This window comes from Acinetobacter sp. AS5, from assembly GCF_048957595.1.
Lineage (GTDB): Bacteria > Pseudomonadota > Gammaproteobacteria > Pseudomonadales > Moraxellaceae > Acinetobacter.
In genome coordinates this window covers 1-56,514 of record NZ_JARDAL010000025.1, presented here as the reverse complement: position 1 = coordinate 56,514, position 56,514 = coordinate 1, and the positions used below count along the sequence as shown (strand labels likewise).

48 protein-coding genes, 2 tRNA genes and 1 pseudogene are annotated in these 56,514 nt (G+C 41.0%); 34 read left to right on the top strand and 17 right to left on the bottom strand.

All coding sequences use genetic code 11. The annotated features are described in order from the left end of the window. Positions 1-206: 206 nt before the first annotated feature. Together PV763_RS09735 and PV763_RS09730 are read right to left on the bottom strand one after the other, a co-directional pair. Complete coding sequence (locus tag PV763_RS09735) at positions 207-1,718, bottom strand: aldehyde dehydrogenase family protein (RefSeq protein WP_348939799.1); 1,512 nt, start codon at positions 1,716-1,718, stop codon at positions 207-209. Between the two features lie 345 nt (positions 1,719-2,063). Beyond that, positions 2,064-3,026, bottom strand: coding sequence for an alpha/beta hydrolase (locus PV763_RS09730; RefSeq protein ID WP_420937778.1), 963 nt, complete (start codon positions 3,024-3,026; stop codon positions 2,064-2,066). Between the two features lie 295 nt (positions 3,027-3,321). On the opposite strand from PV763_RS09730, the gene PV763_RS09725 reads away from it, so the two are divergent. The 10 genes from PV763_RS09725 (at position 3,322) to PV763_RS09680 (ending at position 18,519) form a co-directional block, all read left to right on the top strand. Beyond that, positions 3,322-5,022 carry an NAD-dependent malic enzyme gene (locus PV763_RS09725; protein ID WP_420937777.1) on the top strand — a complete coding sequence of 567 codons (1,701 nt, stop codon included), beginning with the start codon at positions 3,322-3,324 and terminating at the stop codon, positions 5,020-5,022. Positions 5,023-5,436: 414 nt separating this feature from the next. Further along, positions 5,437-6,441: a phytanoyl-CoA dioxygenase family protein gene (locus PV763_RS09720; protein ID WP_420937776.1), complete on the top strand. Its 1,005-nt coding sequence runs from the start codon at positions 5,437-5,439 to the stop codon at positions 6,439-6,441. Positions 6,442-6,649: 208 nt separating this feature from the next. Beyond that, positions 6,650-7,477, top strand: a complete 828-nt coding sequence (locus PV763_RS09715) for an ABC transporter permease (RefSeq protein WP_420937775.1) — start codon at positions 6,650-6,652, stop codon at positions 7,475-7,477. Continuing rightward, on the top strand, positions 7,474-8,136 hold the full coding sequence (locus tag PV763_RS09710; protein WP_253113597.1) for an ABC transporter ATP-binding protein: 663 nt from the start codon (positions 7,474-7,476) through the stop codon (positions 8,134-8,136). The genes PV763_RS09715 and PV763_RS09710 overlap by 4 nt, the downstream gene beginning before the upstream one ends. Continuing rightward, the gene (locus PV763_RS09705; RefSeq protein ID WP_420937774.1) at positions 8,126-9,223 is read left to right on the top strand and encodes a capsule biosynthesis protein; all 1,098 of its coding nucleotides are present in this window, start codon (positions 8,126-8,128) and stop codon (positions 9,221-9,223) included. Before PV763_RS09710 ends, PV763_RS09705 begins: the two co-directional genes overlap by 11 nt. 3 nt (positions 9,224-9,226) lie before the next feature. Then, positions 9,227-10,903: a polysaccharide biosynthesis/export family protein gene (locus PV763_RS09700; RefSeq protein ID WP_420937773.1), complete on the top strand. Its 1,677-nt coding sequence runs from the start codon at positions 9,227-9,229 to the stop codon at positions 10,901-10,903. A 16-nt stretch (positions 10,904-10,919) separates the two neighbouring features. Beyond that, entirely contained in the window at positions 10,920-13,145 is a 2,226-nt protein-coding gene (locus tag PV763_RS09695) for a glycosyltransferase (RefSeq protein ID WP_420937772.1), read from the top strand. A 36-nt stretch (positions 13,146-13,181) separates the two neighbouring features. Beyond that, entirely contained in the window at positions 13,182-15,245 is a 2,064-nt protein-coding gene (locus PV763_RS09690; RefSeq protein WP_420937771.1) for a CatB-related O-acetyltransferase, read from the top strand. Positions 15,246-15,255: 10 nt separating this feature from the next. Then, a complete protein-coding gene (locus PV763_RS09685; RefSeq protein WP_420937770.1) occupies positions 15,256-17,247 on the top strand; it encodes a capsular polysaccharide biosynthesis protein in 1,992 nt (663 codons plus the stop codon). A gap of 12 nt (positions 17,248-17,259) precedes the next feature. Next, positions 17,260-18,519, top strand: a complete 1,260-nt coding sequence (locus tag PV763_RS09680; protein ID WP_420937769.1) for a capsule biosynthesis protein — start codon at positions 17,260-17,262, stop codon at positions 18,517-18,519. Between the two features lie 171 nt (positions 18,520-18,690). Here the strand turns inward: PV763_RS09680 and PV763_RS09675 are convergent. Then, positions 18,691-18,766: transfer RNA gene (locus PV763_RS09675), tRNA-Gly, on the bottom strand. Positions 18,767-18,814: 48 nt separating this feature from the next. After that, positions 18,815-18,887, bottom strand: a tRNA-Gly gene (locus PV763_RS09670). A gap of 233 nt (positions 18,888-19,120) precedes the next feature. Between PV763_RS09670 and PV763_RS09665 the strand changes: the two genes are divergently transcribed. From PV763_RS09665 to PV763_RS09645, 5 genes are all read left to right on the top strand, one after another. Further along, a complete protein-coding gene (locus tag PV763_RS09665; RefSeq protein ID WP_004280957.1) occupies positions 19,121-19,429 on the top strand; it encodes a BolA family protein in 309 nt (102 codons plus the stop codon). A gap of 9 nt (positions 19,430-19,438) precedes the next feature. Further along, positions 19,439-19,831, top strand: coding sequence for a SirB2 family protein (locus tag PV763_RS09660; RefSeq protein WP_420937768.1), 393 nt, complete (start codon positions 19,439-19,441; stop codon positions 19,829-19,831). 96 nt (positions 19,832-19,927) lie between these two features. Further along, complete coding sequence (locus PV763_RS09655) at positions 19,928-20,764, top strand: ParA family protein (RefSeq protein WP_004280959.1); 837 nt, start codon at positions 19,928-19,930, stop codon at positions 20,762-20,764. Positions 20,765-20,777: 13 nt separating this feature from the next. Then, positions 20,778-21,170, top strand: coding sequence for a hypothetical protein (locus PV763_RS09650; RefSeq protein WP_004644837.1), 393 nt, complete (start codon positions 20,778-20,780; stop codon positions 21,168-21,170). A gap of 198 nt (positions 21,171-21,368) precedes the next feature. Continuing rightward, complete coding sequence (locus tag PV763_RS09645) at positions 21,369-21,962, top strand: threonine transporter RhtB (protein ID WP_420937767.1); 594 nt, start codon at positions 21,369-21,371, stop codon at positions 21,960-21,962. A gap of 38 nt (positions 21,963-22,000) precedes the next feature. Here the strand turns inward: PV763_RS09645 and PV763_RS09640 are convergent, their stop codons facing one another. Continuing rightward, a complete protein-coding gene (locus PV763_RS09640) occupies positions 22,001-22,639 on the bottom strand; it encodes a DedA family protein (protein WP_004644839.1) in 639 nt (212 codons plus the stop codon). A gap of 344 nt (positions 22,640-22,983) precedes the next feature. Between PV763_RS09640 and guaA the strand changes: the two genes are divergently transcribed. Both guaA and PV763_RS09630 read left to right on the top strand, forming a co-directional pair. After that, positions 22,984-24,552 (top strand): glutamine-hydrolyzing GMP synthase, encoded by a 1,569-nt coding sequence (gene guaA, locus PV763_RS09635; protein ID WP_213686704.1) that lies wholly within the window; start codon positions 22,984-22,986, stop codon positions 24,550-24,552. A gap of 159 nt (positions 24,553-24,711) precedes the next feature. Further along, positions 24,712-25,644, top strand: coding sequence for a restriction endonuclease (locus PV763_RS09630; protein ID WP_004280964.1), 933 nt, complete (start codon positions 24,712-24,714; stop codon positions 25,642-25,644). A gap of 8 nt (positions 25,645-25,652) precedes the next feature. Here PV763_RS09630 and PV763_RS09625 read toward each other — a convergent pair. Further along, positions 25,653-26,876: pseudogene (locus PV763_RS09625) on the bottom strand (GGDEF domain-containing protein). A 190-nt stretch (positions 26,877-27,066) separates the two neighbouring features. Continuing rightward, entirely contained in the window at positions 27,067-28,389 is a 1,323-nt protein-coding gene (locus tag PV763_RS09620; RefSeq protein ID WP_420937766.1) for a GGDEF domain-containing protein, read from the bottom strand. A gap of 501 nt (positions 28,390-28,890) precedes the next feature. On the opposite strand from PV763_RS09620, the gene PV763_RS09615 reads away from it, so the two are divergent. Next, entirely contained in the window at positions 28,891-29,838 is a 948-nt protein-coding gene (locus PV763_RS09615) for a pirin family protein (RefSeq protein WP_420937765.1), read from the top strand. 160 nt (positions 29,839-29,998) lie between these two features. Continuing rightward, a complete protein-coding gene (locus tag PV763_RS09610) occupies positions 29,999-30,649 on the top strand; it encodes a glutathione S-transferase family protein (RefSeq protein ID WP_420937764.1) in 651 nt (216 codons plus the stop codon). A gap of 46 nt (positions 30,650-30,695) precedes the next feature. On the opposite strand, the gene phoR is transcribed toward PV763_RS09610, so the two are convergent. The 3 genes from phoR to PV763_RS09595 form a co-directional block, all read right to left on the bottom strand. Then, positions 30,696-32,054 (bottom strand): phosphate regulon sensor histidine kinase PhoR, encoded by a 1,359-nt coding sequence (gene phoR / locus PV763_RS09605; protein WP_148334838.1) that lies wholly within the window; start codon positions 32,052-32,054, stop codon positions 30,696-30,698. Positions 32,055-32,079: 25 nt separating this feature from the next. Continuing rightward, a complete protein-coding gene (gene phoB, locus PV763_RS09600) occupies positions 32,080-32,790 on the bottom strand; it encodes a phosphate regulon transcriptional regulator PhoB (protein WP_004280972.1) in 711 nt (236 codons plus the stop codon). A gap of 249 nt (positions 32,791-33,039) precedes the next feature. Next, positions 33,040-33,717 (bottom strand): TetR/AcrR family transcriptional regulator, encoded by a 678-nt coding sequence (locus tag PV763_RS09595; RefSeq protein WP_420937763.1) that lies wholly within the window; start codon positions 33,715-33,717, stop codon positions 33,040-33,042. Positions 33,718-33,940: 223 nt separating this feature from the next. On the opposite strand from PV763_RS09595, the gene PV763_RS09590 reads away from it, so the two are divergent. Then, entirely contained in the window at positions 33,941-34,798 is an 858-nt protein-coding gene (locus PV763_RS09590) for an SDR family NAD(P)-dependent oxidoreductase (RefSeq protein WP_420937762.1), read from the top strand. 107 nt (positions 34,799-34,905) lie between these two features. Here the strand turns inward: PV763_RS09590 and PV763_RS09585 are convergent, their stop codons facing one another. Both PV763_RS09585 and PV763_RS09580 read right to left on the bottom strand, forming a co-directional pair. Continuing rightward, complete coding sequence (locus PV763_RS09585) at positions 34,906-36,270, bottom strand: MATE family efflux transporter (RefSeq protein WP_005249600.1); 1,365 nt, start codon at positions 36,268-36,270, stop codon at positions 34,906-34,908. 128 nt (positions 36,271-36,398) lie between these two features. Further along, a complete protein-coding gene (locus PV763_RS09580; protein WP_420937761.1) occupies positions 36,399-37,553 on the bottom strand; it encodes a methionine aminotransferase in 1,155 nt (384 codons plus the stop codon). Between the two features lie 246 nt (positions 37,554-37,799). Between PV763_RS09580 and PV763_RS09575 the strand changes: the two genes are divergently transcribed. From PV763_RS09575 to PV763_RS09565, 3 genes are read left to right on the top strand one after another with little or no spacing between them, the layout of a single operon-like run. Further along, positions 37,800-40,601, top strand: coding sequence for a type VI secretion system Vgr family protein (locus PV763_RS09575; RefSeq protein WP_035341112.1), 2,802 nt, complete (start codon positions 37,800-37,802; stop codon positions 40,599-40,601). 15 nt (positions 40,602-40,616) lie between these two features. Continuing rightward, a complete protein-coding gene (locus PV763_RS09570; protein WP_420937760.1) occupies positions 40,617-42,803 on the top strand; it encodes a LysM peptidoglycan-binding domain-containing protein in 2,187 nt (728 codons plus the stop codon). Between the two features lie 9 nt (positions 42,804-42,812). Next, positions 42,813-43,685 (top strand): hypothetical protein, encoded by an 873-nt coding sequence (locus PV763_RS09565; RefSeq protein WP_420937759.1) that lies wholly within the window; start codon positions 42,813-42,815, stop codon positions 43,683-43,685. A 42-nt stretch (positions 43,686-43,727) separates the two neighbouring features. Here PV763_RS09565 and PV763_RS09560 read toward each other — a convergent pair whose 3' ends face one another. Next, complete coding sequence (locus PV763_RS09560; protein ID WP_420937758.1) at positions 43,728-44,648, bottom strand: Dyp-type peroxidase; 921 nt, start codon at positions 44,646-44,648, stop codon at positions 43,728-43,730. A 160-nt stretch (positions 44,649-44,808) separates the two neighbouring features. Here PV763_RS09560 and PV763_RS09555 point away from each other — a divergent pair, with 160 nt between their 5' ends. Continuing rightward, positions 44,809-45,429: a LysE family transporter gene (locus tag PV763_RS09555; protein WP_004732616.1), complete on the top strand. Its 621-nt coding sequence runs from the start codon at positions 44,809-44,811 to the stop codon at positions 45,427-45,429. A gap of 74 nt (positions 45,430-45,503) precedes the next feature. Here the strand turns inward: PV763_RS09555 and znuB are convergent, their stop codons facing one another. Genes znuB through PV763_RS09540 form a run of 3 tightly spaced genes read right to left on the bottom strand, consistent with a single transcriptional unit; the run spans position 45,504 to position 47,569 of the window. Continuing rightward, a complete protein-coding gene (gene znuB / locus PV763_RS09550; protein WP_004280978.1) occupies positions 45,504-46,304 on the bottom strand; it encodes a zinc ABC transporter permease subunit ZnuB in 801 nt (266 codons plus the stop codon). A 3-nt stretch (positions 46,305-46,307) separates the two neighbouring features. Further along, the gene (gene znuC, locus PV763_RS09545; protein WP_420937757.1) at positions 46,308-47,090 is read right to left on the bottom strand and encodes a zinc ABC transporter ATP-binding protein ZnuC; all 783 of its coding nucleotides are present in this window, start codon (positions 47,088-47,090) and stop codon (positions 46,308-46,310) included. Then, positions 47,072-47,569, bottom strand: coding sequence for a transcriptional repressor (locus tag PV763_RS09540; RefSeq protein WP_004280980.1), 498 nt, complete (start codon positions 47,567-47,569; stop codon positions 47,072-47,074). Before PV763_RS09540 ends, znuC begins: the two co-directional genes overlap by 19 nt. A 146-nt stretch (positions 47,570-47,715) precedes the next feature. Between PV763_RS09540 and PV763_RS09535 the strand changes: the two genes are divergently transcribed. The 10 genes from PV763_RS09535 to PV763_RS09490 all read left to right on the top strand — a co-directional run bounded on the left by PV763_RS09535 (position 47,716) and on the right by PV763_RS09490 (position 55,912). Then, positions 47,716-48,552 carry a metal ABC transporter solute-binding protein, Zn/Mn family gene (locus PV763_RS09535; protein ID WP_420937756.1) on the top strand — a complete coding sequence of 279 codons (837 nt, stop codon included), beginning with the start codon at positions 47,716-47,718 and terminating at the stop codon, positions 48,550-48,552. A gap of 174 nt (positions 48,553-48,726) precedes the next feature. Further along, positions 48,727-49,119, top strand: coding sequence for an ATP synthase subunit I (locus PV763_RS09530; RefSeq protein WP_004280982.1), 393 nt, complete (start codon positions 48,727-48,729; stop codon positions 49,117-49,119). A 110-nt stretch (positions 49,120-49,229) separates the two neighbouring features. Further along, a complete protein-coding gene (gene atpB / locus PV763_RS09525; protein ID WP_004644859.1) occupies positions 49,230-50,105 on the top strand; it encodes a F0F1 ATP synthase subunit A in 876 nt (291 codons plus the stop codon). 85 nt (positions 50,106-50,190) lie between these two features. After that, positions 50,191-50,436 (top strand): F0F1 ATP synthase subunit C, encoded by a 246-nt coding sequence (atpE, locus tag PV763_RS09520; RefSeq protein WP_000424060.1) that lies wholly within the window; start codon positions 50,191-50,193, stop codon positions 50,434-50,436. A 39-nt stretch (positions 50,437-50,475) separates the two neighbouring features. Then, positions 50,476-50,946 (top strand): F0F1 ATP synthase subunit B, encoded by a 471-nt coding sequence (locus tag PV763_RS09515; RefSeq protein WP_004280990.1) that lies wholly within the window; start codon positions 50,476-50,478, stop codon positions 50,944-50,946. 12 nt (positions 50,947-50,958) lie between these two features. Continuing rightward, positions 50,959-51,495 carry a F0F1 ATP synthase subunit delta gene (locus PV763_RS09510; protein WP_420937755.1) on the top strand — a complete coding sequence of 179 codons (537 nt, stop codon included), beginning with the start codon at positions 50,959-50,961 and terminating at the stop codon, positions 51,493-51,495. A 45-nt stretch (positions 51,496-51,540) separates the two neighbouring features. Next, positions 51,541-53,085 (top strand): F0F1 ATP synthase subunit alpha, encoded by a 1,545-nt coding sequence (gene atpA, locus PV763_RS09505; RefSeq protein ID WP_004644861.1) that lies wholly within the window; start codon positions 51,541-51,543, stop codon positions 53,083-53,085. Between the two features lie 89 nt (positions 53,086-53,174). Beyond that, entirely contained in the window at positions 53,175-54,044 is an 870-nt protein-coding gene (gene atpG / locus PV763_RS09500; protein ID WP_004644862.1) for a F0F1 ATP synthase subunit gamma, read from the top strand. 26 nt (positions 54,045-54,070) lie between these two features. Beyond that, positions 54,071-55,465 carry a F0F1 ATP synthase subunit beta gene (gene atpD, locus PV763_RS09495; protein ID WP_004644863.1) on the top strand — a complete coding sequence of 465 codons (1,395 nt, stop codon included), beginning with the start codon at positions 54,071-54,073 and terminating at the stop codon, positions 55,463-55,465. 27 nt (positions 55,466-55,492) lie between these two features. After that, positions 55,493-55,912, top strand: a complete 420-nt coding sequence (locus PV763_RS09490) for a F0F1 ATP synthase subunit epsilon (RefSeq protein WP_004732608.1) — start codon at positions 55,493-55,495, stop codon at positions 55,910-55,912. Positions 55,913-55,963: 51 nt separating this feature from the next. Here the strand turns inward: PV763_RS09490 and PV763_RS09485 are convergent, their stop codons facing one another. Continuing rightward, positions 55,964-56,455 carry a hypothetical protein gene (locus tag PV763_RS09485; protein ID WP_420937754.1) on the bottom strand — a complete coding sequence of 164 codons (492 nt, stop codon included), beginning with the start codon at positions 56,453-56,455 and terminating at the stop codon, positions 55,964-55,966. Positions 56,456-56,514: the final 59 nt, after the last annotated feature.

Sequence of the window (56,514 nt, the reverse complement as noted above, 5' to 3'; positions counted from 1 at the left end):
TTCTAGAGTTATTTGCATTTCTCTATTTTATCAAAATTCAACCTGCTTTTTTTTAGCATACTTTTTGATACACCACCTTTTAATTTATTGTCAGTCATTCAAGGGAATTCTAGACGAACAATGCTGGAAAATTTTACCTAGTATTAAAATTTTTAAAAATAGTGGATTAAAAGCGGACCGAAGCCCGCTTTTAATCATCAGATTGATTAGAAAAAACCTGCCGGTTTGGTTGAATAGCTCACCAACAGATTTTTGGTTTGTTGATAATGATCCAGCATCATTCTGTGATTCTCACGTCCAATGCCTGATTTTTTATAACCGCCGAAAGCTGCATGCGCAGGGTAGATGTGATAACAGTTGGTCCAGACCCGACCAGCCTGAATGGCACGGCCAGCTCGATAAGAGGTATGTGCGGAACGCGACCAGACCCCGGCGCCGAGTCCGTAAATCGTATCATTGGCAATCTTGATCGCATCATCGAAGTCTTTAAAGGTGGTCACAGCCAGTACAGGCCCGAAGATTTCTTCCTGGAAGGTCTTCATGTCATTGGTACCTTTAAAGATGGTCGGTTCAATATAGAAACCTTGACCCACTTCCTGACGTGCTTCACCACCGGTGAGAATCTGTGCGCCCTCTTCACGGCCAGTGGCAATACAACCCAGAATCTTGTCTTGCTGTTCCTGTGAGGCTTGCGCGCCAATCATGGTGTCGGTATCTAGGGGATGCCCGGTTTTAATGCGTTGTACGCGTTCTACCGCACGCGCCAAAAACTCATCGGCAATACTTTCCTGTACCAAGGCACGGGAAGGACAGGTACAGATTTCACCCTGGTTCAGGGCAAACATGGCAAAGCCTTCCAGTGCCTTGTCCAGATAATCGTCTTCCTGATCCATAATGTCAGCAAAGAACAAGTTTGGTGATTTGCCGCCAAGTTCCAGAGTCACTGGAATAATATTTTCCGTGGCATATTGCATGATCAGCTGACCTACTGCAGTTGAACCGGTAAAGGCAATCTTGGCAATACGTGGATTGGTCGCCAGTGGACGGCCGACTTCGACCCCATAGCCATTGACGATATTTAATACGCCCGGCGGCAAAATGTCCTGAATCAGTTCAGCCAGCACCAGAATACTGACCGGGGTCTGTTCCGCAGGTTTCAGCACAATACAGTTACCCGCAGCTAGGGCCGGTGCCAGTTTCCAGGCGGCCATCAGAATCGGGAAGTTCCACGGGATAATCTGACCCACGACGCCCAACGGTTCATGGAAATGATAAGCAATGGTATCTTCGTCGATTTCGGAAATGCCGCCTTCCTGGGCACGGATACAGCCGGCAAAATAACGGAAATGGTCAATGGCCAGCGGAATATCGGCAGCCAGCGTTTCACGAATGGGCTTACCATTGTCCCAAGTTTCTGCCACGGCCAGCATTTCCAGATTTTGTTCCAGACGATCTGCAATTTTCAACAGGATATTGGAGCGGGTGGTCGGCGATGACCGGTTCCATTGTTCTTTGGCTTTGTGCGCTGCATCAAGCGCCAACTCAATGTCTTCTACAGAAGAACGCGGCACTTTGGTAAAGACTTTGCCATCTACCGGAGAGATATTGTCAAAGTATTCACCTTTGACCGGAGCGACCCATTCGCCGCCAATGAAATTATTGTATTGTGCTTTAAATTGAATTTTTGAACCGTCAGTATTGGGGTCTGCATAACGCATAATCTATTCCTTTATATGATTGTTAGTGGTGCAGGTCGAGCGCATGTTGCCGATCAAAAAATATAGGCGCTTCTGCATTCAGCTCTACTATAAAGAGGGAAAAAGACGGACGGTTGTTTGTTTACAGGCTTGCTACAAAAGACAATATTTGGAGACAAGCAGTAGAAGAATAAAAGTTATAAATTCTAAAGCCTTAATTTTAAAAACAAGAGTTTATAACATTTATACACCATCGAAAGATTGGCATATTTTCAATGCACTTGATTACATTTCGACCTAGTCAGGATTCAAAAGAAGCCAAGCAGGAGAAATGAGGGTAAGTTTCATTTCTCCTTCCGCGTTTATCTAAATCCCTTTGTCATGCAGCCATTGAAACAGTTGCTGATAAACCTGCTCACGCACAGATTGCTCTGAAAGCACCAGATCATGTAAACCGTTCTGGATACTTTGAACCGTGACATCGCCTTTGATTTTTTTAGCATATTTTTGAATGTCTTTAATGCCTAGAATTACATCACTGCTCTGTGCGGCTTTGCCCCATTTTTTAGGATATAAAGTCTGATGCGAATGCATGATCAGTACCGGAACATCGAGCTGAACACCGCGATGAATTTCTTTTTGTGCCTCATGAATGGCACGAATAAAACTGATCCGAACCATCGGGTAGCGGGTCTTTTTCCAGTCCAGACTGAAGTCCCATTCGCCTTTTAAATCCTTATGCAGGCTGGTGGCATACCACTTATTCAGCTCGCTTGGGAATTTAAGGTTGGGAAAAATTTTGGCCAGTCTGCTCAATTGCGGGATGCCGAGCGCGCGTTTGATCGGATTCATGTTGAAGTCATAAAATGGACTATTGACCCAAAGTGCTTTAATTAAAGAATGCTGCGGATGATGTGCCGCATACAAGGTCGTGGTCAGGCCGCCGGTAGAATGACCACAGAGCAGGGCAGCATCGTGACCCTCGGCTGCTATAATGTCGAGTGCCTGGGTAATTTCTGCATCATATTCAGCAAGGTCATACACGTTATAATATTTTTGATGCGGCAGAATCGAACGGCCGTATTTTCTCAAATCCAGCGCATAAAAATCAAAACCATGCTGATTAAAGCGCTCTGCCATTTCGGTCTGAAAAAAATAATCGATAAAGCCGTGAATATATAGAACTGCTTTTTTTGTAGGTTGGGCTGCTTTTTTACGGATCAGGGTTGCTACGACTTTGCCCTCATAATCATCGGGAAAGTTTAAGGTCGCTTGCTCATAGCCTGTCCCCAGAATATCGGGCTGATAAAGCGGTTGCAGTTTACTCATTTTTATACTCGTTGGTCTTATTAAATTTATGTTTTATCCTTGATGAACTGAGGTTTTTTGTCAAACAGAATTTAACTGCTCATTTGGATTAGTAAAACCAAAACCAGTTCATTTTAAAAGTAACCCAAAATCTATACAGAAAAAATAGCGTTATCAGATTATAAAATCCTGCTCAAAGTATTATCAATTTACTAAATGACCCAACAGGCTGAAATCAGGCTAAGCTAGATAAAATAATGAAAGTAATGTGATGATTTTGGCAAAATTGCCGAAAATTGATTAGATGAGTTAAAGAATGCCCAGAGAAAATTTAAATAGTAAACGCCTTTTATATATTCCTTATGCTGGAAATACTCTGTTAGAACTCCCACTACTCAATAAAGGCTCTGCATTTTCTGAAGAAGAGCGTAGAAGCTTTAATTTACATGGCTTGATTCCTCATGTCACCGAGACCATTGAGGAACAAAGTCAGCGTTCTTATCAGCAGTATTGTGCTTTTAGCAGTGATATTAACAAGCATATTTATCTGCGAAATATTCAGGATACCAATGAGACCCTGTTTTATCATCTGATTGAAAATCACCTCAGTGAGATGATGCCGATTATTTATACGCCGACTGTGGGTGAGGCATGTCAGCGCTTTTCTGATATCTATCGCCGTCATCGTGGGATCTTTATTTCCTATCCTGACCGTGATCAGATCGACCAGATTATTCACAATATCAACAAAAAGAACGTGAAAGTGATTGTAATCACAGATGGTGAGCGCATTTTGGGTCTTGGAGATCAGGGCATTGGTGGTATGGGGATTCCCATTGGAAAACTGGCACTCTACACCGCATGTGGCGGGATCAGTCCGGCCTATACCTTACCGATTACTCTTGATGTCGGTACCAATAATCAGCAATTGTTGAATGACCCGATCTATATGGGCTGGCGTGAACCGCGAATCAGCGGCGATGAATACTATGCTTTTATTGAGACGGTGATTCAGGCGATTCAACAACGTTGGCCAGATGCCTTAATTCAGTTTGAAGACTTTGCACAGAGAAATGCCATGCCTTTGCTGGAAAAGTATCGTGATCGAATCTGCTGTTTCAATGATGATATTCAGGGCACCGCAGCAGTGTCTGTGGGCAGCCTGATTGCTGCTTCGCGCGCAGCAGGCAAACAGCTCAAAGATCAGGTGGTTACTTTCCTGGGCGCAGGTTCAGCCGGTTGCGGGATTGCAGAACAGATCATTAAGCAAATGGTTGCTGAGGGCTTAAGTGATGCCGAAGCACGCGCACGTGTATTTATGGTTGACCGCTTTGGTCTGATCACTGAGAATCAGCCGAATTTATTAGATTTCCAGCGCAAACTGGCACAATCTCTTGAAAATGTAGAAAGCTGGGCAGATGCAGAGAGCATGATTTCTCTGCTAGATGTGGTCAAACGTGCCAAACCGACGGTACTGATAGGCGTATCTGGACAGCCAGGTTTATTCACTCAGGAAGTGATTGAAGCGATGGCTGAAAACAGTGTGCAACCGATTATTTTCCCTTTATCTAACCCGACTTCCCGCGTAGAAGCTGTTCCGGCAGATATCTTGCAATGGACCAATGGCAGAGCATTGATTGCGACGGGTAGCCCATTTGCACCAGTGAATTATCAGGGGCAGATTCATCATATTTCCCAATGCAATAACTCTTATATTTTCCCGGGTATCGGTTTGGGTGTAGTTGCTTCAGGTGCAAAACGTGTCACGGATAATATGCTGATGGCCTCGAGTAATGCCTTGGCGGACTGTTCTCCGAAACTGAAAGATCCTCAGGCAGATTTATTGCCGAATCTGGATTGTTTACAGTCAATTTCGAAGCAGATTGCATTAAAAGTGGCGCTTGCTGCGATTGAAGATGGGGTAGCACCGAAAATCAGTGTAGAAGAATTACAGCTAGCAATAGAGCATAATTTCTGGACACCGCAATACCGTGACTATCAGCGAATTACCTTTTAATTATATTCAAGATGGACTCTGTATTATGGCTAGTGGTTTGCTAGCTTGAGTTCATCTGATGCGTTGGTGAAATATAAAAAGCCCTGATCTTTTGATGAGGGCTTTTTTTACATCTAGAGGTGAGAAAGGAGATTCGAACCTCAGACTTTGAACTTAAAAATACTATTTTTTATGATTACTGACTAAGGTGGAAAATGATTGAACAGAAGTATTACCGGGCTAGTTTGTTTTTAGTTATAATTTTTTCAAATATTGATCCAATACAGAACAGGGTTACTTCAATTGAACTTCTTTAAAAAAAATGTCTTTGAAAATATTAAAAAACTGGATCAGCAAAAACAAAAAAAAATAGCTGTGGCTAAGGAGTTGGGCAAGATATTGGTTCAATCTCCAGGAAAATTTATATGGGACAGTATGGCTTTGATCACACAGTCCAAATCCTTCGAATCTAATTCTATATTAGGGAATTCCAAATTAAATCAACTCGGTTTACACCGTTTTCGGGTTCAGTTTGCCGCAAAAATGGCAGCACAACGTAGATTGAAGTTATCAAAGTTCATTCATCCGGCAGATGTCGAAAGTTTTCAAAAAAATGGGTTTATATTTAAAGAAAATTTTTTAGCTACAGATGAGTTTGCACAATTAAAACAAGAATTACTGATGACTCCGCTAGAAACACGGGAAACCCTACAAGGGGATACGGTGACTCGCCGTATGGCATTAGATGGCAAAACCTTGAAGCACATGCCTGTCACCCAACACTTCCTATATTCAGATGAATGGAGAAACCTGCTGAATTATGTTGCCAGTTTTAATGTTCAGCCCATCTCTTATCTGCAAGTTATCTTTTCGCATGTCAGAAAGGCCAAAGCAGATCCTCAAACTAATTTACATAGTGATACTTTTCACTCCAGTGCAAAAGCCTGGCTATTTTTAGAAGATGTTGCTGAAGATGAAGGCCCTTTTGTCTATGTACCCGGCTCGCATCAGTTAAATCCTGAACGCTTGAATTGGGAACAGCAGAAATCTGAGTCAATCACAGTAAAAACGGATGCCATGACCCGCCGAGGCTCTTTTCGAGTCTCTGAAAAAGAAGTGCTTGAATTAGGCTATGCCAAACCGCAAGCTTTTGCGGTGAAGGCCAATACATTGGTGATTGCAGATACCTATGGTTTTCATGCTAGAGCAAAAAGTCTCAAACCTTCGGTGAGGATTGAACTATGGACTTATGCACGTCGAAATCCATTTGTGCCTTGGTTAGGTTATGATCCGCTTTCTTTTCCTGTATTGAAATCAAATTTAGTGCCATGGTATTGGGCCAGTCTGGATTTCTTGGAAAAGCGGTATCAGCGAAATAATCCTTGGAAAAAAGTAGGTAAAAAGTGTGCAGCAGATCCTGCTGTTCTGACCAGTAAATAAGAAACGTTTTGAACTTAGAATACTGGATCGGCCTTGAATATGGACAAAAAAGCTCGTATTAAATAAAGCATAGATTGGATCTTTTCTCATTCTGCTGTCTACCACTTAAGTATATGCAGGTTTATTTACTGGAGGTTTAACTTTCTTCTCTTTATTGATCGCTGTATGATAGTGAAAGTTTTACATAATAAATTTATAAGTCATCGCAATGGAACCACAACATCAGATGCCATTAAGAAAACTCCCACGCCTGAAAGCACGTGGTGGTTTACAGGTGATGTATGCATCGATACGTGCATTATTGCTTCGGGAATTACAAACCCGCTTTGGTCAATACCGTCTAGGCTATTTATGGGTTTTTTTAGAGCCTTTATTGACTATTGGGATCATGGTGGTACTTTTTGGGACCGTCATGCAAAGAACACTACCGGGGATGGATTATGCTGTTTTTTTAATTAATGGCATTATTCCTTTCTTTATGTTTAGAACGGGAGTGACTTTGGGGATCAGTGCCACTGAATCCAACCGGGGCTTGTTTAGCTATCGTCCAGTCAAACCGATCGATGCTTTACTGGCACGAAATATTCTTGAGTTTCTGCTTAAATTTACCGCCTATATTGCTTTCACTGCAGCATTTTTATGGTTTGGCTATAGCATCAGTTTTGAACAAATTCCACAACTTCTAGGCTATTGGGCGCTCTTATTTATATTTATGCTGGCGTGTAGTCTTATTTTTATTGTGATTGGCGATTTTTCAAAAGAAATAGGGAAATTTCTTTCAGTATTCTTTTTAATTCTTTATTTTTTATCGGGTATTTTATATTCCATTCATATTATTCCAGTGGAATATCGCGAATATTTATTATTCAACCCCTTGATTCATATCTTTGAGTTAATGCGCCATGCGGTTGCGCCTACTTATAGTTTAGTGCCAGGAATTAGTTTAAGTTACTTCATGATATGGATGATTATTTCTTTATTTATAGGTTTACTTCTGTATAAGCGCTTTGAACGCCGTATGGTGAAATCGAAATGATTGAACTCAAAAATTTAACCAAATCATACGCAACGCCTAAAGGTCGGCATTATGTATTTAAAGATTTAAATGCGATTTTACCTGAAAACAAAAGTGTGGCCCTTTTAGGAAAAAATGGTGCCGGCAAGAGTACCTTGCTCCGGGTTATTGGAGGAATTGACTATGCTGATTCTGGAAGGGTAGTTACTAATAAAACCATTTCCTGGCCAGTCGCGTTGTCAGGTGGCTTTCAAGGCAGCCTAACAGCCAGACAGAATGTTCGTTTTGTCGCCAGACTTTATGTAAATAGTCATGATGAAGTTGAACATGTGGTAAATTTTGTTGAAGAGTTTGCTGAAATTGGTAAATACTTTGATATGCCAATGAAAAGTTACTCGAGTGGTATGCGTAGCCGGATCGGGTTCGGATTGAGTATGGCCTTTAATTTTGATTATTATTTGCTCGATGAAGCCGGTGCGGTAGGGGATGCTTCTTTTCGAAAAAAGAGTCAGGCTTTACTTGACGAACTTAAAGAAAATTCAAATATTATTATGGTTTCTCATGACTTAAAAGACTTGACCCGCAATTGTGATGTCGCTTTCTTGGTGCGGGATGGTAAAGCAGAATATTTTGATAATGTGCAAGATGCAGTAGGGGTATATAAAGCGTATGCAAGCTAAAATAAATAAGCGGCTTTGGATTGCCTATACCTGCTGTGTTCTTATTCCGGTATTGATTATTGTATTTTATCTTTTTGCCTTTGCGAAAGACCGTTTTCAGTCTTCTTCGATACTGTTGGTGAAGCAGGTGGCAGATACGCCAGTGGCTGATACTGCAGGAATAGGCGCTTTGTTGGGCGTGCCAAATACCAGTCGTGAAGACTCGCAAATTCTGAAAGAATATATTGGTTCTCGCGATATGATCGAGAGGCTGGATCAAACGCTGAATCTGCGTAAAGAATTTTCATCAGTTAGTGATCCAATCTTTGCTCTGCCTCAAGATGCCTCAATCGAAGACTTGGTCGAATATTTTAATAAAATGATTAAAGTCGAACTTGATGAGCAAACCATGATGCTACATGTGCATGCTCAGGGATTTTCGCCAGAGTTCTCACTGAAACTCAATCAAGAAGTATTAAAGCAAAGTGATGAGTTTATCAATGAAATTTCCCAGACCATTGCGCAAGAGCAACAAGTATTTGCGGAGAAACAATATACAGAAGCAACAGCGCAGTTAGATGAGGCTCGTCAGGCTGTACTCCAGTACCAAAATGAAAATGAAATTTTTGATCCCGAATTACAAGCCAAAGCGGTGGCTACACTGATTGCAGGTTTACAGACCAGTTTGGCACAATTGAAAACTGAAGAGCGCACTTTACTTAGTTATTTGACGCCTGAAGCACCTCAAGTGGTGGCGTTACGGAGTCAGATCGCAGCCTTGCAACAGCAAATTAATACTGAAAGTTCAAAATTGACTTCACCGAATAACTTAAAACTGAATAAGAATGTAGCTGACTTTGAAGCACTGAAAGCGCAGGTTGAATTTGCCGCTGATCTTTATAAAATCTCTTTGGTATCTTTGGAAAAAGCGCGTTTAGAAGCTTCACGTAAGCTCAAGAAATTGGTGGTGATTGCGACACCGCGTTTAGCTCAGGATGCTTTATATCCGCGGAAAGTGTATATCAGTCTGACTTCATTTATTTTATTGAATATTATTTTTGGAATTGGATTACTCATCCATTCTATTATCCGTGAGCACAAAGAATAAATTATGAAAAAAATTGCGTTGTTATCAGTTTTATCATTGGCCTGTGCGACGGCAAGTCATGCATTGGATCAAGCTTTATTGCCCGCAGAAGTGTCAAATGCTATGGGGGCTAATTTTGGACAGACACCGAATATTACACCTCTTTCCACTCAATCTGTGGTTGAGCTTTCTCCAAGTAGTTCAATGAAATACCAAGCTCAAAATAAAATGTTTGGTTCACAGCTGTTTAAAGGTGCTTTTGCTTCTACTGCAGGGTCGACCTTCAATAGTAGTTATCAGATTAACCCGGGCGATAATATTAATTTACGCCTTTGGGGTGCTTATCAATTTAACGGTACCCAAACCGTCGATCCACAAGGCAATATTTTTATTCCCAATGTCGGACCGGTCAAAGTGGCAGGGGTGCGTAATGGCAATCTGCAATCTGTGATTGAAGCACAGGTTCGCCGTATTTATGTCTCTAATGTTGGCGTCTATGCGGCCCTTGAGCAAGCCCAACCCGTGAAGGTGATGGTCACTGGTTTTGTCAATCAGCCCGGTAATTATGGGGGGGTGGCGAATGATAGTGTGATTGCGTACCTGGACCGCGCGGGTGGGGTGGATCCGGAGCGTGGCAGTTATATTGATATTAAAGTCATGCGCAATGGACAAACAGTGCAGCAGGTCGATTTATATGACTTTTTACTGCAAGGCCAGATTCGTCCTTTTTCCTTCCGTGATGGGGATGTGATTGTGGTCGGGCAACGTACCCATACCTTTAATGTCTCTGGTGAAGTCTATAACCAGAATGATTTCGAGTCTAACTCGCCCGCAGTCACGCTGGCACAAGCATTGGCATTTGCCAAGCTTAAGCCAGGGGCAACTAATGTCAGTATTCAGCGTCGGCAAGGTGCAGAGTATAGAAGTGAATATTACTCACTGAACCAAGCGCATAATGTGATGGTGGAAGATGGAGATCTTGTCACCGTTACAGCTGACCGCTATGCAGGTACCATTCAAGTGCGTGTTGATGGTGCACATAATGGTGCCCACGCTATTGTACTGCCTTATGGCGCCAAACTGAGTGATGTATTAACGCAGCTACAACCGAATGCTTTAGCGGAAGTGGAATCTTTGCAATTATTCCGTCCTTCTGTGGCCAAGCGTCAAAAAGAGATGTTAAATGTTGCTTTGGATAAGTTGGAAGAAACAACATTTAATGCCCGTTCAAGCACACAGGAAGAAGCAGCTTTACGTTTGCGTGATGCTGAACTGGTAAAACAATTCATTGCTAAAGCACGTCAAGTTGAACCTAAGGGACAGGTGGTGCTGAATCCAGACACTTTCCAAAATGTAATTTTGGAACAGGGAGATATTTTATATATTCCTGAAAAAACCTCTGTGGTCATGGTGCATGGTGAAGTTGCTTTCCCAAATGGTATTGAATATAGAAATGGTTTAAGTGCCAAAAACTATATTGAGCAGGTCGGTGGTTTTAGCCAAAAATCGAATAAATCCAAAGTGATTGTGATTCGACAAAATGGTAAGGCTGAACTGGTGCGTAAAGGCGAAAAAATTAAGCAAGGTGATGAGATTTTAGTCTTGCCTAAAGCGCAGACTAAGGGTATTGAGTTAACGCGTGGTATTACTCAAGTGTTGTATCAAATTGCAGTAGCGGCGAAAGTTGCTTTAGATTTATAAGAATGAGGAAGTTTAAGTGATAACACAATTAGAAAGTTTTTTCGTAAAAGAAAATATATCTGTAACACCTAAAGATATTACCTATTGTTTATGTATAAGAGTAAGTGATATTACCCCTTGGATTTTAGAAAGATTAGAGTTTTGCTTAAGTTATTATAGTCCACAGCCGGAAATTAATGTTGTAGATTTTGGCTCTGAGGATTTTTTTGCTACAGAGATTAAAAATATTTGTGAAAAATATGGAGCAAATTATATTTTTGAGAATGATAGAGAGGAATTTTCACTAGCTAAAGCACGTAATATTGCTGTTAATAATGTAAAAACTAAATATTTTCTTTTATCTGATATAGATTTTGTATTTGATAAAAATATTTTTGCTAATTTAGCGAAAGATGCAGAACAATTAAAAATGCATATTTATCCAAAAAGATTTTTAACAATGTCAATATGTCATTTAGAGGAAAATGAAACAAATAAATTTTGGAATAGTGAAGATAAAGTAAGTTTTATCAAAGAGTTAGATTATTTTGTTTCTAAAGCTGAATATGGAAAAGATATAGAATTCTATACAAGCTATAGTAATGTATTTTTCATGACTAAGGAACTATTTAATTTAATAGGAGGATACTGTGACAAATTTAGAGGGCATGGTTCAGAAGATTTTGATTTAATGTTAAGAATTGGGTTGATCTGCTCAGATATCCCTAAGCCAGAACAATTAAATAAAGACTTTTATGGTCCATTAAAAGATTCTTTTTGGGGAGATAAAAATTATTCAGGTTTCAGAAGATATATTGAAGCTGTGATGTTTTCTAATGAAAGTCTAGGATATAAAGCTTACCATTTATGGCATCCAAAACCAAAAAATAATGGTTATTGGACTAATAACAATGACTGGAAGAGAGAGAAATTTAATGAAGTGATTTCAGCTTATATTGAAAAAGAGGAAAAGGTATTAGAAGCTGATTATTTAATTAAAGATAAAAACTGTCTTTGCTTAATGAATGACTATAAAAACTGGAGATATTTTTTACCATTAAAATATCTTGGTTATAATTTAAAAGTTTTATCAAGGAATAATTTGGAAGAAATTGTCGAAGGTTATAAGCTTATTTCTGAAGGCAAAGTTGATTTTTTATGTATGTTTAATCCATATATGAAAAGTCATAAGAAATATAAGGATTTATTTGATTTTGCAAAGAAAAATGGTGTAGAGGTTTCAGTTGTAGAGCGAGGAGGTCTGCCAAATTCTATCTATTATGCTAACCAAGTTAGTTATGATGATAATGACTTTAAAAATACAAAAATATTAGATAAAGAACTAAGTGAAGAAGATATTTTTTTAACAAAAAACTATATAAATAGTTTAGTAACAGGGTCTCATACTTTAGAGTCAATGGAGACTTATGATGAAACGATTTCTAAACCAAGCATAGAAATACTCAAATTTAAACAATCTATTTTTATTCCTCTTCAACTTAATGATGATATGGCTGTTACATTTTTTAATGAAGGTTATTTAAAATATGACGAGTTTTTAGATGAATTAGAAAATACTATAATTAAAAATAAAAATATCCAATTTGTCATTAAGCCACACCCATTAGATAAAAAAGCTAATAGATTTAATTATGAAAATGTAACCAATTTAAATAATGAGAATATACATGCTGTAATAGATTGTGTAAATGCTGTTCTTTTATATAATTCAGGCGTGGGGTTGTTAGCGCTTGCACATAATAAACCTGTTTATACTGTTGGTAATGCATATTATAGTTTTAATGGTACATTGACTAAGCAGATAGAAAGTCTGGAGATTATTATTAAAGACTTATATACTAATGAAGTATTTGATTTAAATGAAAGTAAAACTATAAGATTGTTTAACTGGTTGATTACAGAAAAATATAGTTGGTTTACTGCAAAAGATATTATTAAAGAGTTTGATAATAGAAAATCACATGCCTACGATTATATTAATGTCGAGTTTTTTAACTTTAAAGGAAAAACATGGTTTTCTGGTTTAAATCCCCTTTTTAGCTATAATAATAGAAGTTATTTAAATGCTATGTTAAGAGTAGAGAACCGTAAAAACTCATCTATTAAAGATAAAAATGAGAAAAAGCCCTTAAAAAATATTAATGTAACTGCTGAGCAGACATCAATTTTTATGAAAAAGGTGAAAAAGCTTCAGAGAGATCCAAAAGCTTTTGTGGTGGATTTTATTAAGAAAAGAATATAAATATAGGATAAATTTCCTTTTTAATTGGATGTGGAAATGTTAAATTATTTAGATAACTTATTGAATGAAAATAAAATTGAAGGTTATGGGTTTGTTGAGGAGTTTTGCTTAATTAACTCTTGGAAGATTAGAGGTTTTTTTTCTATTGGCGCTTATACTAATATTAGTAAGAATGCTAATATTCGAGATGTAATTATTGGAAGATTTAGCAAAATAGATCCGAACGTTAATATAGGTAAATTTCTAGGTGAAAAAAATATATTTTCAAATAGTGATTTCTCTAATGGAATACCTCAAGTAATTTCAAGTGATTATGAAAAAATATCGAAAAACCGATTTTTTTATAATAAAACTCCATTAACTAAAATTGGTAATGATGTATGGATACAGGAAAACTGTATTATTAAATCGGGTGTTACTATATCGGATGGAGTTATAGTTCTTCCTAACTCTCTTGTAATTGATGATTTACCTCCATTTTCAATTTGTTCTGGAAATCCTGCACAAGTAATTGGTTATAGATTTGAATTTGAGATAATTGAGAGATTGCAAAAATATAGATGGTGGGATAAAGATATATTTAAATTAGAATCTGTTAATTACTCAAATATAAAAAAGATATTAAATACAAATTTAGACAATAAAAAATATCAACGATTCTTTGTTGATAGTTTTGATAGTAGAGTAATTAAAGATAATTTAGATCGTGTATTAATAGGACCTTCACATATAAAGAGATGGCGTGATAAAATATATAATGGTGATATTTTCTATCCAAATTTTTATTTAATAGGTTTTTCTGGCTTAAGTCTTTATGATAAAAGTTTAATAAGGTGGATTGATTTTTTTACTGAAATTGGGAAAGAAATTTTTTTAATGGTACCTGATTTTAGAATAGGTAATTCTTATATTTTAAATAAATCTTTAAATCCTACTTTTATTGATAAAGATCTAATTAATTTAGAGAATGATACTATTTTATATAATGAAGCAATTAAAATCCTTGATCACTTTGTAAAATTAAATGATAAAATAAAATTTATTTTTTGGTGCCTAGGTGCTAGGGAAAATTTGAATATTAAGAATAATAAATATATAGTTAATGGGTCTTATAAGCACCCCATATGGAATTTAGAAAAATTAAATAATCTTTATTCTAATAACACTCTGCAATTAGATAGTAGTTTTAACTTTGAAGATATGATTGAAAATGATGGCACAGTTCATCCAACTAACTTGGGCTATAATTTTATAAAAAATATAATAAATGGGAGAACTGCCTTTTCCAATATTAAAAAAAATAAATATAAACCAAATATATTGATTAGAACTTATCGTTGGGATGAAGTTAATAATCTATTAGCTTTATATTATAAAGAAAAGGGTGCAAATGTTATTTTTGTTGTAGATGAAACAAAAAATATCGTTAATATTCCTAGTGAGTGGTCAAAAGTATCTATAAATAAAGATAAAATAAAGAATAAATTTCTAAGATATCAAGATGATATAATGTGGCGTTCAGGAGATTACTGCTATTATTTTGCTTTTGATGAATTTCCTGAAATGGAGAGAGCTTGGTTAGTAGAAGATGAAGCTATTATTTATTCAGATGATTTTTTAAATTTTTTAGAAAAATTTGAAATGCATAATATTGATTTTTACGCAGGAAAATTTGGTAAGAGAGGTAATAAAAATTATTTATACAAAACTATAGATTTTATTAATAGATATCCTTACGGATGCATTTATTCAATTTCTATGATGACTAACTCCTATGCTAAATTTCTATATAAAAAGCGTGTAGAATTAAATAACTATTTTATTCAAAATAATTTAGAAAATGATAAATGGATGAATGATGAATATTTTAGTATTAATATGAGTTATGGTACCCAATATTGTATAGCTGCTCTGCAGGATGTTAGTCGTTGGTGTTGTTCACAGACACTCCATTTCAGTACTCAGAAAGTTTTAATGAAAACGTCAAAATCTCTTAATTTTGAATATCAGAATCGTTTTTATCATCCCATTCTTGTAGAGGGTTTAGATGATTCTAATAGTTTAAAACGTAATAAAAGTTTACTTAATAAGTATTTGTAATGAATTATTTATGTATCTAAATGCTAATAAAAATATCTTATCTATAGTTAATCTCTATAAATATATTTTTAATAATCAAACCAACCTGCGAGTAAGTTGTGGCTGGGGCCGTAAAAAAAGTTTCTTTAAAGCCCAAGCCTTAGCCAAACAAAAAGGTCTGACAGCTCTCTGCCTGGAGGATGGTTTTGTCCGCTCTCTGGGCTTGGGTAAAGATGGTTATCCACCTCTATCGCTTGTTGTTGATGAAACCGGTATTTATTTCGATGCACTACAGCCTTCAGATTTAGAAAACCTCATTTTAAAAGATGAGAGTCTTAAAGATAATCTTCGTGCCCAACATGCCATCGACCAAATCTTAAAATATGGAATTACTAAATATAATCAAAAATTTCAAACAATAGATTTAGGCAAGTTTGATCAAAAAAGCACACATATCTTAGTGATAGATCAAACCTTTGGTGATCAATCGATCAAATATGCAGGGGCCACGCCAGAAACCTTTAAAACTATGCTGGCACAAGCTTGTTTAGATCATCCAGAAGCGATTATATGGGTAAAAACCCATCCTGATGTACTGGCCGGGAAAGCTCAAGCTCATTTTACGCCAGAGGATTTCAATCAACCTAATATACGATTGCTCACTGAGCACTATAATCCTGTCGAGCTGCTGCAGCAGATGGACGAAGTGTATGTGGTGAGTTCTCAGCTTGGTTTTGAAGCACTGTTATGCGGAAAAAAAGTACATTGTTTCGGCGTGCCGTGGTATGCAGGTTGGGGACTGACAGATGATCAATATGCACCTTTGGAAATCTTAAATGGAAGACGTGGTGTCAAACGTTCCCTCAACCATTTATTTGCATCTGCTTATTTTCATTATGCACGCTATGTCAATCCAGTTACCGGTGAGCGCTGTGAATGTGAAGATATTATAGATCTGATTATTCCGAATATTGAATTTCAAAAACATCTAGGTCAATCCTATATTGCGTATGGTTTTAGTCCTTGGAAAAAGAAATTTATTGCGGACTTTTTAAGCTTTCCAAAGCTTAGTTTAAAATTTCAACGCTATCTAAAGCCTAAAAAAAATCAGCCGACTCTTGCTTGGGGCAAAAAAGCGCAACGATTGAAAGATCAGAATTATCTAAATGTGATTACTGTAGAGGATGGATTTATCCGATCTGTTGGATTGGGCGCCACTTTAATTCGACCATGTTCGCTCGTTTTTGATGATGTCGGTATCTATTATGACGCGACAAAACCATCAGGAATTGAGAATCTTCTCAATCAAGTTAATCTTACCGAACAGCAGCTTCAAAGAGCACGTGATTTACAGCAAAAGCTCATCGATCTGAATATTTCAAAATACAATGTCGGTGACTCAAGGCCATTAAAACGTCCTCAGCATTCGCGGGTTTTATTGGTCGTGGGGCAGGTTGAAGATGATATGTCGATTCAGCTCGGTGGAATCGGGATTAAAACTAATCTGGATTTGCTAAAAAAGGTGCGGCAAGATCATCCGGACAGTTATATTATCTATAAACCCCATCCAGATGTACAAACGGGTTTGCGGGTCGGGAAAATTTCCGACCAAGACATGTTAACCTATGCTAACCAAATTGAATTGAACACCTCTATTTTAGAATGTTTTGAAATTTGTGATGAGGTACATACCATAACCTCACTTAGTGGCTTTGAGGCCCTGATTCGAGGCTTAAAAGTTTATTGTTATGGTTTACCATTTTATGCAGGTTGGGGATTAACACAGGATTTGTTTTCATCACAAAGACGCAACAATAAAAATATAACCTTAGAAACTTTGTTATATGTAACTCTAGTAGAATATCCTACATATAATTTACCGCATACTCGAGCATCGGGTATTCCCTTGGTTCGTCCCGAGGATGTGATCGCTTATATTAAAAGTCAATTAGATCAACCGGTAGCTCATGATCATAGGTATAAGCGTGTATTATTACATTTATATAACAAGTTAAAAAAATAGGTTAGTTTCTTTATGTCAGTTCATGTGAATCGTTTATTGCTTTCTGAACGGGTTCTGTTATTACAGGGGCCGATGGGAAACTTTTTTAATCGTTTTTCTGCCTGGCTCAAAGACCATGATATTCAATGTTTTAAAGTGAACCTGAACGGCGGAGATCAATTTTTTTCGCGTTCTTTTGAATACAACTTTGATTTTACCGGCACGTATGCCGATTTTTCGACTTGGATCGAAGACTTGCTTTTGTCTCAAGAGATTGATGCAGTGGTCTGTTTTGGAGACTGCCGCAAGTATCATCAAGCTGCAAAAAAAGTTGCCTTAAAGCATCGAATTAACTTTTTTGCTTTTGAGGAAGGCTATATTCGGCCGAACTATATTACGTTTGAGCAAGATGGGGTGAATTTCTTTTCCAACTTCTTATCCCATTTAAAATTAAAAACAAAAAAAACTAAAAATACCCAAGTGAAAAAAGTATCTGAAGTCAATAATAGTTATCGTTCGATGCTGATCAGTGTCATGGTCTATTATGTATTTATGCTGCTTTTCTCCTGGAAATACCCGCATTATAAACATCATCGGCAGATGAGTATCTGGTCAGAAATTTATTATTGGGTCTGGTCGGGTGTGCGACGGATTAAAAATTCTTTCATAGAAGAAAAGCGGTTTAATGCATTTATACAGGCCTCTAAAAAACGTTATTTTGTTTTTGCACTACAAGTACATAATGACTTTCAGATTCGTACCCATTCTGATTTAAAATGCATGAAAAAGTACATTGAAATGGTCATTCAGGATTTTGCACAACATGCAGATTCATATCATCATTTGGTGCTCAAACATCATCCGATGGATCGTGGCTATCGTAATTATGCCTCTTATATTCGTAAGCTAGCAAAGTCTCACGATGTTGAAGGGCGTGTTCACTATTTTTGTGATATTCATTTGCCTACATTATTAAAAAATAGTCTGGGTTTTGTTGCAGTAAACAGTACGACAGGCATTCAAGCTTTGTATCACCATATTCCTGTCAAGGTATTAGGGTATGCACTTTATAATTTACCTAAATTGACCAACCAACGTCCATTGGCTAAATTCTGGAGAAATCCAGGCAAGGTCGATCAGGTGTATTTCAACTATTTCCGTGAAGAGCTGATTAATTATTCCCAATTGAATGGGGCTTTTTATGGTGCTTCACCTTGGATGGGTGATTATGATATGTCGCATATGGAGGTAGAGGTTGAAATGCCACAAGCCAAAAATTCTGTTTCTATTTAATAGGGATGAGATCCGCTTTCTGGTTTAGATAATGAACCATTTATAAAATTGGGGGATCTGTTTTAGGGTAGATCCTTGAATGCATTTATCCGTTTTTATTGAAAATGATGGAAATAATAATTTAACCATATATAAAAAAGCCCCCATCTTTCGATGAGGGCTTTTTGAATCTGGAGCGGGAAAGGAGACTCGAACTCCCGACCCCAACCTTGGCAAGGTTATGCTCTACCAACTGAGCTATTCCCGCGGAGTCTATAAAGTTTTTTAAATGAAAAAACTAAATGAAAAAATTTTGAGCGGGAAAGGAGACTCGAACTCCCGACCCCAACCTTGGCAAGGTTATGCTCTACCAACTGAGCTATTCCCGCATGCCGTGTATAATACAGCATGCAAAAATGTGGTCAACACCTTTGTTAAAAATCTTGCATCAATTGCATAAAATAAAAGCAAAATGCTGTAGGCCAGACAATAAATAACCAATATTTATATAGAAATCAATGAAATTTCGCCACAATCAACGGATTGCGCCTGAACAGATTACCGAAATACTCAGCAGAACAAGGTATACTGGGACTATATTTTTGCAGATTGGAGTCAGACCATGAGTTTAGAACAACAACTGAAAGACCGTTTGGCGCAATTATCCCCAACCCATTTGGAAGTGGTGAATGAATCTTCGGGTCATGGCGGTTATTTTCCGGGAAAAGAATCGCATTTTAAAACCGTGATTGTGAGTCAGGCTTTTGCCGGTTTACGTCCAGTCCAGCGTCATCAGAAAGTTTATGCTGCTGCGGGTGATCTGCTGTCGAAAGACAAGATTCATGCGCTGGCTATTCATGCATTTTTGCCTGAAGAATGGGCAGGTCAGGACACTACCAGCCCTGCTTGTGCACACGCACCAAAAAACTAAGAGGACATGATGGAAACCCAACTTTTAGTCAAGATTATTCATATGTCGGCAGCAGGACTAGCGATTGTCGCCATTCTTGCCCGTGCCTTGACCTTGTTTGTCGGCACACAGGGAAATATGCCTAATCCGGTAGCACGTACAGCGCTAGTCGCTTTACAGCATTTAGCTATCACGGTGATTGCACTGACCGGTATAGTATCGCTCGTCCTGAAAGACTTTGATGTACAGCCTTGGTTCTATGCCAAAGTCATTTTATTTTTGGTGCTGGTATCCTCGCTAGGCAAAGCCTATAAAAAAGATGATTCGATCTTGCTGTCGCAGCGTCGGGCTGGCTTAGTTATTGCTGTAGTTTCATTGGTGTCTATTCTGGCTTTGGTGATGATCAAGCCGAATTTTGGCTAAAAGCAGGCTGGCTGTGATGATCAGCACAGCCAGTCCATGCAAATAATTAGAAAATACAAATGTTGTAAAAGTAATTAAAAATGTGAGGAGGGGGACATGCGTACACGTGTGGTATTTAATCAAAAGGGTGGGGTAGGCAAGTCGAGTATTACTGTCAATCTGGCAGCGATCAGTGCACATCAGGGTTTAAAAACCTTATTGATTGACCTGGATCCGCAGGCCAACTCTAGCCAGTATGTGCTGGGTGATGATGCGACGTATTCTAGTGACAAGCCGGCACTCGAACCGAATATCGAAAACTATTTTGAAGATGTACTCGGTAATCAGCAAAGCAAGGGCTTGCTTGGTAATGCGATTGGCTCAATTTTAAAAAGTCGTAGCAAAGGCCTGGAAAGCTATGTGCATCAATCCTCTTTTAAACATCTGGATGTCATTCCGGCTAGCCCGACACTGGGTGCATTGGCCCATGCACTGGAGTCCAAGCACAAGATCTACAAGTTACGAGATGCCTTGCAACAACTGTCGGGGCATTATGACCGGGTATTTATTGATACACCGCCTGCATTCAATTTCTTTACCCTCTCTGCTCTCATTGCGGCGAACCGCGTGCTGATTCCATTTGACTGTGATGTATTTTCTAAACGTGCCCTACAGACCCTGATTGAAAATGTGATTGAAACCCAGGATGACCATAATGAAGGGCTGGAAATCGAAGGGATTGTCGTGAACCAGTTTCAGGCACAGGCCAAATTACCGCGTGAAGTGGTACAACAGCTCAAAGATGAAGGCTTACCGGTCCTCGACAGTATGTTGCCACCCTCGATCTTGATGAAAGAATCTCATCAGAAAAATCAGCCTTTGATTCATTTGGCTACTGATCATAAATTGACTCAGGCCTATCAATCGTTGTTCAATGAGATAGAGCAGAATTAAGATCGAGTTAGCTATGAAACTTGTGAAAGTAAGCCTGAGTATTGCTGCACTGGCATTACTGAGTGCCTGTGCAACGCCGGTAAAACCGACTTATGTGTCGCCCACCCTCTATCAGACTTTGGGTTGTTCGCAATTACAGGGTGAATATAATCGTATTCAGCAGTATATCGACAATGGCGTTGAACCACCGAAACGTACTGGCGTCGGTGTGGGCGTTGGTCTTGGCGGTGGTTGGGGTAGTCGCGGTGGCTGGGGTATTGGCCCGAGTGTTTCAGTCAATATGGGACAATCATCCGATACCAAAAGAACCGAACTGGCACGGCTTTTAGGCGAGCAGGAAGCGATTGTACAGGCCGCGCGTTATAAGAACTGTCCGATCATCGTTCGGCAGGCGACGCCTAAATAAATCATTCAACATTAAACGGATGAATGCTGACTTCGGGTCGGCATTTTTTTATTGCTTTCACCAAGAATAGGGCGGTTTACATTAAGATAAAACTCACGGGAAATTGACCAGACTGTATATAAATCTGAAATTTATAAGCTTGTTATCACACTCTCATATTGATTAAGCTACAACCTTGGCCCGGAAAAGTTCATTGCGATGATTGAAAATTGGTTATTTGTTTTAGGACTCATTGCTGTAATGATGGTTCCAGGGCCCGCCAATGCCTTGGTGGCTAGTTCTGCTCATCAGCAGGGGCAGGCCAAAACCAGTCTCTATCTTCCTGCCATTTTGCTCGGCTATTTTTATGCCATTAATGTCTGGGCCTTGTTGATTCATCTGGCGTCACCGATCTGGCCAAATTTTAAAGGCTTGGTCTATGTACTGAGTACCATCTGTGTGGGCTGGATGACCTTACATTTATATAAGGCTCAGCAGTTAGAACGTTACAGCAAGACCCATCCGCAGATTCGCCCCTGGCAAATGTTTACAACTACCCTAAAAAATCCCAAAGCAGCCTTGTTGGCCTCTGGAATTTTACCGATGGAAACCTGGCAAAGTCCGACCAACTTCGTTCTGGTTTTTGCTGCCTTTAGTTTGAGTACCATTCCGGTCGGGGTTTTCTGGATGGTCTTTGGTCAGGCCATTTTGACCAGTCCATCTGAAAAAATAAAAGCCGGCCTCATTTATAAAGGCGCGGCTCTATTTGTCCTGCTTTGTCTGATCCCACTCCTGATCAAGCTCTGGGATTAAACGCACAGGCTGTAAAAAAATCTTAATGTAAACAGTTCTTAAGCTGTTTTACTTTTTTTAAGTTTTTGCTGGATAAAGCCAATCACACCTGGCAATACACTTAAAATAATGATGCCAAAAATTAGATAGGTGAAGTTGTCTTTAACGATCGGCATATTGCCAAACATATAGCCCAAAATGACAAATGAGCTAATCCAGGCAAATGCACCCACCACATTATAGGTCAGGAAATATTTGTAATTCATGCTGCCAGCACCGGCAACGAAGGGTGCAAAGGTACGGGCAAAAGGAACAAAACGCGCGAAAATAATGGTTTTACCACCATGTCTGGCAAAGAATTGCTGAGTTGCCAATAAGTGTTTTTTATTGATGAAGCGCGATTCAATCTCGAAAACCCGAGGACCAATATATTTCCCAATATGATAATTCAGGGTGTCGCCCAATACTGCCGCCACAAACAAGAGTGGAATCAGCACCCATGGATCCATCGCACCAGTAGAGGCTGCCAATGCACCTGCTGCAAATAGCAAGCTGTCGCCGGGCAGAAATGGCATCACCACCAGACCTGTTTCTACAAAGATAATCAGGAAAAGAATGGCATAAATCCAGATCCCGTAATTGGTGATAAATTCAAGCAAGTGATCATCAACATGCAAGATAAAATCAATCAGTTCCATGAGCCCAGTACAAGCAAAAGTGTGGTCAAATCCTAACAGCCCGGGGCATGAAAGTCAGTACCAGAAAGTAAAATAATTAACGCTCCATCCATCTTCAATTGAGCAAAAATTTCTCTTACATATTATCTTCAGATTTTTATAAAAACATGCTTAGTTGGATTAAATCTTGAGCTTAAAAATATAAAAATGACAGACCAAACAAGGCATCCGAAGGGACGCTTTGTTGTGCTAGAAATATAATGCAATCAACTAAATGTATACCTCATGCGAATTGTGTGCTTAATGCGCTGAAAAATGTTAGAATACGGCGCTTATCTTTCGTTTGCCTTTCATAGTTGTTCGTCATGACTACCAATACTCAAATTACTGAAGATCGTATCCTGATTCTGGATTTCGGTTCTCAATATAGTCAGCTCATCGCACGTCGTGTCCGTGAAGCTGGTGTATATTCTGAAATGTATGCCTATGATATGTCTGAAGAAGACATTCGTGCATTTAATCCAAACGGTATCATCTTGTCTGGTGGACCTGAGAGTGTTCACCTTGAGGGCAGCCCGCGTGCGCCACAAGTGGTATTCGAGCTGGGTGTGCCGGTATTGGGTATTTGTTATGGTCTGCAAACCATGTGCGAACAGCTTGGCGGAAAAGTTGAGCCAGGTCATGTACATGAGTTTGGCTATGCAGAAGTAGATATTGTTGTACGTGACAAGCTGATCGGTAACTTACAGGACCGTGAAAACCAGCTGCATGTCTGGATGAGCCATGGCGATAAAGTTGCCCGTATTCCAGAAGGCTTCCAGATCACTGCACAAACGCCTAGCTGTCCAATTGCGATGGTTTCTGACGAAACTCGCCGTTTCTATGGTATTCAGTTCCATCCTGAAGTGACACATACTTCTAAAGGTGCAGAATTACTGTCGAACTTCGTGCATCAAATTTGTGGCTGTCGCGGTCTGTGGACGCCAGAACACATTATTGATCTACGTGTAGAACAGCTTCGCCAACAGATTGGTGATGAAAAAGTATTACTAGGACTTTCTGGTGGTGTGGATTCATCTGTAGTGGCAGCGCTGTTGCATAAAGCGATCGGTGATCAGCTGACCTGTGTATTTGTAGACAATGGTCTGCTTCGTTTGAACGAAGGCGATCAAGTGATGCAAATGTTTGCTGACAACATGGGTATCCGTGTTATTCGTGCTGCTGCTGAAGAGCGTTTCTTGACTGCGCTTGCAGGTGAAGTTGATCCTGAAGCAAAACGTAAAATTATTGGCCGTGAATTTATTGCTGTCTTCGCTGAAGAAGCACGTAAATTAGATGGCGTAAAATTCCTTGCACAAGGTACGATTTATCCAGACGTAATTGAATCTGCTGCAAGCAAGCAGGGCAAGGCACATGTGATTAAATCACACCATAATGTGGGTGGTTTACCAGCAGATCTAGCGTTTGAACTGGTTGAACCATTACGTGACTTATTTAAAGATGAAGTACGTAAATTGGGTACGACTTTAGGTTTGCCGCACAGCATGATCTATCGTCATCCATTCCCAGGTCCGGGTCTAGGTGTGCGTATCTTAGGTGAAGTGAAAAAAGAATATGCAGACATTTTACGTCTTGCAGATGACATCTTCATGCAGGAACTACGTGACAGCGGCTGGTATGACAAGACTGCTCAAGCATTTGCAGTATTCCAGCCAGTAAAATCTGTGGGTGTTGTGGGTGATGGCCGTCGTTATGCATGGGTAATTGCACTGCGCGCAGTAGAAACTGTGGACTTTATGACAGCTCGTTTCGCGCATCTTCCATATGAACTTGTAGACAAAATCTCTACGCGTATCATGAATGAAATTGCTGACGTTTCTCGTGTGACTTATGACGTATCGTCTAAGCCACCTGCAACGATTGAATGGGAGTAATTTAGGGGTTTCGGACAGCACTGCTGTCCGCCTAAATTACGCCAAGCGCTATGCGCGTGGCAGTATCTGGTTTATCAGATATAACCTAATAAAAAAGAGCGCTTCGGCGCTCTTTTTTTGATTTATACTGAATAAAAATAAACCTTTAAAAGCTAAAAAATGCCTTTACCTACTTATGATCAATTAATGCTGCCTTTAATGAAATTATTATCAGAATTAAATGAGCCAATAAAAATTTCGGATGCTGCGAATATCCTAGCTGAACGTTCCAATTTACACGAAGAGGATTTAAATAAAATTCTTCCGAGCGGGAAAAATATATTTAAAGATAGAGTGGCATGGGCAAAGACCTACTTAGTTAAGGCGGGCTTAGTTCAACAACCGAAGAGAGCATATTGTGAGATTAGTAGCTTGGGTAGACAGGTTGATTTAAAAAGTTTAGATGCTATAACAAATGAATATTTAGCACAGTTCAACGGATTTTCAGATTTTAAATTAGGAAAGAAAAATAAAGATGAGTTTGGGATCGGGAATCTACAAGTTATTGAAAGCCTAAATAGTTACCAAGAAACTCAGACTCCAGAAGAAACAATCCAGAACACAACGGAATTATTAAAATCTGATTTGAAAAGTGATTTGCTTCAGATGGTAAAAGATAAATCTCCTTCATTTTTTGAAAGACTGGTTGTCGATCTTCTGGTGGCAATGGGCTACGGCGGTTCACATCAAGATGCAGCTCAAGCGATTGGTAAAACCAACGATGGTGGAATTGATGGTGTAATTAGTGAAGATCGATTAGGGCTAGATAAAATTTACATCCAAGCGAAACGTTGGAAAGATACTGTTGGTCGTCCCGACATTCAACAGTTTAAAGGTGCTTTGGCCGATCAAGTTGCTAAGAAGGGTGTATTCATTACTACGTCAAGTTTCAGTAAAGAGGCCATTGAGTCGGCAAGAAAATCCGGTATTGTTTTAATTGATGGCGATAAGCTGACGTCTTTAATGATTGAATTTGGTTTAGGTGTACAAATAGAACGTAGTTTTCATATCTATAAAATCGACCAAGATCGTTTTGATGAAGATAATTTTTAACGGGTAATTTAAGCCGGTTTAACCTGCCAGTTTTGCAGCTCCCCAGCTAAACTTTGCTCCAGATCTGGATCATAAGCTTCAACCCGATTCCGTCCATTGGCTTTAGCCTGATATAAGGCAATATCGGCCTGTTTAATCAGGGTCATTAAATCTGTTTCACAGCTTTCCAGAATGGCAGCACCAATCGAAATGCTAAAACTGAAACGATGTTGGCTGTCCAGATCGATCACAATATTTTCAATTTTATGCCTTAAACGCTCGGCAACTTCTAGCGCTTCATCCAGAGAGGTTTCAGGTAAAAATGCAATAAATTCCTCACCGCCATAGCGTGCCAAAATATCATGCTGCCGCATTTCGCTGTGTGTATTTAGAGCAATCGTCTGTAAGACCTGATCTCCGATATCATGACCATAACGATCATTAATCTGCTTAAAATGATCGACATCAAAGACCAGTAAACTGATAGGCACCGGTTGATCAAAATTCTGTTGTACCAGTTGTTGCGCGAGATATTCAAAACAGCGACGGTTATTCAGGCCAGTGAGTGAGTCGGTATGAGCCATATTTTCAAAGGCCTGCCGATTATATTCATTCAGGGTATGCTGCAAAAATACCATGCGTGATTTTAAGGTCGAGCTCCAGCTAATATATAGACTGAAGGTCAATACTGGCAGATAAATCAGGGAAAATAAAAACATCTGGTACAGGTCAGACCGAGTATTGAAATATACGCCGATGTAAATTATCAGGGTAATCAGACTCGAAGTAATCAAAGACGGCCAGAACCGGATCTGCACACATAAATTGGCCAACACAATAAAGACCAAGGAGGCATATTGATAAATGAGGGTATAAGCACTTTCAGACTAGTTTAGATTAAAAAACCAGATGGCACTTGCGCCAATAATTGAGGTAGGCAAGAGTAAATCAAACACAGGTAAATTGCGATAAGAGTGATACATCCAGATCGTGATCAGTACGATTAGGATGGTATAGCTGATTTTGGTCAAAATGAGTAACTTGAGAATATCATTCAGCACCAGAATATCGGCAAGGGTATAAGAGGCATATGCCAGCTGTGCGAATAAATTAACCTGTAATAAGTATTTTAAAGTGAGCTTTTTCTGATGAGCATAGTAGGCTGGTTTTAAAGGCGCAGGAATACGAACCAGCGGATCTTGAAGAGCCTCCTGAATCAGGGTACGTGATTTTTTTTCGTTATCATGCGGCATGCAGCCTTCCCAAATTAAAATATATAAAAATGAATGAGATGAAATTTATATATAGTTGTATAAAAAATATTCTATTCTTTTGTTGGATATTTTAAAAGTGGAAGAATCAAATTTATTTTATAAAATAAAATCCCCGATTAACGCATTCTAAGAATGATCCTAGCTTATAGAACAGACCAATGATTCAGCTTTAATTCGCCGTTGACTGGGCCGGTTGAGTGCCTGGCTTAAATACATTCCAGGGATTTTCTGTCGTAGGCTTGGGCTTATTCAGCATATCAGGATGATAGACCTCAATCCGGTTTCGGCCAGACTTCTTGGCCTGATACAAGGCGATATCGGCCTGTTTGATCAGATCTTCCAGAGTCTGGGTATGTGATTCCAGTTCTGCTACACCGATCGAAATGGTGAACCGGATGGCATGATTGGGTTCGACATAAATATACTGCTTTTGAATTGCACAACGAATTCGTTCTGCAATCACCAGGCTGTCTTGTAGCTGAGTATCTTCCAGGAGGGCGATAAACTCTTCCCCGCCAAAACGTGCCAGTACATCGCTATGCCGCATTTCTTTACGGGTCACCTCAGCAATCAGTTGTAGTACCCGATCACCAACATCATGCCCATAGCTATCATTAATATTTTTAAAATGATCGACATCAAACATCAATAGGCAGCTACTGGCATGTTTAGGCCATTGATGAATAGATCGTTCAGCCATATCGACAAAATGGCGACGGTTGTAGAGCTGGGTCAAATCATCAGTATGGGCCAGATTCTTTAAGGTTTGATAGTTCCATTCATCGAGCAGAGAGCGCAGAAAAGAACGCCGCACATTTAGAATATTATTCCAGTTAATATAAATACTAAAAAACCACAGTGGACTAAAGACCACGCTAAAAATAAAGGCTTGAGAAGCACTCATGAACTGCGATACCCCAAGCATGATAAATAGGGCAATCAAGATGGAGCAATAGACCGCGACTTTAAACTGGGTCTGCACACAGAGATTGGCGATGAGAATAAAAATCGCAGAGGCGTAAATATAGGTGGCAACATGCGGACTGGTTGAAAGCGCGAGTAAGCCAATCCAGGCGGCTGCAGCCACCGTGGTGCCTATCGGCAAGATTCTGTCCAGAATCTGAATATTTTTATGTTTTTTAAATAGGTAATAACAGCAAAACATCGCGCCCAGAACCAGAACGACGCGCATCAGACCAGAAATAAAAAACATATCTGGAATAATCAGAATATCGGCAAAGAAATAGAGTAAAAAGGCAATTTGCGCCAGATAGTTAATTTGACGCAAGTTATGATGACTATGCGTATAGACATAATCATGAAAATACTGCTGAAACGGGGCAGGAATACGGGCATAAGGATCTGTCAGCGCCTGTTCAATCAGCTGACGGTTCTGCAGATCACATTCAGATAATTTCAGTGATTTATCGGTCGTCGAATTTTGAAAAGATACATTCGCCGTTGAATATATATTTTCATTCTGAGCAGACATGTCCTGGTCCAGTATTATTTTTATAGGTGCCTATTATGCCGTGATTGAGTAAAAAATAACCTCCCAAAAATTGGGTATCCGGGAAGTTTTTAAAGCTAAAACGTAACAAAATTTGTGTTTTGTAAAATTGAAAGTGATTGAAATACATGAATAATCATCTTATTCATTGGGATCTTTAGTTGTTGTTGCTCCGTTTCACGTGAAACATGGACTAATGACATTCCTGATCTTCAGTTTATTTAAACTCATAACGCCATGTACCTAAATCATGATTGACTTGCTAAAACTCAAGTTTGGGGCTTTGGATACAAATCTCATCAGCTTTTCAGGATTTAAATTGATGGAACTAATGAGGAGTTTTATACGTATCTAAATATTTCCAGGGATAGATTTTGCCCATAGACCCTGTACATTGTCCTGAACAGAGAGGCATCTTGAATCGGTCAAATGCATGTCTCAGCCACTCAAAAGTAGAATGAAAATGCCGAGGTAAGCTCAGCCATGTCGAATAATAGTGATATTGAACTGTCGAATTCCGATAATTGTGAAAAGTACGTGAATCAGTTTATTCAGGAGTTTCCTTTACGTCGCGCGGAAATCGGGCAGGGCACCGTGATTAAACGCGCCTTGCCGAGCCGGCATAAGCGCATGATTGGTGCCTGGTGTTTTCTGGATCATGCGGGTCCGGCCAGTTTCCCGCAAGGAGATGGTTTGGATATCGGCCCTCATCCACACATTGGTCTGCAGACCTTTACCTGGATGATCGAAGGCAGCATGATGCACAATGACAGTCTGGGAAATCAGCAATTGATTCGTCCCAAGCAGGTCAATCTGATGACCTCGGGTTATGGCATTTCACATACCGAAGTCTCTCCTGAAAGTGAAACGCATATGCATGCAGCACAGTTGTGGATTGCCTTGCCGGACGACAAGATCAATATGGCACCAGGTTTTGAACATTATCCTGAATTGCCGGTCATAAATGAACAAGGCATCGAGTTTACCGTGCTGGTTGGAGAATATTTAAAAACGAGATCACCGGTTAAAGTACATAGCGAACTACTCGGAGTAGACTTGTACGCAGCTGAAAGTAGCAGTATGCGTTTGCCGCTGAATCCGAAATTTGAATATGGCTTTATGGTGCTTGAAGGTACGGCCAGCATCAATGGACATGAACTGACAGAGGACAATATGCTGATCCTGGAGCCGGGCTTACAGCAGGTCAACGCTGAAGTTCATGCCGGGAGCCGGGTGCTATTGATTGGTGGGGAGCCATTTGAAAGCCCGATTTTACTGTGGTGGAATCTGGTTGGGCGTACGACAGAGGAACTTAAAATTGCGCGGGAACAATGGATTGAAGGTCATGAACGTTTTGGTTCCATTCCTGCCTATGATGGGCCACGTTTAGAAGCGCCTGCATTTCCAGACCAGATGCGTGCTTCCCGATAAATGCTAAAAATGATGAGAATGTAGAGCGCTGTCTGAATTGAACTTAAATAGTGAATCTGCAACATAGAATACATATCATTACAGTCATCAAAAAATGAGCTAGAGTCTGCTGCTTTTTGTTATGCTCAAAAAGTAAGAACAATAAAATCATGAGTCTAATATGCGTGTTTTACATCATCTTGAACAATCACGATCATTTCGTATTCTGTGGGCTATGGAAGAATTAGGACTGGATTACGAGGTTAAATACTATAAACGTCAGCCCAACCTTTCTGCGCCACCGGCCTTAAAACAGATTCATCCGCTGGGCAAAGCTCCGATTCTGGTCGATCAGTCTCAGGTACTGGCAGAATCTGCGGCGATCCTGGAATATTTGCAGGAAACTTATGATGAAAAGCAACAATTTCGTCCAGAAGATATTACCGGCAAAGCCCAGTACCGTTACTGGATGCATTATGCAGAAGGCTCATTGATGCCGCTGCTGGTAATGCAACTGGTGATGACCACTGTACCAAAACATACCCCGTTGCTGATTCGGCCGGTGGCCAAGAAAATCTGTGATGGAGTGAAAAAACAGTTTGTACAGAGCCGTTTAAAAGATCATATCCAGTTTCTGGAAAGCTATTTAAGCGAGCATGATTATTTTGCCGGGCATTTCAGTTTTGCAGATATTCAAATGAGTTTTCCTTTGGAGGCCATGCAGAGCCGGACAGGCCAAAGCTATCCAGCGATTCAAGCCTATCTGAAACGGGTGTCGCAACGTGCTGCCTATGCGCGTGCACTGTCCAAAGAAAAACAGATCAGCTCTTAAACGCTTAAAAGAAAAGGTGTCGATGGCACCTTTTTTGAGGGTTATCTTATTCTGGAAAGCTGAGACGCTCTTTGGGGAAAATCACCTTAAAGGTAGAACCTTGATTTTCCTTGGACTCAATTTCCAGATGTGCCTGATGCTGCATCAGCACATGTTTGACAATCGCGAGTCCCAAACCGGTACCGCCAGTACGGCGGCTGCGGTCTGAATCGATCCGGTAAAAACGCTCGGTCAGTCGTGGCAGATGTTTGGGATCAATACCGATGCCGTTATCTTGCACCACAAAATAGGCGGATTCACCATCATCATGCCAGCCGATGGTGATGGTGCCGCCTTTAGGCGTGTACTTGATGGCATTGGTGATCAGGTTGCTAAAAGCGCTGGCCAATTCCATATCTGAACCGATCAGATCGCAATGACTGTCAATGTCCAGATTCAGGGTATGACCATAATCAATATTATAGGCCTGGGCATCATCGAATAGCTGGTTCATCAGACTCGGCATTTCAATGATCTGGTTTTTGGCAATATTCTTATCATTTTCCAGACGTGACAGCAGCAGCAGGTCGTTGACCAGAGCATTCATGCGTCGGGTTTGCGACTGCATCTGATCAAAAGCGCGTTTCCAGCGCGGATTAATATCTTCCTGATCGGTAAAGGTTTCAATATAGCCACTGAGCACGGTCAAAGGAGTGCGCAGTTCATGGGAAATATTGTCGACGAAATCCTTTCGCATCTGTTCCAGATTGTGCATCCGGGTCACATCATAAGCGACCAGTACCCGACTTTCTCCGCCAAAACGGGTCATTTTAACCTGCACATAGTGGTCTTCAAACAGCGAAGAACGCATTTTCAGGCCGTCGGGAGATTCATCAATATGGTGATAATATTCGATAAAGCTCGGTTGGCGTAGCAAGGTCAGGATATTACGGCGACGGTCATCACTGGAGATTCCGAGCAGACGTTCAGCCGCCGGATTCCACCATTCAATCTGCTGGTTTTCATCAAGCAGCACCACAGCTTCTTGCAAGGCCACTAGCGAAGATTGTGCACGATCAATCAGTTCGACCATTTCCGCCTGAACAATCCGTTCCTGACGTTGGGCGCGATAAACATTGAAAAGTAGCGCACCCCAAATCCCGCCAATATTCGGTGGAACATCATAGGGGCGATTGGAAATCCATTCATTGACCAGATATAAGGAACGCATTTGGGTCGCAAAGAATGCCACGAAGGCAATTACGATACAAATCCAGAAATACCCAATCCCAAAACCGATAAAGCTGGCGATAATTAGGAAAAAAGCCAGTAGGCGTAAATCCTGCTTCGCAAAATCCCATAAACTGCTGTAACGGATTCTTTTGTGTTCGCGTGCCAGTTCGGGGACAGGGTAGGGTTCATACATAAAACAAGATTTACCTTAAAAGATATTAACCTAAAGCGACATCTGAACGGGTCGAAAAGCGATAGCCTGTTCCGCGAACGGTCTGTACAAAACGGTCTACACCATAAGGTTCCAGCACTTTACGCAAACGGCGGATATGCACATCGATAGTCCGGTCTTCAATATAGACGTTACCGCCCCACACCTGATCCAGCAATTGCGCACGGGTATAGGCACGTTCCGGATGGGTCATGAAGAAGGCCAGCAAACGGTATTCAGTTGGCCCCATTTCCAGAATGTTGTTACCAAAATTCACCCGCTGGCTGACCGGATCAAGAATCAGTCCGTTAGCATCAATGGTTTTTTCACCGCTCAGGGCATTGGCACGGCGCAGTACCGCCTTAATCCGTGAGACCAGTTCCCGGGTCGAGAATGGCTTGGTCATGTAGTCATCGGCACCGGCATCCAGACCTTGTACCTTGTGGTCTTCTTCACCGCGTGCTGTGAGCATGATCACCGGAATTTCTGACAGGCTTTCATCACGTTTCAGACGACGACACAGGTCCACACCGCTGACACCACCCGGCATCATCCAGTCCAGCAAAATCAGTGCCGGACGCTGATCCACAATCATCTGATGCGCCTGCTTGGCATCTTCTGCCTGTAAGCACTGAAAACCGGCCATATCCAGAGAGGTATGGATCATTTCCCGAATCGGGAGCTCGTCATCGACGATTAATATGTAGTCATCTTTCACAACGCAATACCCTATTTCATGTAAACGGTGAACCGTTTTATATTTATGACAGGCTTATTACAAAGACTAATTATGACAGTATCATTGCAGAAAGGGAAAAACTGCTGATATTCGCAAAGATTTGTGACAAATATAATGCAGAAACTTGTTAAAAAATCATAAATTAATTTTACTCATTTTCGTAGTACAGCATAAAGATTTCATTTACTACAGAAGAGATAGAAATCTATTAAACACATGATTTAAAATCTATTTTTTCTCTGAATATGACTCGAGCAGCGCCAAAAAAACCACACTACAAGACGATAAAACTTCCTCAAGCGAATGCTTAAAACCACTCATCACCCAACGAATGGCAATTTGGGTGACATAGCCATTTAAACCGGTCGACACCAATGAAATTTCCTGCTCGCTGCGATTTAACTGCGGCATCATCAACATGACAAAGGCATGAATCATGCGGTCGAAACGTGACATGGTTTCATGAATGGTGGCCTGATTATGCAGTTCCTGCACCAGCATGGCATCGATATAAATGATCCGTGCCATGCGCGGATTGTCACGCAGGGTAGTGAGCAGCGCACTCAAACCGGCTTCGATCATTTTTTTCGGATCACTCGATGCCTGCATCATGGCCTGCATCACATTCTGCTGCAGTTCATCAATCAGTTTTAAGAAAATGGTCTGAAACAGATCTTCGCTTTTCTTGAAGGATTCATAAAAATAACGTTCGGTTAGTTTGGCTTCATTACAGATATCTTTGACGGTAACTGAAAAAAAACCATAACTGCCATAGGCTTCAATTCCGGCTTCGATGAGCTTTTCACGACGTGCCTGCTGCCGTTCAGCCATCGACAGGCCTTTAAACTGACGTTCCTTAGTTTTGGAGGGTCGTGATTTTGCTGCTGAGTCGATTGAATCGGTCATAAGGCCTGTGTGCTCATCTGCATGAAGATTTTAAATATCTTAGCAATAAATCACGCTTAGACCTATATGGAAATGCTGCCCTGAAATTTGGCCTCTAAGGGCATGGGATAATTATTGACAATCTATATTGTCAAAACTATATTGAGGATCTGTGCTAGCTCCTGAAACAACAGAACAAGATCCTGCTGTCATGGAATGGCAGTTCTTTACATAAGGAAATTGAATGAAAAATTTTAAAAATAAAGTCGCTGCGATTACCGGTGCAGGTTCAGGGATTGGCCAGCAACTGGCAATATTACTGGCCCAGCAGGGTTGTCACTTGGCGCTGAGTGATATCAATGAACAAGGTCTGGCACAAACACTTGAATTGCTCAAAGAGAGTGATGTTCGTGTCACCATTCAGAAAGTAAACGTAGCAGAATTGGAGCAGGTGCGTAATTGGGCGGCACAGGTCGAACAGGATCATGGCAGTGTCAATATGATCTTTAACAATGCCGGCGTTGCATTGGGTTCAACCGTTGAAGGGGCATCTTATGAAGAACTGGAATGGATTGTCGGAATCAATTTCTGGGGCGTGGTTTACGGAACCAAAGAATTCTTACCTTTGATCAAGAAAACCGGCGATGGTCATATCATCAATATTTCCAGCCTGTTTGGTCTGACTGCTCAACCGACCCAGTCTGCTTATAACGCGACCAAGTTTGCGGTACGTGGTTTTACTGAATCCCTGCGTCAGGAACTGGATATGGAAAATTGTGGGGTGAGTGCACTGTGTGTACATCCGGGGGGTATCCGTACCAATATTGCCAATGCGGCAAAAATGAATAACAGCCTGCTGACTTTAGGTATGAATCCGGAAAAATCAGCCCGTAATTTTAATAAATTATTGCGTTGTCCACCTGCAGAAGCTGCCCGTCAAATTCTGGAGGCGGTACAAAAAGACAAACGCCGTCTACTGATCGGTAATGATGCCAAAGCGATTGACCTGATTCAGCGGATCTTGCCGACCGGTTATCAGCATGTCACTGCACTGGCGACCCAGTTTGGCAAAAAGAAAAAAAATCTGCTTAAGAAATTGTAAAACAGACCCGCGAAAGCGGGTTTTTTTATCGCTGTGATAGGGGCTAATTTTTTGCAAATGAGAGTATTAACTCCTGTAATGCTTTAGGCACGTAAAAAAACCTGCATCTAAATCAACGCTTCAACCGTTTTTTTCTTCCAGACAAACTGATAATACAGTCCCTGCAAAATACACAGGCTGACAAAGGCCAACGCGTAGGCATACCAAATACCTTCCAAGCCCCACCACCGGCTAAACAGATAAGCGGCGGGAACTTCAATACAGAGAATGGCAAAAATGTTGATCAGCATTGGCACGGTCACCGTACCACTTGAGCGCATGATCGAAGCAAAAATGGCACTGGCACCAAAAAACAGTATTGACCACAGCACAATAAACAGCAGTTGTTGTCCTAGTACTACAACCTTAGGATCGGTAATAAATAGCGCCATCAGATATTTGGAGAACAGATAGGCCAGAATCACCAGACCGCCGGTAAACAGGATATTCATACTCAGCGCAGTCCGGGTAACTTTATTGAGCAGATCTGATTTACCTGCACCAATCGCTTGAGCACCAAATACAGACGCGGCAATCGCAATCGACAAAGCGGGAAATTGAATATAATTTAAGACCTGATTGACCGCGCCATAGGCCGCTGTTGCTTCTGCACCATAGCGGTTGACCAGTCCGACAATCACCAGTCCGGCAACTGAAGTGGTGACCATTTGCACACCAGTAGGAACCCCCAGTTTCAAGATCATTCTGCTTAACTGTGGTTGATGACGAATATTTTTTAATAAGGCCCAGTCGAGTTTGAGCGGATGCTGCCTATAATTCAAATACAGGATTAAAAACAACAGGACCGCCAGATTTCCCAGAATGGTGGCAATCGCCGGCGAGATTATACCCATTTTAGGAAAGCCAAAATAACCTGCAATCAGTACCGGTGTCACCACCAACCCGACCCCAATGGTAAGTGCGGAAGCAAACAGGGGGGTGGTACTATCCCCAACACCGCGCAAGATGGAAGTATAAATAATATAGATAAAGATTAAGGGGCTACCCGCCAGCATCCATTGCACATAGGGCAAGGATAAATGCATCACATCCGGATCTGTGCCAAGCGCCAAGAGAATATTCTCAGCAAAAATTACCCCAAAAAGTGCAATCAAGCTGCCGCCAATCAAGGTCATAAATAAAGTTGAACCGACCACACAGCGCACTTTTTCTATATTTTTCCCGCCCCAAGCCTGGCCAATCAATACGGTAGAGCCGGCCGATAAACCAATCACAAAGGCCATCAGACAAAACAGGATCGGGAAAAAAACGGCAACAGCAGCAATCGCATTCACTCCGAGCATTTGTCCCACAAAAACCGTATTGATCGTGCCGGAGAGACTTTGCAGGATATTGGTCGCAATTAATGGCAACAGAAATACCAGAAAGGCTTTCCATAAATTCTGTTGATGAATCAGTGAGTGCTGTGCCATGCGACATCCTGTGATTGAATTATCATCTATTTGTTGATGCAGCTATTATTCGGCAGAATATAAGAAAAAGCCTTAGCTTTTAAGTAACTAAGGCATTTATTTTATGAGATTTTTAGTTAAAAAATGAGTTAAACCTTTGAAAGAATTTGACCTGCCTGGATCAAGGTTTGTTCTTTTTTTGCAAAGCAAAACCTGAGCAAGCGTAAATCTGTAGGAGGATGCTGGTAGAACGCAGAGACTGGAATCGCGACAATCCCATGTTGTTCTGCCAGAAAATGGCACATGGATAAATCATCGAGCTCAGGCCGAATCTCTGAATAATCTAAGTTCTGGAAATAAGTCCCTTGAGAAGGTGTCCATTTAAAGCGTGACGTTTCAATGGATGAGTTAAATAAATCCCGTTTGTTTTGATAGAAAGAGGACAGTTCAGGTATATGCTCAGGATGCAGTTGCATATATTCCGCCAAGGCAACCTGAACGGGCGTCACACCACAGAAACTGGCAAACTGATAAATCTGTCTGAACATTTTCATCAGTGCGGGTGCAGCAATACAAAATCCGGTTTTCCAGCCAGTGACATGGAAGGTTTTACCAAAAGAACCAATCACAAAACTCCGCTCACGAAGTTCTGGAAATGACCAGGCCGAATAGTGCTGAACGCCGTCAAAAACCAGATGTTCGTAGACTTCATCGGACAGCACCACAATATTGCGCTCGCGAATCAGCTCGATCAGTTGCTGCCAGTCTGCCTTGGACCAGACACTACCACTCGGATTATGTGGAGTATTTACCACAATCATGCGGGTACGGTCATTAATGGTATCTTTGACCTGATTCCAGTCCACAGAAAAATCAGGATGCTGCAAAGCAATATGCACTGGCTTTGCCCCAACCAGTTGTACCGCAGGTCCATAACTGTCATAGCTCGGGTCGAAAATAATCACTTCTTCCCCGGCACGCACCGTGGCTTGAATGGCACAAAAAATCGCAATTGTCGCCCCAGGGGTAATCGTGATTTCCTCGACAGGATCAATAATCAGTTGATCACGCTGCTGATAGAGATCTGCCACCAGACTTCGCAAGACTGGCAGACCATCTCCCGGTGCGTACTGGTTAAATCCATTCTGGCTGGCCCGGTTTAAAGCTTCAATCAAGGCAGGAGGCGCTGCAAAGTCCGGAAATCCTTGAGAAAGATTCAAGGCTCCGAGTTTTTGTGCCAAGGCCGACATGGTACTAAAAATGGTCACGCCCAAATCAGGTAATTTAGAAGGGAGTTCCAGCATGTCCTTGGCCTTGAAGAATGAGATATGAATGAGTGTAGCAGCAAGTTCCGTATAGGATAATCAGAAAAATAGGGAATATTGGGCAATATTTTTAATTAAGATGTACCACATGCAATGTAAGATTTTTAATTGAAGGGTCATAAATTAAAGGCCTAATTATGTGAAATGCATCGTGAACTGGACGAAATGGATAACTTTTCCTAAAATCTGCCGCACAATAATAAAGCTTAAAATTATAACTATAAAATGCCAAAACCTATCCATATGCTGGTGGAGCAGCTCGGGCTTAAGCGACAGCATCGTGCGCTACATTTACAGTTTTCACATCCTCCTTTAAATCATCAGGTTTTGATTCAGCGTATTGAGGGTCAGCATCAGATCAATCAAGGCCTGCAGGCTGAACTGATCTGTCTTTCCACTCATGCTCATATTGCCTTGAAACAGTTTATCGGCTGTCGGGTGGCCATTGATCAGGTCACAGACCGGGGTGAACTTTTCCGGACTACGGGCATTATTACTGCAGCCAGTCAAGGGCAGAATGATGGAGCTTTGACCCTGTATAAATTGACGCTAAATGATCCGACTGCACTCTGGCAGAAGCGCCGTAACAGTCGGGTTTTTATGAATAAGACGGTGCGCGAGATCAGTGAAATCCTGTTCAGTGAATGGCAAAACAGAAGTGCATTATTCGCGGCCAGTCTCAGCCTGGATTTGACAGGACTCAGCCGAGACTATGATGTCCGGCCTTTTGTGATGCAGTCTAATGAATCGGATTATGATTTTCTGACCCGTTTATGGCGTAGCGAAGGAATTAACTGGCTGATTGATGAAAAGCAATTAACTGTACCTGTATCAGCCAGCGAGATTCAAGCTCAGCTTTTAAAACTGGTAGATCATTCTCAATGTTTTTCAGCTTTAAAACGCCGCTCCATCCGGTTTCATCGCAGTCATGCCACCGAACAGCTCGACACGCTGAACAGTCTGATTGCGGTACGTCAGCTCAATCCGAATAGTACCCAGACCCAGCGTTGGCATGCCCAGCAACTTGCCCAGGATCAAAGCCAGCCTTTATTCAGTAATCATCAGCAAAGTGATATCCATGCAAATGCCACTCTTCAGCTTGAAGATGCGTGGAACATCAGTCCGGCTTGGACCGGCGACTTAAATCATGAGGATCAGGTGACAGCATCTGGTATAGCCCAACTGGATCGACTCAATCAGCAGCTCAGTGACTATCATGCTTTGCAGTCTAAATATTTTAAAGCCAGTAGCAGCGTACGAGATGCTCAGGTTGGATACTGGTTTGAACTGCAACAGCATCCTGAAATTGATCAGCATCCTGCCCATCAACGTGAATTTCTGATTTTAGCTAAGCGGTTTTATAACCAGAACAATTTACCCAAAGATATCTTATCTCAGCTGGACAGTTTGCTTGAGAAGAGCGGCTGGCAGATGACACAGGACGAACGACAGGCCAATGAACTACAGATGGTGCGCCGTGAAATCCAGGTTGTTCCTGAGTACCACCCCTTCATTCATCGGCCTGCTGCATATCCGCAACGGGCTCGAGTGGTCGGACCTGAAGGTGAAACGATTCATGTCGATGCATGGGGGCGGGTGAAAGTTCGTTTTCTGTTTACCCGGAGTGAGGATCATCAGCATGATGGCGGCGCAGGTAGCAATGACAATGATAGCGATTCTGCTTGGGTGGATGTTTTGACCCCTTGGGCGGGTGAGGGTTATGGCATCAGGTTGCATCCGCGAATTGGCGAAATTGTAGTGATTGACTTCTTTGAAGGTGATATCGACCGGCCCTTTGTGGTGGGACGGATTCATGAAGCAGAACGGTATCCGACCATGTTTGATGCGAAAGGAGAACTTCCTGCGACCAAAAAACTTAGTGGTATCCGTTCTCAGGAGGTCGATGGCGAAGGTTTTAACCAGCTTCGTTTTGATGATACCCCTGAACAGATCAGTGTACAGCTGCAAAGTAGTCATGCAGCCAGTCAGCTCAATCTGGGAAATCTAAGTCACCCCAAAGAAAGTGAAAGCAGTGAAGGTCGAGGTGAAGGTTTTGAACTAAGGACAGACCAGTGGGGTGCCCTACGAGCAGGAAACGGCTTGCTGATTTCCACTTATCGACAAGATTCAGCAGCAGGCAATCACCTAGAGGCTGACCCAGCCAAAGAGCAGCTTGAATCGAATCTCAATCATAGTAAAGCCTTGAGTGATATTGCAGAAAAACAGCAGGCTGATCCATTGGAATTTTTTGATAGTTTAAAACAGTTTCTGAATCAGATTGAAGCTGAAGACCGGGGCAAAGCTACTGCATTTAAACAGGCGGTGATGCTGTTAACCGCACCCCAATCGATTGCACTGAGCACAAAGGAAAATATCCATTTATCCGCTGATCAGCAAATCAATCAGAGTGCGGGGGACAATATTCATTTTTCCACACAGAAATCTTTAGTTGCTCATGCACAGGACCGGATCAGTTTGTTCGCTGCTCAAGAAGGCGTAAGTGTCTATGCAGCTCAAGGCAAAATTGAAATACAAGCCCAAGATGATGCAATTGAAGCGATTGCCCGCAAGGTAATCAAGCTTATTTCGACTGAAGACAAGATCGAAATCACCAGTCCGAAAGAGATTGTACTGACCGCTGGAGGGTCTCAAATTAAGGTAAATAGTGGCGGGGTATTTGTCACGACTGGCGGAAAATTTGAGTGTAAGGCGGGGCAACATAATTTTATGGGAGGGGCTAAAGTCTCTTATGAAATACCTCAGCTTCCGAATAATGCTTTATATAGCAATAGGCTGGATATATATGATCTATTTTGGCAGTCCGATTTCAGTTCAATAAATTATAAAGCTTTTATTCCTGATACTAATTCGTATATTTCAGGTCAGCTTGATGCGCACGGTCGTACTGGAAAAATTACTACAGCTGATTCCTCTAAAGTAGAAATTTTGGTAGGGCTCAATGATGAATGGGGATTAAGTGTCCAAGGTTATGATGTTGATGACCTGATTGAGCAGAATAATAAATAGGAGATAAAAATAAAAATGACAAATAAGTCTTTAGCAACAGTACAAATTCTAGATTTGTTAGGAAATCCAATTCCTAAAGTTCAATATGAAGTCAAAAATAGTAAGACAGGTCAACATGTAGTACGGGGTTCTACCAATTCCAAGGGGTGCCTTTATGAAATTCAAAGGGACAAAGGAACGGTTTTAGATATATATGTCAAAAGCCTTTTAGGTGGAGGTATGAAAAAAGTTCAGACTTTCATAATGGCGAAAGACCGTATGCTGGTTACGGTTATAAGTCCTAAAATTCTCTTGGATTTAAAAACAGTAGAAAATAATGAAAATAAAGGAAGTTATAAACGTAAAACACATAAGGTTAAAAAAGGTGAAACTTTATCATCTATTGCACAACAGTATCACACCACAATCCGAGTGCTCGAAAGGCTGAATGGGATAAAAGATGTCAATAAAATCAGCATAGGACAAGTAATTAAACTTCCAATTAATATGCCTGCTACAGGAAATAATACAAGTATTGATAGAAAGCCAAACCCTCAAAAAAATGCTTCTCAAAATAATAAGTCTCAATCATCAGAGAAAAGTAAAAAAGAGACTAAACAGGCTGATAAAGGAATTGTGAATACAGTTGAAGAGTATGAGAAGAAAGCATTAGAGCAGCTTAATGAATGGTATGAAGAAGGTAAGAAAGCTTTATCGGATGCAATAAAAATTGATATGAAAGAGGATCGCAGTCAGGATGGCGGAACACCGAAAACTGATACTTCCAATTTATGTAAAACTAATCCTCAATGTATATCTCAAGGCAAAAGTGAACTTATTAGAGAGGTTAATATCAGGCTAGCAGGCTTTGGTGGCGCATTACCTACAGATGAATTTACTCCTTTAACAGCGGAATGTATAAAGCAATTTCAACGGGATTATATGGGGGTTCCTGAAACTGGAAAAATATGCGGAAGTTTTTTAGCAGCTTTAGATAAGTTCCGTGATGAATATGGAATTGCAAATTTTATGACTAAAGCTAGTTGTCCCTGTGGTCAGTGTTCAGGTTATGGTAATAATAGAAGAGGTATTAAATCTGGTTTGAATACTGCTAATGAATATCCAGGATTGCATAGATCTTTAATATGGATATTAAAAGCATTAAATTTTTATTTAAAAAATGAATTTAAATATAAAGGTCTTGAAGTGGCTTATATAGAATCTGGTTATAGATGTATAAATGATAATAAGAAAAAAGGCAGAACTACAGTAAATCATATGGGTTTAGCATTAGATATACATATTAATAAAAATGGGAAGAGGACTAAGGCTATAGAAGATATAGAGTTTATTAGAAAAAAAATTATGACTATAAAAATGAGAGCAAGTGAAGAAAGGGCTTCTGATAAAATATATTTAGAACCAAAAAAATTTAAGAGTGGAGCAAATGGAGCAACTACTTGGGTTCATTTTGATGTGACAAGATTCTCAAGTATTTGCTTTAATGATGAATACTTCAAAAAAGAAATTAAAGATCTCAATGGAAATCCGGTAGTTGAGATTATTAAATCACTAAATATGAATTCTATTTTAAATTGTGCAGGAATAATCGTAAATACTTCTACTATTTCTAAAATAACAGATCAAACTATTGAGGATCTGGTAAAAGAATTAGGTGATGCGATTGCTAGTGGTGAAGGTAGCTATGAAGCTTGGAATGCAGGAGCTCCAGAAGGAAAAAGAGTTAAATACGGAAAAATGAATGACTTGCCAGGTACAATCACTGAAAAAACTATTGATGAAATTTTAGACGCTGCGAAAAAATATAGATGGGATGACAATAGAAGAAGATTTGCCACTGGAAAATATCAAACAATTCCTTCTACTTTAGCAGCAGCTAAAGCGAGACTAAATTTGAGTGGTAATGAATTATATGATCCTGCTATGCAAGAAAGAGTCTTTAAGGAGCATTTATTAAGAGGTCGTTCATCTATCTACAGCTTGATTATTAAAGGTGATAAAACTGTAGAGCAGGCCATGGTTGATGCTTCGAAAGAGTGGGCTTCAATTGCTTTACCGAAGGGAGAAAAGAATAAATATGGAATTATTTCTGATGGTAGTATCGGTTATCATGAATCTAAAACGAATAAAGCAAATAAACATTCTACCGAAAAAGTTAAAGTTATATTTGAAAAAATTCATGCTTATCATTCAAATAAATAGGTTTTAAATATGAAATCCAAATTAATTTTATCATTGTTTTTTAATGGTTTATTATTTTCAAGTTGTACATACCCAAAAGAAAATATATTAATAACATCAAATAATGTATCAAGATGTTATTTTGAAAGTGAAGTTGTTGATTTTTGTTCTAGAAACAAGATTGAAATCTATAATCAACATATTAAAGATTTGCCTAATTTTTCAAATAATAAAATATTATTAATTTTAAATCATAATAGAAGTACAGGTAAAGGTGAAAGTAGAGTTGTTAAGCTGATAGTTATATTAGATCCTCTAGAAAAAAAAGTAATTCCTGTGCCTCAGATGGTAGGTAATTTTGTCGATGGTAATTTAAGGGAAATTAATGATGATCCTGCTATTATAAAATATAATAAAAAAGATAATAAAGTTTGTTTATCAGGGACTACCTACTTTTTAGAAAATAATAATATTAATATTGAAAATGAATGTTATAAGTTTGAAAAAGGACGTGTAAATAAAATAGAGGGCTTAAGATTAAATGGTATTGAAGAATTTTCTAAGTTGCCCTATTCATCTGATATTCATTTTAAGTGTATAAATAATATTAAATTAAATCAATGTAATAACTTGAGATTAATATCTTCGCAAAAAATATTAAATAAGTATAATTTTATTAACCCTCAAGATGGAATGAGTGTTTTTCTGAAAGGGGAAAAAGATTTCTTTTTAATAGTATCTCCATTTTTTGATGAAGAGGGAGCTAATTTAAGGATTATGAAAGTTAAAAATTTTAATTTAATTTCAGAAAAATATATTTATGCAGGAAAAAATGTAAATATTGATGGTAATTTAAACATAAAATATTTTGAAGGAAATAATAAAAAAGAATTCTCATTCTAAGAATAATTAATTTAAAAAGCCGGCTTCCACCGGCTTTTTCTTTTACCCTTCCAAAACCTCTTCCAGCAACTCCTCACTCGGCGCAAAGTAATATGCGCCATCCAATGGGGTTACGAAATGCAGCAGACGGTCATGAATACTATCGCCAGAGGTACCGAACATACGTTCTAACATAGCATCAATAATCGTAAGGTCTTTGGTATAAGCTATAAAGAATAGCCCCTGGTCACCACGTCCGTCACCATAAGGTAGAGAATGACGCAGGATCTCCATTTCTTCACCTTCTTCATCTTCCACTACAGTACGTGCTACGTGCGCATTTTCAGGTTTGACCTCATCATCCAATTCAATAGATTCAAGCTTGGTACGACCCATAACCTGTTCCTGAGTATCAACTTTTAGCTTTTTCCATTTTTCCAGGTTATGCGCGTAACGCTGGGCAAAAATAAATGAACCATCTTGGAAAATACCCCAATTTTCACCTAATAACGCGACTTCAGCACGATCATCCGGGAATTGCGGATTTTCAGTTCCATCAATAAAGCCAGTTATGTCACGACCATCAAAATAGCGGAAGCAAACCCGTTCATCCAGTACTTGAACCTGATCCTGAATGCCTTCAAAAAAAGCCTGACTGAGCGCAAAACAGATATCAGCACGGGCACTGGCAATATGAATTAACACATCTGCCGGAACCACAGGCATTTCAAATGAACCTTGAATCGGCTCGAGTTGTTTAAAGCCTGCAGGAGCTTGATCATAAAGTTTTGCCCACAGTTCAGGACCAAAAGCTACGCCTGTTTTAATTTGTGCTTGGGGGTGTTGCGTGATCAGCCGATCACGAGAAGTAAACAAATGTTCGAGTTGTTCTTTTAATTTCTCAATACTCAAATCTTTAAGACGTAACACAATAAAGCGAGCATGATCTGAAGGAAGTGGCAAGATTACCGATTGGGCTGTCATTCATGGCTCCTGTAAGGATAGATCCTGTTTTTAATGTACATATTGTGCCTGAAGCTAGACAGAGTGAATAGTGCAATGCCTTATATTTAAGCAGGTTTTTAGCCTGATTTTATTGGAAGATTCATATAATATTGGGTGGGTTTTGCTGAGTGAAATGTTCATGTCCTATCAAATGTGGTTTGCCTATATGTTAGCCTGCTGGGTCATTAGTGTCTCTCCGGGCGCTGGTGCAATTGCTTCCATGTCGAGCGGACTAAATTATGGTTTTCGGCATGGTTACTGGAATGCGCTGGGTCTGCAACTGGCATTACTGGTACAAATTGCAGTGGTTGCGGCAGGCGTGGGAGTCTTGTTTGCGACAACCCCATGGGCATTTTTAGTAGTGAAATGGTTTGGTGTCGGCTATTTATTGTATTTGGCAGTTTTACAATGGAAAGCACCTGCACAATCTATCGAAATTAAACATGAATTGACAAGAAAATCTGCAGGGAAACTGGTATTGCATGGTTTCTTAGTTAATATGAGTAATCCTAAAGCCATCGTATTTTTACTGGCCGTCTTGCCGCAATTTCTGGATTTGTCTAAGCCACAATGGATTCAGTATTTGATTATGGCTGCGACAATGGTGACGATTGATCTGATTGTGATGGCGGGTTATACCGGATTGGCTGCTAAAGTTTTAAGGCTGCTTAGATCGCCGAAACAACAAAAAGTCATGAACCGGACTTTTGCCGGGTTATTTGCCGGCGCTGCATTTTTATTGAGTTTGGTGCATCAATAAAGAGTCTTTGCTCTCTCCTTAAAGGAGAGAGGCGGAATAGATCATTAGAAAATCATAATGATTTAACAGAAAGATTAATTCAGCTTTTTAAACTTCTGCACACAGAAGATCAGTGCAAATAGCACCGCCATGGTCAGTACAATGGTTAAACCAGTCGAAGTATTGAGACCGGCACTCGACCATAGGCCCACGGTCACCCCAATTTGCGCAATCACGAATGCCCAGATCACCATTTGTTTGGGTGAGTGTGCAAGTAATCGTGCAGTCAGGGCAGGGATCACCAGTAATGCCCCCATCAAGAGTGAACCGACTGCTTTCAGCGCAAGCACGGTAAACAATGCCAATAACAACATAAAGATCAGGCGTTGCCATTTGGCATTTACACCTTCACTGACCGCCATGTCCGGATCAATCGCGATTTGAATCTGCGCTTGCCAGCTTTTATAGAGGACGGCTAAGGCCAGAATAATCACAATGGCAAAGGTGGGTAAGTCCGTCCAAGAAATCGTTAGTAGATCACCAAATAGATAGCTGAGAAGTTCCGGTCTTAAACTCGGTAAATGCTGAATGAACAATAATCCCGAGCAAAGCAGTGTTGCTGAACATAAGGCCAGCAAAGCATCATTGGGTAGGCGCGGATCATGCAGCACCCACAAAATACCTACCAATAATAAGGCAATAAAAGTGACTCCCATCCAGAGCGGTAAACTTAAAGCTCCAGCAATGGCAACACCGAGTAAAGTACCGTGTGCCATGGTATCGGCAAAGAATGACATACGCCGCCAGAGCATGAGACAGCCCAGCGGAGCAGTCAGAAATACCAACAGCGTTCCCATGATCCATGCAGGTAAAAGGAGTTGTAACCAATCCATCATGGTTTAAGCTTCCGGCTCGGGGTGAATATGAGGGCGTGAATCATGCTGACAGGGAGTGGCAGAATCGCCATGCGCGCAATGATCATGATGATGCTGATAGAACACTCGATTGGTGCCAAAAATTGCCTGATATTCGGGATGTTGCTGCACGCTTTCCGGCAGCCCACTACAGCAGATATGCTTGTTCAAGCACACGACTCGAGTCGTACCTTGCATCACCCATTGCAGGTCATGTGAAACCATCAGTACGGCACAGCCATATTTTTCCGGCAAGTTACGCACATATTCATACAGTTCAGCTTCGGACTGGATGTCCAGACCTTGCATCGGTTCATCGAGGACTAAAATGTCCGGCTGGCGTAATAAGGCGCGGGCCAATAGCACCCGCTGACGTTCGCCGCCAGACAACTGCTGCACTTTAGAATCTTGCAGTTTACTAATGCCGGTATCGCGAATAATTTCGGTTTTAATCTCGGACGGACACTTTTCTAGTGCCAATAAATCTTTCACCCGTAGTGGCAAGCTATGTGAGGGATTGAATTTCTGTGGCACATAAGAGAATTTGAGTTTGCGCGCAGTCTTGATCTCACCTGATTGCGGTTTCAAAATGCCCAGCATGACTTTAATTAAGGTCGATTTACCAGCACCATTGGGACCAATCAGTGTGACAATTTCTTTCTCTTGTAACGAGAAATCAATGGCTTTTAAGATGTCGCGCTCATCGATTTTGACCCAGATCCTGGAGAGCTGAATCAGGGGAGAGGCACTTAAGCTTTGTTGCGGCACTGCTGACAAATTCCTGAAATTTCGATAATGCTGTGATGTGCCGTGAAGTCGTCAGAGCTGGCCAGTGCATCGAGTTGATCGAGCAGGCCCTGAGCCGACGCTTCTTTGACGGCTTTACATTCGGTACAGATTAAAAAAGCGGCCTGATGCCCTTCACGTGGATGGCAACAGGGAATATAGGCATTGATCGAGGTCAGGCGATGAATCAGCCCTTTGCTTAATAAAAAATCCAGAGTGCGATACACCGTTGGTGGTGCTGCAGGACGATCGCTGGCATTTTTCATTTGTGCCAGCAGATCATAGGCGCCCATCGGGCCATGCGCATTCAGAATGAGTTCCAGCACTTCTTTACGTAAAGGTGTAAGGCGTGCGCCGCTTGCTGCACAAAGACTTTCCGCTTCAGCAAGACGTTGTGCGACATTGGGATGGTCGTGCACGCCGTGCAATGCGTTGTGGTGTTCGTGCGAACAGGAACCCATAGTTCACCTCAAGTGCGAAACTGAAAATTAATAGATTTCAAATCTTAACATGAAGCGTTCTGAGTTTCGATTGGGCATAGGTATTTTTGTATTTTTGTTATATTATAACACTTCCTGATTTTATCGTTTTTAAGTGATTTCTACTCATGTTCCGTCTCCTTGCAATCAGTCTGCTCGCATTGTTCAGTACACTCAGTTGGTCACAAAGTCTGGTGGTGTCTACGCAGCCGATCTATCTGATTGCCAAGAAAATTACCCAGGGTGTGGAACAGCCGACTTTATTACTGGCTAACCAAAGTGGACATGATGTGAGTCTGACTCCGGCGCATCGAAAAACTATTCAGGATGCAGGACTGGTGATCTGGTTGGGGCAGGCGCATGAAGCACCCTTAGCGAAAGTGCTGAATGAAAGTAATAAAGGTATCGCACTTTTAGACTCCGGGATTTTGACCACCTTGCCGATGCGTAATCCACGTGGCGAGGCCTTAAAAAATACCGTTGACACGCATGTCTGGCTCGACCCGAATAATGCAGTGCGGATTGGTTTCTTTATTGCAGCGTTACGTTCGCAGCAACTGCCAGAGCATCGTGAACGCTACTGGAAAAATGCCCGTGACTTTGCACAAAACATGTTTGCGACGGCCCAGCGTTATAGTTCAAGCAACAAAGCCAAACCTTATTGGTCTTATCACGATGCCTACCAGTATCTTGAGCGCTCACTTAATTTAAAATTTATGGGGGCACTGACCGATGATCCGCATGTCTCGCCAACCGTGGCGCAAATCAAGTTTTTGCAGGATCATCGTCCACAGCGCAAAATGTGTCTGCTGGCCGAAGGTCATGCCAGTGAAAACCAGTATCGCAAACTCAATCCGGTACTGTTCCAGCATGTCGATGAAAGCATGAGCGGGGCAGGGAACTTTGTGCAGGCTTGGCAGCAATTGGCCACAGAAACCCAGAAATGTGTACTAAATGCACGCTAATGATTTAAAAAATAGACAGATTTTGATTAGTTTAACAGCAGTGACCCGATTTAAAAAAACACGACTAAGGTCGGGAAAAGATTGCATGTTCAGGGGTGTAACTCTATAATGCCTGCGATTAAAAATAATCACCTGTTAAACTTGTCAAGCATGATTGCTGTGAGTGAATAAATAATGAGCCGAACTAGTCGCTTGATTGACCGACGATTAGCGAAAGCTTTGGTCCTCCTGCAAGCCTGTATGATCCCTGTTTCAGCCTTGATCGGCTGGGTCGTGAAAGACTCAACCGCAGCCTTGAGTGCAGCATTAGGTGCACTGGTATGTTGGCTCGCGACTTGTTATTTTTCGTGGCAATCGTTTCGAGCAGCAGGAGCCCGCGCGTCTAAACAAGTTCTTTCGAACATGTATAAAGGCTTGATGGGAAAGTTTGCCATTGTGATTGTTGGTTTCATTTTAATTTTAAGCAATGTTAAACCGTTGTCAGCGGTGGCGTTGTTTTGTGGTTTTATACTTGTTCAAGCCATGTCGTGGGTCGCTCCGTTTTGGGCGTCACGTCTACAAAAATGAGTATAAGCACAACAAGAAATTGAAAAGTTTTTCAGGAGCAGGCGAGATATCAAGCAGCACGCGATATTCGTTTGTTCTATTAGTTTTTTGACATTGACCAGGTGTGATTTATGGCTGCTGAAGAACATGCCCTTACTTCGACCGAGTATATCAAGCATCACTTGACCAACATGACCTATGGCAAAATGCCGGACGGTACGTGGAAATTGGCCGAGAGCGGTGCTGAAGCTCAACAGATGGGGTTCACTGCTATTCACTTGGATTCAATGGGTTGGTCTATCGGACTGGGTCTGATTTTCTGTTTGTTGTTCTGGTTGGTTGCGAAAGCGGCTAATGCTGGTGTTCCTACCAAGTTCCAGTCTGCAATTGAAATGATTATCGAGTTTGTAGATTCAAGTGTACGTGATACCTTCCACGGGAAGTCTCGATTAATTGCACCCTTAGCATTAACCATTTTCGTGTGGATTTTCCTCATGAACTTGATGGATTTGATCCCTGTTGACTTTATTCCTTATGTAGCTCAACACGCGATTGCTTCTATGCTGGGTGTAGACCCTCATCAGGTTTACTTTAAAATTGTTCCGACTACAGATCCAAACATTACCCTCGGTATGTCTATTTCTGTATTCTTCTTAATTATTTTCTATAGTATTCGTGAGAAAGGTGTTGGCGGCTTCGTTGGTGAGTTAGCACTGAACCCATTTAACCCAAGTAATCCAGTTGCTAAAGTGCTTTTAATTCCATTCAACTTATTGTTGGAATTGACTACTTTCTTGGCGCGACCAGTTTCATTGGCTCTACGACTGTTCGGTAACATGTATGCGGGTGAGTTAATCTTCATTCTTATCGCGTTATTACCGTTCTGGATCCAGTGGGCGTTGTCTGTGCCTTGGGCGATTTTCCACATTTTGATTATTACGCTACAAGCATTCATTTTCATGATGTTGACTATCGTGTACATGAGTATGGCAAGCGAAAAGCATTAATGGTATTGCCTAACTGTCAACGGATGGTTGGGCACACAATTTTTTAACTTAATTTGGTATAAAACCTAACCTCTGAGGAATTATCATGGAACTCACTTTAGGTCTAGTTGCAATTGCATCTGCTATCTTGATCGCTTTCGGTGCTTTAGGTACTGCGATTGGTTTTGGTCTTCTAGGCGGCCGTTTCCTTGAAGCTGTAGCTCGTCAACCAGAATTGGCTCCACAACTTCAAACTCGTATGTTCTTAATCGCGGGTCTTCTTGATGCTGTGCCTATGATCGGTGTTGGTATTGGCTTGTTCTTCATCTTCGCTAATCCATTTGTAGGTTAATCAGCTTAATTCCGAAATTCACTATTTGAGGAATTTGCAATGAATATCAACCTCACATTGTTTGGCCAAGCGATTGCGTTTGCGATTTTTGTCGCATTCTGCATGAAGTTTGTATGGCCACCACTAATCAATGCGATTAGTGAACGTCAGCGTAAAATCGCTGATGGCTTAAATGCTGCTGAAAAAGCGAAGGCTGACCTTGCAGATGCGCAAGCACAAGTGAAAGCTGAGTTAGACGCGGCAAAAGCACAAGCGGCTCAATTGATCGAACAAGCGAACCGTCGTGGTGCACAATTGATCGAAGAAGCGCGTACCCAAGCTGCGGCTGAAGGTGAGCGTATTCGTCAACAGGCTAAAGAAGCTGTTGATACTGAAATCAATGCTGCTCGCGAAGAATTGCGTCAACAAGTGGCTGCTCTTGCAGTAACTGGTGCTGAGAAAATTCTTAGCCAGCAAGTTGATGCAGAAGCTCACAATGCCATGCTGACTCAGCTGGCTGCTAAACTTTAAGAGAGGCGGATTATGGCTGAACTCTTGACGTTGGCACGCCCATACGCTAAAGCAGCATTTGCTTACGCTTCTGAGCAGGGTGCAACTGACTCTTGGTCAACAGCACTTGAATTGCTCAGTGCTGCGGTGCAAGACGAAGCATTTTCAGCTTATCTAAATCGCCCTGAGCTTACACCTGCTGAGCAGGTGGCTCTTTTTGCGAAAGTTTTAGGTGAAGACCAAACTGCAGCAGTGTCTAACTTCCTGACATTGCTTGCAGAGAATAACCGTTTGGTTCTTCTTCCTGAGATTGCAGCAGAATATGAGCAGCTTAAATCACAGAATAACAATACTGTGGATGTAGTAATTGAATCTGCATTCCCATTAACTTCAGTACAAGAACAATTACTTGCGCATGCATTAGAGAAGAAATTCGAAGCTGCCGTAAATGTTTCTGTAGAAGTTAACCCGGCGCTGATTGCTGGTGTAGTTATTCGTGCAGGCGACCAAGTGATAGATGATTCTGCGCTTAACAAGCTTGAAAAAATGCGTACTCGTCTTCTTGCTTAATTGCATTTAGAAGACTGAACTTTAAAAAGATTGAGGTATAGCGCAATGCAACAACTGAATCCATCCGAGATCAGTGCGCTCATTAAACAGCGTATCGGCGATCTGGACACCAGCGCAACCGCTAAGAACGAAGGAACCATTGTTATGGTTTCCGACGGTATTGTGCGTATTCACGGCTTAGCTGACGCTATGTACGGTGAAATGATCGAATTCGACGGCGGCCTTTACGGTATGGCACTGAACCTAGAACAGGATTCAGTGGGCGTCGTTGTTTTAGGTAACTACTTAAGCCTTCAAGAAGGTCAAAAAGCGCGTTGCACAGGTCGTGTATTAGAAGTTCCGGTTGGTCCAGAACTTTTAGGCCGTGTAGTAGATGCTTTGGGTAACCCGATTGATGGTAAAGGCCCTATTGATGCAAAATTAACTGATGCTGTTGAAAAAGTAGCACCAGGCGTAATTTGGCGTCAATCAGTGGATCAACCTGTACAAACTGGTTATAAATCAGTAGATACAATGATCCCTGTAGGCCGTGGTCAACGTGAGTTGATCATTGGTGACCGTCAAACTGGTAAAACAGCAATGGCGATCGACGCGATCATCGCTCAGAAAAACTCTGGCATTAAATGTGTATATGTAGCAATCGGTCAAAAACAATCGACTATCGCTAACGTGGTACGCAAGCTAGAAGAAACTGGCGCTATGGCGTATACAACTGTTGTAGCAGCAGCTGCAGCTGATCCAGCAGCAATGCTGTATCTAGCTCCGTACTCTGGCTGTACAATGGGCGAATACTTCCGTGACCGCGGTGAAGATGCGTTAATCATTTATGATGACTTGTCTAAGCAAGCTGTTGCTTACCGTCAAATTTCATTGCTTTTACGCCGTCCACCAGGTCGTGAAGCGTATCCAGGTGACGTGTTCTATCTACACTCGCGTCTACTTGAACGTGCTTCTCGTGTATCTGCTGACTACGTTGAGAAATTCACTAACGGTGAAGTTAAAGGCCAAACTGGTTCATTAACTGCATTGCCGATTATTGAAACTCAAGCGGGTGACGTATCTGCATTCGTACCAACCAACGTAATTTCGATTACTGATGGTCAGATCTTCCTTGAAACATCATTATTCAACGCAGGTATTCGTCCTGCTGTGAACGCGGGTATCTCTGTATCTCGTGTTGGTGGTTCAGCGCAAACTAAGATCATCAAGAAATTGTCTGGTGGTATCCGTACTGCTTTGGCGCAATACCGTGAATTGGCAGCATTTGCTCAGTTCGCTTCTGATCTTGACGAAGCAACTCGTAAGCAACTTGAACATGGTCAACGTGTAACTGAGTTAATGAAGCAAAAACAATATGCTCCATACTCAATTGCTGACCAAGCTGTTTCAATTTATGCATCTAACGAAGGCTACATGGCTGACGTAGACGTTAAGAAAATCGTAGACTTTGATGCTGCGTTGATTTCTTACTTCCGTTCAGAACATGCTGCGTTAATGCAACAAATCGATGCCTCTGGTGATTACAACAAAGACATCGAAGCTGCAATCAAAGCAGGTATTGAAAGCTTTAAAGCGACTCAAACTTACTAATTTCAACCTCTGTTGAATTTAGTGTCGGTTTGGTTCACGGAATCAACCTTCGGAAGCTCGCAAGGGCTTTCGAATACTAGGTTAAGCGTATGGCAAATTTAAAAGAAATTCGCGCCAAAGTAGCTAGTATCAAGAGCACGCAGAAGATTACTCGAGCGATGCAAATGGTAGCAGCTTCTAAGATGCGTCGTGCGCAAGAGCGCATGGCTCAAGGCCGTCCGTATGCCGAAAATATGCACCGTGTAATTGCTCATTTGGTCCAAGCGAACCCTGAATACAAACACCGTTATATGGTTGAACGCCCGGTTAAGCGCGTTGGCTATATCATTGTGTCTTCAGATCGTGGCCTTGCTGGTGGTTTGAACATTAACCTGTTCAAGAAAGTGGTTAAACACGTTCAACAGCAACAAGAGCAGTCAATTGAAGTTCAATTTGCTTTAATTGGTCAAAAAGCGGTTTCGTTTTTTAAAAACTACGGCGGTAAAGTGCTTGGTGCGACGACGCAAGTCGGCGATGCCCCAAGTCTTGAGCAGTTATCTGGTTCTGTACAGGTGATGTTGGATGCTTATGATAAAGGCGAGTTAGATCGTATTTATCTGGTGTCAAACGGCTTTGTCAATGCCATGACTCAAAATCAAAAGATCGAACAACTTGTTCCTTTGGCTGCTGCTGAAGAAGACAAGAATCTGAACCGTCAATACGGTTGGGATTATATCTACGAGCCTGAAGCTGAAGAGCTTTTAAATGGCTTGTTGGTTCGCTATATCGAGTCTGTGGTGTATCAAGGTGTGATTGAAAACATCGCATGTGAGCAGTCTGCACGTATGGTCGCTATGAAAGCAGCGACAGACAACGCAGGCGAGATCATTAAGAGCCTGCAACTTATTTATAACAAGCTGCGTCAAGCCGCGATTACTCAGGAAATTTCTGAGATCGTTGGTGGTGCCGCTGCCGTTTAACATTATTTTGAATTGAGGAGACAGCAATGAATAGCGGTCGTATCATTCAGATCATCGGCGCGGTTATCGACGTCGAGTTTGAACGCAACAGCGTTCCTAAGATCTATGACGCTCTCCAAGTAGATGGTACTGAAACTACTTTAGAAGTTCAGCAACAGCTTGGTGATGGCGTAGTTCGTACTATTGCAATGGGTTCTACTGAAGGCCTTAAGCGTGGTTTGAACGTAACTAACACTAACGCGCCGATTTCTGTACCAGTAGGTACAGCGACTCTAGGCCGTATCATGGACGTTCTTGGTCGCCCGATCGACGAAGCTGGTCCTGTTGCGACTGAAGCGCGTTTACCAATTCACCGTCAAGCGCCTTCTTATGCAGAACAAGCGGCTTCTACTGACCTTTTAGAAACTGGTATTAAAGTCATTGACTTACTTTGCCCGTTTGCGAAAGGTGGTAAAGTTGGTCTGTTCGGTGGTGCCGGTGTTGGTAAAACTGTAAACATGATGGAGTTGATCAACAACATCGCGAAAGCTCACTCAGGTTTATCTGTGTTTGCTGGTGTTGGTGAGCGTACTCGTGAAGGTAACGACTTCTATCACGAAATGAAAGATTCTAACGTTCTAGACAAAGTAGCAATGGTCTACGGTCAGATGAACGAGCCACCGGGTAACCGTTTACGCGTAGCGTTGACTGGTCTTACTATGGCTGAATATTTCCGTGATGAGAAAGACGAAAACGGTAAAGGCCGTGACGTACTATTGTTCGTAGATAACATCTATCGTTATACACTAGCGGGTACTGAAGTATCAGCACTTCTAGGTCGTATGCCATCTGCAGTAGGTTACCAGCCTACACTTGCAGAAGAGATGGGTGTTCTTCAAGAACGTATTACATCGACTAAGTCTGGTTCTATTACGTCAATCCAAGCGGTATACGTACCTGCCGATGACTTAACAGATCCATCGCCTGCTACAACGTTTGCTCACTTAGACGCAACTGTTGTATTGAGCCGTGACATCGCATCTTCTGGTATTTACCCAGCGATCGATCCACTAGACTCAACTTCACGCCAGTTAGATCCGTTAGTTGTTGGTCAAGAGCATTATGAAATTGCACGTTCTGTACAGAACGTATTGCAACGTTATAAAGAGCTTAAAGACATCATCGCGATTCTTGGTATGGACGAGCTTGCTGAAGAAGATAAACTGGTTGTTTACCGTGCGCGTAAAATCCAGCGTTTCTTCTCTCAACCGTTCCACGTAGCTGAAGTATTTACTGGTGCTCCTGGTAAATTAGTATCTCTTAAAGAAACGATTCGTGGCTTTAAAGGTCTTCTAGCTGGTGAATACGATCACATCCCAGAACAAGCGTTCTACATGGTTGGTGGTATTGACGAAGTTATTGCTAAAGCCGAGAAACTTTAATTAGCTACTCTAATTTAGGAGATTCTCATGGCGACTATGCAATGTGATGTTGTAAGTGTTCAGGAGTCTTTGTACTCAGGCACTATAACTATGCTAATTGCAAAAGGTGCTGGCGGTGAGTTGGGTATTATGCCTGGCCATGCTCCGCTGGTAACTTTGCTCCAACCTGGCGCGATCCGCGTTATTTTGGAAAACGGTACAGAAGAGTTGATCTATGTATCTGGTGGTGTTCTAGAAGTTCAACCGCATGTTGTTACGGTTCTTGCAGATACTGCAGTCCGTGCAGAAAACTTAGATGAAGCAGCTATTGTTGAAGCGCGTAAACACGCTGAAGCATTGCTTGCGAATCAAAAGAGCGATTTGGACGCTGCTGCTGCTTTGGCTGCTCTTGCAGAAACTGCTGCACAGTTGGAAACGATCCGCAAAATCAAAAACCGCGCTCAATAAGAGACGGTTTGAGATTGAAAAAACCACCCGAAAGGGTGGTTTTTTTATGGTTCATAGGTTCTTATCATGTTTGTTTTTATATATGTGTTCATAAAAAAAGATTAAGTCTTTTTCTCTACCATAATTATTGCCAGAACCAAATGTAGCTACTACGTACAAAAAACCAAACTTTTCTAATTCAGATGCTGAAAAGTTACATTCATTATTCGTAAGGCGGTAATCCTTCTCGAATTTGTTCATTTCAAATGATAAGTAGGCTTTTTCTAACCCTTCTAATAAAAACGATGTAAATTGAGGAATAATATGAGCATATCTTAAAAAATTTTCACGATTTATTTCTTTCGCATCATATAAAAGAGCTAAACGAGCGAGCATTTTAGATTGATGGATTAAATAGACTTTATCTAAAGCATTGAGTAATTCACCACCTATTTCTAAGTTGTTTTGATTCTTGAAGATTTTTAGTAATGTTCCTGATGCTAACTTTTCACCTTCCTTTATAAATTCCAGGATATTTTTTAATTTCGCAGATTCAAATCTCAAGTGCGACACATTTGTAGTTAGTTGAAAAAGTTAGGTGTATTCGTAGAATCATTGGACTT

Bases quoted from the DNA above. Each gene is read 5' to 3' on its own strand.
- guaA (WP_213686704.1), top strand. From the start codon at position 22,984: ATGACTACCAATACTCAAATTACTGAAGATCGTATCCTGATTCTGGAT.
- PV763_RS09575 (WP_035341112.1), top strand. From the start codon at position 37,800: ATGCCAAAACCTATCCATATGCTGGTGGAGCAGCTCGGGCTTAAGCGA.
- PV763_RS09585 (WP_005249600.1), bottom strand. From the start codon at position 36,270: ATGGCACAGCACTCACTGATTCATCAACAGAATTTATGGAAAGCCTTT.
- PV763_RS09620 (WP_420937766.1), bottom strand. From the start codon at position 28,389: ATGTCTGCTCAGAATGAAAATATATATTCAACGGCGAATGTATCTTTT.
- PV763_RS09510 (WP_420937755.1), top strand. From the start codon at position 50,959: ATGGCTGAACTCTTGACGTTGGCACGCCCATACGCTAAAGCAGCATTT.
- atpD (WP_004644863.1), top strand. From the start codon at position 54,071: ATGAATAGCGGTCGTATCATTCAGATCATCGGCGCGGTTATCGACGTC.
- znuB (WP_004280978.1), bottom strand. From the start codon at position 46,304: ATGATGGATTGGTTACAACTCCTTTTACCTGCATGGATCATGGGAACG.
- PV763_RS09690 (WP_420937771.1), top strand. From the start codon at position 13,182: ATGTTAAATTATTTAGATAACTTATTGAATGAAAATAAAATTGAAGGT.
- PV763_RS09645 (WP_420937767.1), top strand. From the start codon at position 21,369: ATGATTGAAAATTGGTTATTTGTTTTAGGACTCATTGCTGTAATGATG.
- PV763_RS09665 (WP_004280957.1), top strand. From the start codon at position 19,121: ATGAGTTTAGAACAACAACTGAAAGACCGTTTGGCGCAATTATCCCCA.
- PV763_RS09530 (WP_004280982.1), top strand. From the start codon at position 48,727: ATGAGCCGAACTAGTCGCTTGATTGACCGACGATTAGCGAAAGCTTTG.
- atpB (WP_004644859.1), top strand. From the start codon at position 49,230: ATGGCTGCTGAAGAACATGCCCTTACTTCGACCGAGTATATCAAGCAT.
- atpG (WP_004644862.1), top strand. From the start codon at position 53,175: ATGGCAAATTTAAAAGAAATTCGCGCCAAAGTAGCTAGTATCAAGAGC.
- PV763_RS09715 (WP_420937775.1), top strand. From the start codon at position 6,650: ATGGAACCACAACATCAGATGCCATTAAGAAAACTCCCACGCCTGAAA.
- PV763_RS09555 (WP_004732616.1), top strand. From the start codon at position 44,809: ATGTCCTATCAAATGTGGTTTGCCTATATGTTAGCCTGCTGGGTCATT.
- PV763_RS09680 (WP_420937769.1), top strand. From the start codon at position 17,260: ATGTCAGTTCATGTGAATCGTTTATTGCTTTCTGAACGGGTTCTGTTA.
- PV763_RS09735 (WP_348939799.1), bottom strand. From the start codon at position 1,718: ATGCGTTATGCAGACCCCAATACTGACGGTTCAAAAATTCAATTTAAA.
- PV763_RS09730 (WP_420937778.1), bottom strand. From the start codon at position 3,026: ATGAGTAAACTGCAACCGCTTTATCAGCCCGATATTCTGGGGACAGGC.
- PV763_RS09590 (WP_420937762.1), top strand. From the start codon at position 33,941: ATGAAAAATTTTAAAAATAAAGTCGCTGCGATTACCGGTGCAGGTTCA.
- PV763_RS09580 (WP_420937761.1), bottom strand. From the start codon at position 37,553: ATGCTGGAACTCCCTTCTAAATTACCTGATTTGGGCGTGACCATTTTT.
- phoR (WP_148334838.1), bottom strand. From the start codon at position 32,054: ATGTATGAACCCTACCCTGTCCCCGAACTGGCACGCGAACACAAAAGA.
- atpE (WP_000424060.1), top strand. From the start codon at position 50,191: ATGGAACTCACTTTAGGTCTAGTTGCAATTGCATCTGCTATCTTGATC.
- PV763_RS09725 (WP_420937777.1), top strand. From the start codon at position 3,322: ATGCCCAGAGAAAATTTAAATAGTAAACGCCTTTTATATATTCCTTAT.
- PV763_RS09685 (WP_420937770.1), top strand. From the start codon at position 15,256: ATGTATCTAAATGCTAATAAAAATATCTTATCTATAGTTAATCTCTAT.
- PV763_RS09660 (WP_420937768.1), top strand. From the start codon at position 19,439: ATGGAAACCCAACTTTTAGTCAAGATTATTCATATGTCGGCAGCAGGA.
- PV763_RS09650 (WP_004644837.1), top strand. From the start codon at position 20,778: ATGAAACTTGTGAAAGTAAGCCTGAGTATTGCTGCACTGGCATTACTG.
- PV763_RS09640 (WP_004644839.1), bottom strand. From the start codon at position 22,639: ATGGAACTGATTGATTTTATCTTGCATGTTGATGATCACTTGCTTGAA.
- PV763_RS09710 (WP_253113597.1), top strand. From the start codon at position 7,474: ATGATTGAACTCAAAAATTTAACCAAATCATACGCAACGCCTAAAGGT.
- PV763_RS09720 (WP_420937776.1), top strand. From the start codon at position 5,437: ATGGCTTTGATCACACAGTCCAAATCCTTCGAATCTAATTCTATATTA.
- PV763_RS09595 (WP_420937763.1), bottom strand. From the start codon at position 33,717: ATGACCGATTCAATCGACTCAGCAGCAAAATCACGACCCTCCAAAACT.
- PV763_RS09565 (WP_420937759.1), top strand. From the start codon at position 42,813: ATGAAATCCAAATTAATTTTATCATTGTTTTTTAATGGTTTATTATTT.
- PV763_RS09655 (WP_004280959.1), top strand. From the start codon at position 19,928: ATGCGTACACGTGTGGTATTTAATCAAAAGGGTGGGGTAGGCAAGTCG.
- PV763_RS09570 (WP_420937760.1), top strand. From the start codon at position 40,617: ATGACAAATAAGTCTTTAGCAACAGTACAAATTCTAGATTTGTTAGGA.
- PV763_RS09535 (WP_420937756.1), top strand. From the start codon at position 47,716: ATGTTCCGTCTCCTTGCAATCAGTCTGCTCGCATTGTTCAGTACACTC.
- PV763_RS09610 (WP_420937764.1), top strand. From the start codon at position 29,999: ATGCGTGTTTTACATCATCTTGAACAATCACGATCATTTCGTATTCTG.
- PV763_RS09560 (WP_420937758.1), bottom strand. From the start codon at position 44,648: ATGACAGCCCAATCGGTAATCTTGCCACTTCCTTCAGATCATGCTCGC.
- atpA (WP_004644861.1), top strand. From the start codon at position 51,541: ATGCAACAACTGAATCCATCCGAGATCAGTGCGCTCATTAAACAGCGT.
- PV763_RS09490 (WP_004732608.1), top strand. From the start codon at position 55,493: ATGGCGACTATGCAATGTGATGTTGTAAGTGTTCAGGAGTCTTTGTAC.
- PV763_RS09540 (WP_004280980.1), bottom strand. From the start codon at position 47,569: ATGGGTTCCTGTTCGCACGAACACCACAACGCATTGCACGGCGTGCAC.
- PV763_RS09705 (WP_420937774.1), top strand. From the start codon at position 8,126: ATGCAAGCTAAAATAAATAAGCGGCTTTGGATTGCCTATACCTGCTGT.
- PV763_RS09615 (WP_420937765.1), top strand. From the start codon at position 28,891: ATGTCGAATAATAGTGATATTGAACTGTCGAATTCCGATAATTGTGAA.
- PV763_RS09630 (WP_004280964.1), top strand. From the start codon at position 24,712: ATGCCTTTACCTACTTATGATCAATTAATGCTGCCTTTAATGAAATTA.
- PV763_RS09515 (WP_004280990.1), top strand. From the start codon at position 50,476: ATGAATATCAACCTCACATTGTTTGGCCAAGCGATTGCGTTTGCGATT.
- PV763_RS09700 (WP_420937773.1), top strand. From the start codon at position 9,227: ATGAAAAAAATTGCGTTGTTATCAGTTTTATCATTGGCCTGTGCGACG.